Here is a 57,671-nt window from a genome sequence, read left to right on the forward strand (position 1 = left end):
ATGAAATCGCTGTTGTTGGAGATCAATTGTTAACCGATGTATTAGGTGGAAATCGTTCTGGGCTTAATACAATATTAGTTGTTCCAGTTGTTCAAACAGATGGTTTTTTCACTCGTTTCAACAGGATGGTAGAAAGAAGAATATTTAACTACTTTAGAAAAAAAGGTATGCTTCATTGGGAGGATTAAGATGGAACAAATATATTGCCACGGATGTGGTGTTCAAATTCAAACACATAGTGAGAAAGAACTCGGGTATGCCCCACTTTCAGCATTAGAGCGTGAAGATGTCATTTGTAAACGTTGCTTTCGTTTAAAAAACTATAATGAAGTACAAGACGTAGACTTGACCGATGATGACTTTTTATCCATGTTACATGAAATTGGAGATCGAAATGGATTAGTCGTTAATATTGTTGATTTATTCGATGTTCATGGAAGCTTTGTACGAGGGTTAAATAGATTAGTTGGCGATAATGAAGTTGTACTAGTCGGCAATAAGGTAGACTTATTACCTAAGTCTATAAACCATAATAAAGTGAAAAATTGGATGAAGCGTGTTGCTAAAGAATTCGGGTTGAAAGTTAAAGAAGTGTACTTAGTGAGTTCTGTAAAAGGAATTAACATGGAAGAGACAGCCTTTGAGTTAGAGAAAATTAGGAAAGGGAAAGATATATTTGTTGTAGGGTGTACGAATGTAGGAAAATCCACATTTATTAATTACCTAATTAATCGTTCTATTGAACAAGAACAAGTTATTACAACATCATATTTTCCTGGAACAACTTTAGGGTTTATTGATATACCGCTAGATGATCAAGCTTCAATGATTGACACGCCAGGTATTATAAACGATCATCAAATGGCACATTATTTATCAAAGAAAGATTTAAAAACCGTAACACCTAAAAAAGAAGTGAAACCAAAAGTATTCCAACTTGAGGCAGAGCAAACGCTCTTTATCGGAGGGCTGGCTCGGTTAGACATTGATAAAGTTGATGAGCAAAAAGGTTTTATTTGTTATTTCTCAAATGATATTAATATTCATAGAACTAAGATCGATAAAGCTGATTTACTTTATGACCAACACCTTGGTGAATTATTATCACCACCAACTGAAGAAACAATTGAAACGTGGCCTGAGTTAGAAGCAAAAACGTTTCAAATCAATAGCGAGAAAAAGCAAGATATAGTGTTTTCGGGATTAGGTTGGATTACAGTACCTAATGGTCAAACAACAGTTAAAGCTTATGTTCCTAAAGGCGTTCGAGTGTTAGTGCGAGATGCCATTATTTAGAAGGAGAATGTGAATGTTTCGCTTAGGCTTAATCGGCAATCCAGTTAGTCAATCTAAATCACCACATATTCACCATAAGCTGTTACAAGAAAATAATTTAAAAGGTCATTATCAATTAATTCATACTGAAGCTGACAATTTAGGGGAAAATATAGAGTGGTTGAAGGGTCAAGGTTTTACTGGATTTAACGTCACAGTGCCATATAAAGAGAAAGTGATTGAATACCTCGATTTCCTAGAAGATTCTGCGAGAGTTATGGGTTCAGTTAATACGGTCAAAATCGACCAAGGAAAACTAATTGGTTACAATACAGACGGAAAAGGTTATATAAGATCATTAATAACTTTGTCACCTAATTTTCTTAAAGATGCTGAAACTAAAAGTGTTCTAATACTAGGCGCTGGGGGTGCTGCTAAGGGCATTGCTCATCAGTTATTGCAGTCACCATTCAAACAGGTTAATATTGCTAACCGTAGCTTAAAACGTGCGCAATCTTTAGTTAACCAACTAGGGGCTTCACATTTTTTAACACTGACCGAGGCAACAGAAGAGCTTGCACAGTATGATTTAATTATTAACACAACAAGTGTAGGCATGAGCCCTCATGAAAGTGAGCAAGTGATTCCATTAAATGGCGTAAAACCAGGTACAATAATAAGTGATATTGTTTATAAACCTAAGTGGACGTCGTTTTTAATTGAAGCCAAACAGAGGAACTGTCAATTACTTTTTGGTGAATCTATGTTATATTATCAAGCGGTAAAGGCGTTTGAAATATGGACAAACCCTAAATACAACCTTAATCAATTACGAGGCTAGGAGGAACCCTTTTGTTAACAGGTAAACAGAAACGTTATTTAAGAAAAGAAGCACACCATTTGAGCCCAGTTTTCCAAGTTGGAAAAAGCGGCATCAATAAAAATATGTTGGATCAAATAGATGAAACGTTAGAAAAGAGAGAACTAATTAAAGTTAGTGTCTTACAAAATAACTTTGAAGATAAACATGATTTAGCTGATCAAATTGCTAAAGGTACTGACGCTCTTGTTGTACAAATTATCGGTAACATTATTGTGTTATACCGTGAATCGGTGGAAAAAAATCAAATCGAGTTACCTTAAAGGAAGGTATTTACAATGAAGCGAATAGGTTTATTCGGCGGAACATTCGACCCACCTCATGTTGGTCATTTAACAATATGTAAAACGGTCTTAAGTAGCTTGAGTTTAGATGAAGTTTGGTTAATCCCAACTTATCAACCACCACATAAACAACAACCTGAAGCTTCATTTGAACACCGTAACAACATGTTGCAATACTTAATTAGTCACGAACCCCAATTGAAAATTTCCACAGTTGAGAGTGAACGTAGAGGTCGGTCGTACACTATTGATACAGTCAAAATATTGAAAGAACGAGAAGTAAATAGTCAGTTCTTTTTTATAATTGGTGGTGACATGGTAGAGTATTTACCAAAGTGGTATGCCATTGATGAACTGAAAACGATGATTCAATTTGTTGGAGTTACCCGACCTGGTTCGGATTTTGTTGACCAATCAGTATTAAAAGTTAACATGGAGGAAATAGATGTTTCATCCACAGTCATTCGTGAGCAAATCGAACGACATGAGCACCCTGAAGGTTTGCCGATTAAGGTGTACGATTATATAAAGGAGCATGGCTTATATGGAAGTTGATTATGCATTACAAAAATCGAAAGCGGTACTACCGACTAAGAGATATGAGCATGTTGAAAGAGTCACTGAAACGGCATTAAATCTTGCCGATCAATATCAAGCAGATCGTTATACGGTTGGTATTGCAGCAGCTTTACATGATTATGCTAAGCACATGGACAAGTCATTACTAGAACATTGGATTAAAACATCTGTTGACATCCCTAAAGATTTAATTCATTATCACCATGAACTATGGCATGGCCCAGTTGGTGCAAAAATGATTCAACATTGGTTTATGATTGAAAACAAAGATATTTTAAATGCAGTCAGGTCACATACTACAGGTAGAGCTGGAATGGGGTTAGTTGAAAAGATTGTCTTTTTAGCTGATTATATTGAACCTGGGCGACAATTTGATGCTGTATTTGAAGCACGAAACCTAGCCGAACAAGATTTAGATCGTGCTTGTCAATATGCATTGAAACAATCAATTTTATTTTTAATTGATAAAAAACAACCTATCTACCCTGATACGTTTCAAGCATATAATGAATTAACGCAATTAATAAAAAAAGATGGAGGTAACTAATACATGAATAGTCATGAGTTATTACAATTAGCAGCTAAAGCGTGTGATGACAAACGTGCAGAAGAGTTAGTTGCTTTAGATATGCGAGAGTTATCCTTAATAGCTGATTACTTTCTAATTTGTCATGGTACAAACGAGCGACAAGTAGATGCTATTAGTAAAGGAATTAAAGATGCGGTTGAAGAACAAGGTATAGAAGTTAAGAAGATTGAAGGGAAAGACGAGGCACGTTGGGTTTTAGTTGATTTAGACGATGTCGTTGTCCACATTTTCCATAAAGAAGAACGTAGCTATTATAACTTAGAAAAACTATGGGGCGATGCTGATCAAGTTGCTCTAACAGTCTAGAGGTCCTTTATGTATAAAGAAATGGCGCAAGTATATGATGAGTTAATGAATGATGCACCTTATGGTCAGTGGATTGATTTCACTAAACAGGCAGTTAAACATTATTCAAAACAAACTCCAAGCGGTTTGTTAGATGTCGGTTGTGGTACGGGAGAATTGTCACTTCAACTTGCACAACAAGGCTATGAAGTGACAGCTTTTGATCAATCGCAACAAATGATTGATCATGCAATGGCTAAAATGGAAAGTGAGCATGAAATACATTTCCTAAAAGCCGATGCAACTGAATTTCAACTAAATAAAGCTTTTGATCTTATTGTTAGTTATTGTGATGTCATCAATTATTTAACAGATGAAAATAGCTTAACAAAGGCCTTTAATCAGATATACGAACATTTAACAGATAGTGGTCTGTTCATTTTTGACATTCATGGTCAAGGTTACATCGATTTCTTGTTAAATTCAGAAATGTTCTCTGAAGTAAGGGAAGACATTAGTTACGTTTGGTTTTGTGAGGAAACGGAACGCTCACATGAAGTTGTTCACGACTTAACATTTTTTGTACAAACTGAACACGAATTGTACAAACGTTTTGATGAAACGCATAAACAGCGAACATTTCCAGTTGATCAATACAAACAGCTTCTTAGCTCGATCGGTTTTCAAGAAGTTACCGTTTGTTCAGATTTTAGCCTAGAATATAGAGAAGATGCAGATAGAATATTTTTTATTTGCCAAAAATAAAAAAGCAGCCAAAACTTGAAAGTCAGCCTTTCACATTTTGGTTGCTTTTTTTAAGTTTTTAATTAAAATAAATAGTATACTAATTTTTAGTCGTTAATTGATTGACCAATTCATTAGCATGGTCTTGCTCATTGTAGAACTTTTCATGGGTAGCTTTAAATACTTCGTTTAAACCATTTGGAACACAAAGTTCTAAAGCTTTCATTCCTTCTCCAGTAATACCACCTTTTACCATAACTTTCTCTTTTAAAGAATTTAAGTCATAGATTTTTTCATCTAACAGTTTGCCATAACCAATCATCATTGTCTCGACGAGTTGAGTTGCTGTTTCCTCATCTACACCAGTTTCTTCTTGTGCTGCTTTAATCATCGATTGTAATAAGTAACTTATAAAAGCAGGGCCACACGAAACTAAATCAGAGGCCACTCTAACGTGTTGGTCATCAATTTCAAGAGGAGAAGAGAACAGTTTACAAGTTTGTGTTAGCATTTGTTTCATTTCTTCTGTAATTGTTGAACCAAAGGTAAGAAGAGTTGTGCCTTGCAAGACACGATTTGTAATACTCGGGATCATTCTTGCGGTTTGACATCCTAATAGTTGCTCTAAATGATTAACAGATACTGAACTCGTAATCGATACCACTAGTTGTTCTTCATTCAACTGTCCGTTAAGACGATGAGCAATTGAGACGATTTCTTTCGGTTTTGTACATAAGAAAATAACATCACACGTATCGGCAATCGCATCTACTGTCTGTAGAACATGAATACCTGGATAATCTTCTTTAAGTTGATAAGCTTTCAAAAACGTGCGGTTATTGACATAAATATTCCGTTCATCTACTGCATTACTTTGTATTAATGCATTCATAATAACTGTTCCCATGTTTCCTGTTCCGATAATTCCCCAATTCATAAGGATCCTCCCTTAAAAACGAACTTACCCTCATTTATATGAAAGAAGGTTAAAAACATGTTAATTCCTAAAAAGTGGTTAGTAGTAGTTATTATTATTTTTATGATTGTGTTTTACTTTATATTACACAGTGATGAAGAACTTGCTATTGAGCATGGAGATCAAATTAACTCTGATCCACTGCTCGAAGATAAAAATGAACTTGAGGAAAGTGAAGGAGTAGAAGTAGAGGAGGAGAAATGGGCTGTTGATGTAAAGGGTGAAATCGAAAGGCCAGGTGTTTATAATGTTGAACGAGGCAAAAGAGTAGTTGATGTAGTTGAGCTCGCTGGTGGTTTTACAAAAGAGGCTGATTCCAAGTTTGTCAACTTAGCGGAGTTGGTCTATGATGAAATGGTAATCTATGTTCCTAATAGAGAGGAAGAAGCTTTAAACAGTGCTGTTTCTCAGGTGAATAATGATTCAAGAGTTCGAGTGAATACTGCCACTGTAGAAGAGCTGATGACTTTGCCAGGTATAGGAGAACAAAGAGCGCAAACGATTATAGATTACCGAGAAGAACATGGCTCATTTACATCTGTTGAAGACTTACTCAATATAAGTGGGATTGGTGAAAAGACGTTAGAGAACTTTAAAGAAGACATTATAGTTCCTTAATTGAGCTATATATTTACTATGTTGTAACAACCAATTAAAATGACTACAAGGAGGTTTGACATATGGAGAGAATTTCTTGGGACCAGTATTTCATGTCGCAAAGTACCTTATTAGCATTAAGGAGCACATGCGAAAGACTAGCTGTTGGTGCGACCATTGTTAGAGACAAACGAGTAATTGCAGGTGGGTACAACGGTAGTCCATCTGGTAGTGTTCACTGTATTGATGAAGGGTGTAAAGTAGTTGATGGACACTGTGTTAGAACAATACACGCGGAAGTGAATGCTATTTTGCAATGTGCTAAGTTTGGTGTAGAAACGGAAGGAGCAGAAATGTATGTTACTCATTTTCCGTGTTTAAATTGTTGTAAAACCATTATCCAAAGTGGAATTCAGAAAATCTTTTATGCACATGATTACAAAAATAATCCTTATGCGATTGAACTGTTGAATGAAGCTGGTGTACAGTTTGAAAAAGTCGAACTAGATTATTTACATATCGACACAAATACGAAAGACAAGCTTTATTTTATAGCATCTCTAATTGAGAAGTTAGAAACAAACGGGGTAGATGAGGAAGAAATTAAAGAACTAAAGTTGAAAGCGAATCAATTATTTACATTTGCTGATTAAGCTATGCGCGGAAAGCTGTATATACTTGTATTCTTCTACTTAATTGGATATTTGCCAACAATGATTGGTTTGGTCATGTTTGTTTTATGTATATATTTGTTTTTTTCATATTTAAAACATCAACAATTGTTGTTGGCTTTATCAATCTTCCTCTATATCATTTCCACGTTACATTCCCCGAAAATTGACGATTTATTTATGACCCAATCAGAACAACATTATGAAGGTGAAGTTCGTGTGGTTTCCGACATTAATGTTACGGATTATTATACTCAATATACATTAGAACTTGAAAATGAATATAGGGTTCAAGTTCGTTTAAATGATTCATCTCATCTTTTGAAATACGGATCAATTTGTAATTTCCAAGGGCAAATTACACCACCGCAGCCAGCTACAAACCCAGGACAATTTGATTATAGTGAATTTTTAAAGAAGCAAGGTGTAATCGGTCTTTCTTACGACCCCAAAATATCTGATTGTCATTCAGCCTCAATATGGTCACACCTTTTCTCTGTAAGACATTTTTTAGTTGAGCAATTAGAAAGTCAATATACAGATCAGACAAATGCTTGGTTAAAAGCACTAATATTTGGGGATCGTTCTTATATTTCAAGTGAAGTTTTAGATGCATTTCAATTTTGGAATATATCCCATTTACTAGCAATATCAGGTTTACATGTTGGTTTCTTCATTGCGTTTTTATATGTGATATTGCACTATGTATTTAAACTGCCAAATGAGTATATAAAGTGGCTTATAATAGCAATACTCCCGTTTTATATTGTCATAGCAGGTGCTAATCCTCCTGTTTTAAGAGCTGGGTTCATGGCTCTAATAATATTATTGGCTTCAATGTTCCATAAAAAGTTGGATACTACAGATGTTATTTCCATAGTCCTAATATTGATTTTATGGTTTGACCCATACTTGGTGTACCAGCTTGCCTTCCAGTTTTCATTCATCGTTACATTATCCTTAGTTTTGTCTAAGAACTTCTTAAAACAAGACCATTGGTTGTTAATCTCATTGAAAGTTAGCTTAATTAGTCAGTTGGCTATTTTACCGATTCAATTTAATCATTTCTACTTCACAAATGTATTATCTTTTCTAGCCAATTTAATATTTGTACCTTACTACACCTTTTTTGCTATTCCAGTAAGTTTACTGTTAGTCGTAGCGGTTGTGCTTCCTCGTAATGTGGCAAATTTAATTGAAACGCTATACTTGAATGTGCAAGAAGCTGTCCATGCAATGGTTGTGCGGTTTGGTGAACCTCAATTGGCGATATGGGTAGTTGGAGAAGTGAGCTTAATAACAGTTATTGCGTTTTATTTGTTATTACTCTTAATGATGCGGGCTTGGAGCTTAAACCAATTAAAAAAAGCCGCCTTATTCGGCAGTTTGGCCATAAGTGTATTCTTTATAGAGCAATACGCGCCCTTTTTTGACTCAACTTACAAAATAACCATGCTTGATGTCGGCCAAGCAGAAGCAATTGTAGTTGAACTTCCAAACAGGCGTGGAGTATTCATAGTAGACGTTGGTGAAGAAGTGATTTATCCGTTTGATGGCGATCATGATCGTAACTATACAAGTATAATAAAACCTTACTTATGGTCTAATGGAATTCGTCAAATTGATGCGTTATTTATTAGCCATTTTGACTTTGACCACGTAGCGTCTGCTCAATTACTAATCGATGAGTTTAGCCCGACCTATATATTCTCTCACCCGTTTATAGAGGAACAAGATTATTTAGATGATGAAAGTATGGAGCAATTAATACCAATTTATGAAGGAGTCAATCTTGAGTTAGCAGGTGCAAAACTGTTCGTACTGGCACCCGAAAAGTCCAACGAATTTCTTTCAAAAAGTGAAAATGAACGTTCTAATGTGCTTATTTTACAATATGACGGTCATCAAACGTTATTTACTGGTGATACTTATGAATCAGTAGAGCTCGATGTTGCTCGTAAATATAACTTAAGTGAAGTGGACTTACTAAAAGTGGCCCATCATGGAAGTGATACTTCGTCAAATGAGAAGTTTTTAAATGCTGTAGGTGCAGAAGTTGCGATCATTTCAGCTGGACGAAATAATCGGTACAACCATCCAACACCTTTAGTTTATGAGCGGTTGTTATCAGAAGGTTATGAAGTTTATAGAACTGATAAGCACGGAGCTATTACGATTGAAATTGATGGTGGACAAGGTACGATAAAGCCGTTTATGCCATAGTATAAAATAGAAAAAGGGACTAAAAATTAGCCCCTTTCTAGATGACACGATCATTCAATTAGTTAGCAAACAGTGTGAAAATCGTACCAATTGCAAAGATTGTAAAGAAGAAAATGAACGAGAAGCCAAAACCTTTAATGGAATCAACTACATCATTGTTTTTGGACTGTACATCCTGTTCGAATTCGTTCACAACCATCCCTCCTAAATCACTATCAGTATAAGCGATTCAATCAAAAAAATCTATATTTTTTGATGAATGTCAAAAAGTTGTGGAAAACCACGATTACGTTAATTGTAAAGACTTAACAGCCATAAACAACTCGTTTATACACACAATAAGTATAACACCAAACGTCGCTAAAGACAAAACTTCCCGGGGATTTGTTTTTAGCGTTTATATAGATACTGGGAGGAGCCAAAAGCGGTTCCTCTCTTTAAATTTTTGTGTAAGCAAATGGAATTGTTTACGTCATCTTGTGATTTTCTTAAAATCAGTATACGATAAAACAAGAAGGAGGACAATTCATGCATGCACAACAATTAATTAAGCAAAACATTAAAAATGTTTCACCTATATATTTATTGTTTGGTGAGGAACCATATTTTATACAAAAAGTAAAAGAACGGATTATTGAATCCGTCAAAAACAACAAAGATCCAGAACCTGACACTCAAACTTATGATATGGAAACTATAGCAGTTCAAGAAGCAATTCATGATGTAGAGACCTTCCCATTCTTCAGTGAACATAAGATTGTTATTATTAATCGGGCGAGCTTTTTAACTGGCCAAACGAAGAGCGATATAGAGCATGATATAAAAGCCTTAGAAGAATATATAGCTCAACCAACTGATTTTTCAACATTAATTATTGTGGCTCCTTATGAAAAGTTAGACCAGCGAAAAAAAATCGTTAAAACGATTAAAGAGCATAGCGAATTAGTGGATTGTTCGCCACCTCATGTTAACGATATGCAAGATATGATTAAATCAATGGCAAAACAACACAACTTAAGTCTTCCAAATGAAGTGACCGAACTCATGACAGAACGAATTGGCGATCATTTAGATGCTTTGCAAAAGGAATTAACTAAACTGTCTCTTTACTTTGGAGAACAAGAGGTTACAGTTAATGAGGCTGAACAATTAATTAGTACATATGCTGAAACAAGTTCCTTTTCACTTATTGATGCGTTAGTACAAAATCAACTTGGACAAGCCTTAAATATTTTAAAAGAATTAAAAAAGCAGAACGAAGAACCAATCGCTTTGTTAGCATTAGTCACTTCACAAGTAAGGTTAATCTTGCAATGTAAACTGTTGAAGAAAAAAGGTTACCAACAACAACAAATGGCAAAACAAATTAAAGCTCATCCTTATGCTGTGAAAATGGCCTCTAAACGAGAAAGATTCTTCTCAGAAGCAGCACTAAAACAAATCATCATAGAAGGTTCTAACACTGATGAGAAGTTAAAAACAGGCCAAATGGATAAGTGGTTAGCATTAGAGATGTATTTAAAAGTGATTTCAACTCAATTAAACGCAGCTGCAACAAGGTAACCTTATAAAAAAAGGCTGTTCCCATAAGTCAATTAAATGACTTTGTGGGGACAGCCTTTTTCTTTAAAAATAATTAGTTAGCAATTTTGTTAACTTTAGCTGCTAAGCTACTCTTCTTACGGTCACCGTTATTTTTATGAAGAATGCCACGTTGAACAGCTTTGTCGATTTTGCTTTCTGCTGTTTTTAGAAGATCTTGAGCAGAAGAAACATCGTTTTGCTTAACTGCTGTTTCAACACTCTTAACAGCACTACGCATATCTGAACGTACGATTTGGTTACGCTCACGCTTATCTTGGTTTACACGAATACGTTTTACCGCTTGTGGGTTATTTGCCATTTCCTTTCACCTCCTGATGAATCTGTCCTTTTCAATAGTTCGTTTCTATCTTGGACAAAAGTCATTTTATCAAAGCACTGACTAGTTTTCAATAGTTTGGTGTCAAGAAGCCTCACTTGTCGTTTAATTTGTTGCAAATTGGAAACGCTATTTTTAGATAGGAGGTATGAAAATGACAGAAAAATTTGTTGGACCACGTACTGACTTAGCAGTAGAAGCAAGGGAAATGTTTATTGAGCGAAACCCTGATAAAAAAGAAGAACTAGACGGCATTATAATAAAAGAATATCAAGAAGATGATGTTAAGTTGACAAGGGTGAAAATCGATGAAGAAGGTAGTGAACGTGTCGGCAAAAGTGCTGGACACTACATTACTATTGAGTCACAAAAGTTAAGAGACCTTGATTATAAGTTCGAGAAGAAGATCGCAACGATATTAGGTGCGGAAATTGATAGGTTAATTAAGATGCATGATATTCACCCAGATGCGAGCTGTTTAGTTGTCGGATTAGGTAATGATTATGTAACACCTGATGCGTTAGGTCCGCAAGCTTTGAAAAAAGCGTATATTACTCAACATTTATTCAAGTTACAACCAGAGACGGTAGAAAAAGGGTTTAGACCTGTTTCAGCTTTCACGCCAGGTGTTATGGGACTTACAGGAATTGAAACGAGTGACTTAATATTTGGTGCAGTTAAAGAAACAAACCCTGATTTCATTATCGTCATTGATGCTTTGGCGGCTAGGTCTGTTGATCGCGTTAATACGACTGTTCAATTATCAGATACAGGGATCCATCCAGGTTCAGGTGTAGGTAATGACCGTAAAGAAGTGAGTGAAAAAACGTTAGAAGTACCTGTTTTCTCTATTGGTATCCCAACAGTAGTCGATGCCGTAACAATCACAGCTGATACAATTGATTATATTTTGAAACACTTTGGTAGAGAAATGCGAGATGGTGATCAAGCGAGTAAAGCGTTAACACCTGCTGGAATGACATTTGGTGAACGAGTAGAACTGACAGATGCAGACTTACCAGATGACGAATCTAAAGAAAAATACTTAGGTGTAGTCGGGTCACTTTCTGAAGATGAAAAAAGACAACTAATCCGTGAAGTGTTAAGCCCAATTGGTCACAATTTAATGGTAACGCCTAAAGAAGTTGATGATGTTATTGATCATATGAGTAAACTTGTTGCATCTGGCATAAACCAAGGGCTCCACTCACATATTAAACAAGAAAACGTTCGAGATTTTCTTAATTAATTAGTTCTACCTTTTCAACTACTTGAATAAAGTTTTAATAGAACTTTAATAGAAGGGTTGAAAAGGTCATGAATAAATTTAATTTTAATCATAATAAAGTAAAACAACTAAAACGAAACCCGTTTCTCATGTTTATCATTTTATTTTTATGTGTCTGGATGTTAATTCCTTTATTCTCCAAAAACTTCTCAGAAGCATCAACGAACATTCTACAAGATTGGATGAATGAGATCGATGGTGCTTCTTTTTCGTATTTAATGACAGTCGACCAACCAATCATGTCGGGTGTATTGGACCAACAAGAAGAACCGTTAACCTTCTCAAGTGTAATTATACCTGCAATTACAGATTTACCTTATCAAGATTTAAGGATGTTGTTTGGTCATGAATTGCCGAACTTCCCTGGTCAAGATAGCACAATTGTGATTGCTGGAAGTGGGACAAACTATTTTACAACTTCAATTGAATCAGCACCACCAGAGTACATTTTTGAAGCGGAAGACGAAGTGGAAGTCAATGAGGAACGCCAGGTAGAAGATTACGAAAACCAATCTGTATTTATTTATAACGCACATAACAGAGAAGCCTTTCTACCTTACATGGATGAGGGAACGAGTGCTCATGAAGCCTTTAGTCATACAGAGAACGTTGTCGATTTAAGTCTTAACCTTCAACGCATGTTAGGTGAGTATGGCATAGAATCACATGTTGACCAAACCGATCATTACCAAGTATTACAACAAGAAGATTTAGCCTATGCAGAATCTTATGATGTAGCAAGAAGAGTACTAGAACAATCAATTGAAGAGAATGAAGAGATAGAATACTTCGTCGACATACACCGTGATGCTCAACCTCATCACATTACAACGACAGAGATTGATGGACAATCAGTTGCTAAGCTAATGTTCATCGTTGGAGGTAACCATGAAAATTATGATGGGAACTTACAATTCGCAGCCGAATTACACCAAATGTTAGAAGAGAGGTATCCAACAATCAGTCGAGGTGTTGAAGTTAAGCAAGGGCCTAGAACAAATGGTGTGTTTAACCAAGATATAGATGATCAGAAAATTTTACTTGAAGTCGGTGGAGTCGATAACAATTTTGAGGAGTTAAACCGTAGTCTTGAAAAATTCGCAGAAGTCTTTGCTGAATATTATCAAAATCAAAATGAATAAAGGAAGGGGTTGGATTTCTTGAGATTAATCGGATGGGCAGTTGTTATTTTTATCATTTTTCAGTTGGGTGTAGAATTTGGACAAACAGAGGATCAAGTTGCAGTTATTCAACAAGAAGAACAATTGGCAGAGCAAGAAACAGACTCCTTCTCAGAAAGGCATGAACGGATCATTCAAGACCAAGAAATAAAAGAGAGTCAAACGGGTCTATACTCGGTTGCTTCTCTTATTGAAACTTATGTTAAAAACATCTTTACCTTTTTATTTCATATCTTTCATAGGTTAGCAGCGACCTTTGGTTTATGATAGATATTTAATAAATCGGTGTAACTATAATTGAATAAAATGCTCGGTATTGCTATAATCGACCTAGCGAATGGACGTGACAGGAGTGGTGAATTTTGACTAATCAAAGACAAAAAAACATTCGAAATTTCTCGATTATAGCTCATATCGACCATGGAAAGTCGACTTTAGCGGATCGAATACTCGAAAAAACGAAAGCATTAACAGACCGAGAAATGAAAGATCAGTACTTAGATGCGATGGATTTAGAGCGTGAACGTGGAATTACGATCAAACTAAATTCTGTGCAGCTTGAGTACGAAGCAAGTGACGGGGAAGACTATATCTTTCATTTAATTGATACCCCAGGCCACGTCGACTTTACATATGAAGTATCACGTAGCTTAGCAGCTTGTGAAGGGGCGATTTTAGTCGTAGACGCTGCTCAAGGAATTGAAGCCCAAACGTTAGCGAACGTCTATTTAGCGCTTGATAATGACTTAGAAATTATCCCAGTAATTAATAAAATCGATCTACCAAGTGCTGATGTGGACCGAGTAAAACAAGAAATCGAAGACGTCATTGGCATCGATGGTGATGAAGCTATTTTAGCTTCAGCAAAAGATGGTAAAGGGATCGATGAAATTATGGAACGCATCGTCACAGACATCCCAGCGCCTGATGGTAACCTTGAAGACCCAACAAAAGCGTTGATCTTTGATTCATTGTATGACTCTTACCGTGGTGTCATAGCGTATACATGTATTAAAGAAGGTTCTTTAAAAATTGGCGATAAGATTAAGATGATGCAAACTGATAAAGAATTTGAAATTAATGAGTTAGGCGTTTTTACACCTAATCCAGTGAAAAAGAAAGAGTTATCGGTAGGTGACGTTGGCTTTTTAACAGCCTCTATTAAAAATGTTAAACATACTCGTGTTGGTGATACTATTACATTAGCTAAGAATCCAGCTGATGAGCCATTGCCAGGTTATCGTCGTCTAAACCCTATGGTATATTGCGGGTTGTTCCCTGTAAGTGCTGATGACTATAACGACTTACGTGATGCTTTGGAACGCCTAGAATTAAATGACTCATCATTGCAGTATGAAGCAGAAACGTCTCAAGCATTAGGATTTGGCTTCCGTTGTGGATTTCTAGGACTATTACACATGGAGATTATTCAAGAGCGTATCGAACGTGAATATAATATTCAACTCATTACGACAGCACCTAGTGTAATTTATGAAGTTGAGATGAGTGATGATGAAGTAATTGAAATTGAAAACCCATCACTTATGCCTGAGACTCAGCAAATTAAAGAAGTCCGCGAACCATTTGTAACAGCATCTGTTATGGTGCCAAACGAATATGTCGGCCCGGTTATGGAAATCTGTCAGAAGAAGCGTGGCGAGTATTCTGATATGCAGTATATGGATGAAAATCGTGTGAACATTGTATATGATATTCCGCTATCAGAGATTGTATATGACTTCTTTGATCGTTTGAAATCACAAACTAAAGGTTATGCATCATTTGACTATGAATTGAGTGGATATAAACCTTCTGACTTAGTGAAAATGGATATTTTATTAAATGGTGAAACGATTGATGCATTATCATTTATTGTGCACCGAGACTTTGCTTACCATAGAGGAAAGCAAATAGCAGAAAAACTAAAGAAATTAATTCCAAGACAGCAGTTTGAAGTACCTGTTCAAGCAGCGATTGGAAATAAAATTATCGCTCGTACGACAATTAAGGCTATGCGTAAAAACGTTCTGTCGAAATGTTACGGTGGTGACATTACTCGTAAACGTAAGTTGTTAGAGAAACAAAAAGAAGGTAAACAACGTATGAAGATGGTAGGAAAAGTTGAAGTGCCGCAAGAAGCCTTTATGTCAGTATTAGAGATGGATGATGACCAAAATTAATTTAAAAAGGGCCGGCCGATTAAGGTCTGCCCTTTTATCTGTTTAGAAGAATGATTTTAGTGAGAGAAGGGATTATATGAGTGTACAAGCTGTTTATATACACATCCCATTTTGTCATGAGATATGTCACTACTGTGATTTTGCAAAGATGTATTATCATGAAGGGATTGCTGATTCGTACTTAGACTCTTTAAATAAAGAAATAAGTATGTATATAAAAGAAGAACCTGTTTCGGTAAGAACGATCTATATCGGCGGAGGAACGCCAACTAGCTTGAACGAAAACCAATTAGAGAAACTATTTCAAACCATTTCGAACTATTTTAACGTTGAAGAAGTTGAAGAATTTACTATTGAAGCAAACCCAGGTGAGTTTCATGAAGGTCATGTGAAGTTGATGGCTCAATATGGAATTAATCGTGTTTCATTAGGAGTGCAAGTTTTAGACAATGATTACTTAAAAGAAATGAATCGAATTCATACCGTTGATGATGTCGAGCGTTCGGTAAAACTGTTACAACAATACGGGTTAACTAACATTAGTATGGACTTTATTTATGCTTTACCGAGTCAAACGTTGGAACATTTTGAAACAACGCTGAAGAAAGCTTTATCTTTTGATTTACCACACTATTCTTCATATGCATTACAAATTGAGCCTAAAACGGTATTTTATATGCGTTATCAGAAAGGTAAACTTTCTAAACCTAAAGAAGAAGTAGAAGCCCAAATGTTTCATTCTTTAGTTGATCTTATGGAAGAACAAGGGTTGCAACATTATGAAGTAAGTAATTTTTCAAAGCCTGGTTATGAAAGTAAGCATAATTTAACATATTGGGATAACGTGCCATATTATGCTTTTGGTGCAGGAGCACACGGTTACTTAAAAGGTGAACGTTATGTTAATTTAAGGCCAGTTAATCATTATGAAGATCAAATTAAACAAGGTTCAAAACCTGTTTTACATTCAGAGGAAGTCACGTTAAAAGAACAAGTAGAAGAAGAGATGTTTTTAGGGTTACGTAGGAAGTCTGGTGTGTCGGATGATCAATTCCAAAAACGATATGGATTTTCTTTCTTTAATCTCTATGGAAATGAGATTAATTATTTAGTTAATAAAGGGTGGATCATACAGCAAGGCGATACGATTTCAATGACTCGTGACGGTATGTTGTTTGGTAATGATGTTTTTGCCTCATTTCTTATAAGTGATGATGTTTGGGTTCAGAAGTTTCCAATTGACAGTCATTCATGATTTTGATAATTTATAAATAGAATTAGCACTCGTTGAAGGTGAGTGCTAACAGGGGTGATGCATATGCTTACAGAACGTCAAGCATTGATTTTAAAAGTCATTATTGATGAATTTATTGAGACAGCACAGCCAATTGGTTCCAGAAACATTGCGAAAAGAGAAGATGTAGCATACAGCCCAGCTACCATTCGCAATGACATGGCCGATTTGGAGGATGATGGATTTCTATCGAAGACGCATAGTTCATCAGGTCGTATTCCTTCAGAAAAGGGATATCGCTTTTATGTTGATCATATGATGTCGCCACTACAATTATCGAATGATGAAGTGCGTCTAGTTCAATCTCAATTTGATGATCGAATGATTGAGATGGAAAAAGTCATGCAAAACTCTGCTCATATCTTATCAGAACTAACACAGTATACTACGTTAGTACTTGGGCCAGAGGTGTATGAAACAAAGCTTAAACAATTGCAAATTGTTCCCATTAATAAACAATCAGCAATTGCAATCTTAGTAACAGATACTGGTCATGTGGAACACCGTTCTTTTGCTGTTCCATCAGAGATCGACCACTCTGATTTAGAAAAGGTTGTCAATATATTAAATGAGAAGTTAGTTGGTGTACCAATCATTTATTTAGATCGAATGATTGAAAGTGAAGTAATTGATTTAATTAACCGTTATACTTCTAACTTCCAAAAGTCTTATGACTTAATACAGAAAGCTTTGTTTAATCATCAAACGACTAGTTTATATGTCAGTGGTAAATCGAACATTTTAATGCAACCAGAATTCAATGATATTGAAAAGGCACGCTCTTTATTTAATGTGATGGAGAGCGAAGACCAAATCGCCCCGATCTTAAAAACTAACCAAGAAGGATTGAAAATTTCAATCGGTCATGAAAATGAAATGGAAGTGATGAACAATTGTACACTCATCACAGCGACCTATACTTTAGGTGAAAACCAAATAGGTACCATTGCATTACTTGGGCCAACACGAATGGAATATGCTAAAGCTGTGTCATTGTTAGATTTATGGTCTAATCATATGAGCCAATCACTTTATAGATGGTTTAATGATTAAAAATGAGGGAACAATGTTTCTAGGTTTGTGAACCTTTGCTAATGACTTGGCGGATTTCTACAAATTTGCCAAGTTTATTTAGCGTCAGGGTTTTGTTTTAACAATTAAAATGATATATTTAACAATTGGTGAAAGAAACGTATTAGTAGGGGGTGACAGTAATGAATGAACAAAACAAAGGTCATGAAGATTTAACAGAAGAAGTAGTAAATGATGAAAATATCGAAAATCAAGAGTCAGACTCTGTTAGTGATGAGACGGTCGAGCAACAAGCAGATGAAGTTGAAGGCAATGAAGCTGAACAACTTTCTGAAATTGAAGAGGTTAAGCAAGAGAAAGAAGCTTTGCAAGATAAGTTAGCAAGACTTCAAGCAGATTTTGATAACTTCCGCCGTCGTACAAAGAAAGAGAAAGAGGCTGACTTAAAGTATAAATCTCAAGACATTGCAAACGACTTAATTCCTGTTCTTGATAACTTTGAGCGTGCTTTACAAGTAGAAGTTAATGATGAAAGCACGAATTCATTTGCTGAAGGGTTAGAAATGGTATATAACCAGTTCAGGCAAGCTTTAGAGCAACATGGAATTGAGGAAGTTGAAGCAGAAGGTGTTCAGTTTGATCCACAAAAACACCAAGCTGTCATGCAAGTTAGTGAAGAAGGATATGAATCTAACCAAGTTATTGAAGTACTTCAAAAAGGCTATCAATTAAAAGATCGCGTTATTAGACCAGCTATGGTTAAAGTAAACGAATAAAAAGGATATATAAAGGAGGAGCTTACTTATGAGTAAAATCATTGGTATTGACTTAGGTACAACAAACTCATGTGTAGCAGTAATGGAGGGTGGCGAATCAAAAGTTATTCCTAACCCTGAAGGTAACCGTACAACACCATCAGTTGTAGCATTTAAAAATGGCGAACGTCAGGTTGGTGAAGTGGCTAAACGCCAAGCAATCACAAACCCTAATACAATTCAATCAGTTAAACGTCATATGGGTACAGACTATAAGGTTGAAATTGAAGGTAAAGAGTATACACCACAAGAAGTTTCAGCTATTATTTTACAACATATTAAATCATATGCAGAAGATTACCTAGGCGAAGAAGTAACAAAGGCTGTTATTACAGTTCCAGCTTACTTCAACGACTCAGAGCGCCAAGCAACTAAAGATGCTGGTAAGATCGCAGGTTTAGAAGTTGAGCGTATTATTAACGAACCAACTGCAGCTGCTTTAGCATATGGTATTGATCAAGACCAAGATCAAACAGTACTAGTATATGACCTTGGTGGCGGTACATTTGACGTATCTATTTTAGACATTGGTGAAGGAACATTTGAAGTAGTTGCGACTGCAGGTGACAATAAACTTGGTGGTGATGACTTTGACCAAGTGATTATTGATCATATGGTTGCAGAATTCAAAAAAGAAAATGGAATTGACCTATCACAAGATAAAATGGCTTTACAGCGCTTAAAAGAAGCAGCTGAGAAAGCTAAGAAAGATTTATCAGGTGTAGCTCAGACACAAATCTCACTACCATTCATTACAGCTGGAGATGCTGGTCCACTTCACTTAGAAATGAACTTAACTCGTGCTAAGTTTGAAGAAGTAGCTTCTGAACTAGTAGAGCGTACAATGGGTCCTACTCGTCGCGCTCTTAAAGATGCTGACATGTCACCATCTGAAATTGATCAAGCAATTCTAGTAGGTGGATCAACACGTATTCCAGCAGTACAAGAAGCAATCCAAAAAGAAATCGGAAAAGACCCTTCAAAAGGTGTTAACCCTGATGAAGTAGTAGCTCTAGGTGCTGCAATTCAAGGTGGAGTACTACAAGGTGATGTTAAAGACGTTGTACTTCTAGACGTAACACCACTATCATTAGGTATTGAAACTATGGGTGGCGTATCTACGAAATTAATCGAACGTAATACAACGATCCCAACGAGTCAATCACAAGTATTCTCTACAGCGGCGGATAACCAGCCATCTGTTGATATTCACGTATTACAAGGTGAGCGTGAAATGGCAGCGGACAACAAAACGCTAGGCCGTTTCCAGCTAACAGACATTCCACCAGCACCACGTGGAGTACCACAAATCGAAGTTAAGTTCGACATTGACGCAAACGGTATCGTAAACGTTAGTGCAAAAGACTTAGGTACTAATAAAGAGCAATCAATTACAATTAAGTCTTCTTCAGGTCTATCAGAAGAAGAAGTAGAAGAAATGGTTAAGCAAGCTGAAGAAAATGCTGAAGAGGACAAGAAGCGTCGTGAAGAAGTAGAACTTCGTAACGAAGCTGACCAATTAATCTTCACAACAGATAAAACTATGGGTGACCTTGGTGAAGCTGTCACTGAAGAAGAAAAGCAAAAAGCAGAAACTGCTAAAGAAGAACTTCAAACTGCATTAGAAGGTGAAGACCTAGATGCAATTAAAGAAAAGAAAGAAGCTTTAGAGCAAGAAGTTCAAAACTTATCAGTTAAAATGTATGAGCAAGCTCAACAACAAGCTCAGCAAGAACAAGAAGGCGGCGAAGGCCAGTCAGAAGATGACAATGTTGTCGATGCTGAGTATGAAGAAGTTAACGAAGATGAGCAGAAGAAGTAAGCGTGATTAAACTGTTTTAAAGTTCAAAGTCAAAGTCAAGAATATCTCACCCTTGACTTTGGCTTTCTTTATGAGTTCTGTAACGGCTTTTACTATTTGTAGACAATTGCAGTTAATATGATAAAAATGTTATGATAAATTTTATGCGAGAAGATACGGGAGTGTGGTCTTCAATTGAGTAAACAAGATTATTATGAGGTATTAGGTGTATCAAAAGATGCCTCAAAAGACGAAATTAAAAAAGCTTATAGAAAATTAGCAAGACAATATCACCCAGACGTTAGTGAAGAAGAAAACGCGGCTGATAAATTTAAAGAGGTTAAAGAAGCTTACGAAACGCTAAGCAGTGATCAAAAGCGTCAACAGTATGATCGATTTGGTCACGCAGGGGCACAGCAAGGCCAAGGATTTGGCGGTGGAGCTGAAGGCTTCGGCGACTTTGGTGATATTTTTGATATGTTCTTCGGTGGTGGAGGGCGCAGAGACCCTAACGCACCAAGACAAGGTCAAGATCTTCAATATACTATGGAAATTGATTTTGAAGAAGCAATATTTGGTAAGGAAACGACTATTCAGATCCCTAAAGAAGAATCATGTGAAACGTGTGATGGGTCTGGAGCAAAACCTGGGTCTAACGTAACGACATGCTCACATTGTAACGGTGCAGGTCAAATGAATGTTGAACAAAATACACCGTTTGGACGTGTGGTTAATAGAAGAGTTTGTAACCATTGTTCAGGAACAGGACAATTTGTAGAAGATAAATGTTCTACATGTGGTGGAGCAGGAAATGTGAAACGACGCAAGCAGATTGATATTCGAATTCCTGGTGGTATAGAAGATGGCCAGCAAATTAGAGTTTCTGGTCAAGGTGGTCCAGGTGAGAATGGAGGTCCTCCAGGGGATCTATTTGTCGTTGTACGTGTTAAGCGACATGAGTTCTTTGAACGTGATGGAGACGACATTTTGTGTGAAATTCCAATTACCTTTACACAAGCTGCTCTAGGTGATGAACTTGAAGTTCCAACTGTACACGGACGTGTTAAATTAAAAATACCAGCTGGAACACAAACAGGTACACACTTTAGGTTAAAAGGTAAAGGTGCGCCAAATGTTCATGGTTACGGTCAAGGTGACCAACATATTTTAGTTAAAGTAATGGTGCCTAAAAACTTAAGTGATAAACAAAAAGAATTACTGAGAGAATTCCATGAACAAAGTGGTGAAGACTCTTTAGATGAACAACAAGATAATTTATTTAAACGATTTAAACGTGCATTTAAAGGTGAATAATTTATTGAAGTGAGTGATGGTACGTGAAATGGTCTGAAATAAAAATTCATACGGCTACTGAAGCAGTAGAACCGGTGTCGAATATTTTACATGAATCAGGTGCTAGTGGTGTCGTTATAGAAGATCGCCAAGATTTATTTCAAGAGCGTTCAACATTGTACGGAACGATATATGACTTAGACCCAAGCAGTTACCCAGAAGAAGGGGTTTATATTAAAGCATATTTACCAGTTAATAGTTTTTTAGGTGAAACAGTTGAAGAAATAAAAGAAGCTATTAATAATTTAGTGACTTTCGATATTGATATCGGGAAAAATAATGTTACTATTTCAGAAGTTAATGAAGAAGAGTGGGCGACAGCTTGGAAAAAGTACTATAAACCTGTGAAGATATCTGAAAAGATTACGATAATACCAACATGGGAAGAGTATGAGCCGGTTAATAGTGATGAGATTATTATTGAATTGGACCCAGGTATGGCTTTTGGTACAGGTACACATCCTACAACTGTACTTAGCCTGCAGGCATTAGAGCGATATGTAACAACTGGTGATCAAGTGGTCGATGTTGGCTCAGGCTCAGGTGTTCTATCTATTGCATCTGCGTTACTTGGCGCTAGCGGTGTTCGAGCATATGACTTAGATGAAGTTGCAGTTAAAAGTACTACAATTAATGTAAAGTTAAACAAAGTACAAGAACTTGTAACTTCAGAACAAAACGATTTGTTAGTTGGGATTACAGAACAAGCTGATGTAATTGTTTCAAATATATTAGCTGAGATAATCGTACAAACTACTGGTGAAGCTTATAACTTAGTGAAGCCAGGTGGTTATTTTATTACTTCGGGAATCATTAAAGGCAAAAAAGAATTAGTTAGAAATGATTTAGAAGACAAAGGTTTTAACATACTAGAAGTAAACCAAATGGAAGATTGGATTTCGATCATCGCACAGAAGCCTGAGTAATGAGGGATTAACATGCAAAGGTACTTTATATCGGAAGACTTATGGAATCTAGAAGACAAAGAAGTTTTAATTTTAGATGAAGATTTTCATCACGTTGTTAATGTTATGAGAAAAAAATCAGGCAGTCACTTTATTTGTTGTCACCCTTCTGAGCAAAGTTATCTCGTTGAAGTTGCAGAGATTAATACTGATGAACAGACCGTTAAATGTCGTATAATTGAACAACTTGATGAAAATAAAGAACTACCTGTTCATGTAACGTTAGCTCAAGGTTTGCCTAAAGGTGATAAGTTAGATCTCATTGTTCAAAAGGCAACTGAACTCGGCATAAGAGAGTTTGTTCCGTTAAAGATGGATCGTTCTATTGTAAAATGGGATGATAAAAAATCAAAAAAGAAACTGCAACGACTTAAAAAAATTGCAAAAGAAGCAAGTGAACAATCTCATAGACAATCTGTACCAACTATTACTAATTTAGAAACGGTCCAATCACTTCTCAATCGAGAAACTTTTGATAAAATATTAATTGCTAGTGAATATGAAGCAAAAGGAGAAAATCACGCTACTGAGTCTTTCTCTGAACTGCTAGCAGGAATTGAAGCTAATGACCGTATACTTGTTATGATCGGTCCAGAAGGTGGTATTTCCGAAGCAGAATTACAAGACTCTATATTAAAACAAGCTGTCCCAATTCGTTTAGGTCCGAGAATTTTACGAACTGAAACAGCTCCTATGTACGTTTTATCGATTTTATCCTTTTATCTAGAAGAATGGAGGTGAGAGTGTGACGACAGTTGCATTTCATACTTTAGGCTGTAAAGTAAACCATTATGAAACAGAAGCGATTTGGCATTTCTTTAAAGAACATGATTATGAACGTGTTGATTTTAATCAAAGCTCAGACGTTTATGTTATTAATACGTGTACAGTAACGAATACTGGTGATAAGAAAAGTCGCCAAGTCATCCGTCGTGCTATTAGAAAGAACCCTGACGCTGTCATTTGTGTAACAGGTTGTTATGCCCAAACTTCTCCTGATGAGATTATGGAGATCCCAGGTGTGGATATTGTTGTAGGTACACAAGACCGCCGCAAAATGCTTGAGTACATAGAGCGATATAAAAAGGAAAGAGAACCTATTAATGGGGTTAGTAACATTATGAAGACACGTTCATTTGAAGAAATGGACGTTCCATCATTTACTGACCGTACGAGAGCATCACTTAAAATACAAGAAGGGTGCAATAACTTCTGTACGTTTTGTATAATTCCGTGGGCAAGAGGGCTAATGCGCTCTAGACCGCCTGAAGATGTCGTTAATCAAGCACAACAACTTGTTGATGCCGGTTACAAGGAAATCGTCTTAACAGGAATTCATACAGGTGGTTATGGTGAAGATTTAAAAGACTATAACTTAGCAGCATTACTTCGTGATTTAGACGAAAAGGTAGTAGGTTTAAAACGTATTAGAATCTCATCTATCGAAGCTAGTCAGATCACTGATGAAGTAATAGAAGTATTAGATCAATCTGATAAAATTGTTAGACACTTGCACATTCCTATGCAGGCAGGATCAGATACTGTATTAAAGAGAATGCGTCGTAAATATACGATGGAGTTTTACCACAGTCGTATTGAAAAGGTAAAACAAGCGTTACCAGGCTTAGCAATTACATCTGATGTCATTGTTGGTTTCCCAGGAGAAACTGAAGAAGAGTTTATGGAAACGTACCGTTCTGTGCAAGAGATTGGTTTCTCAGAACTTCACGTATTTCCTTACTCAATGAGAACAGGGACGCCTGCAGCACGTATGAAAGACCAAATTGATGATGAAACGAAAAGTAATCGTGTCCATCGATTAATCGAACTTTCAGACCAACAAGCGAAAGAATATGCATCACTTTATGAAGGTGAAGTATTAGAAGTCATTCCTGAAGAACCGTATAAAAAAGATCCTAATAGTGGGCTTTATGAAGGTTACTCAGACAACTATTTAAAAGTTGTGTTCGAATGTCCACCAGAATTAGTAGGTCAAATTGTAAGAGTTAAGATTACTAAACCGGGCTATCCTTATAATGAAGGGCAGTTTGTTCGTGCCATGACAGATGAATCAAGCCATCAAGCGGTTTAGTATATTTTAATAACTGGCTTAAACATAAGGAGAGATAACAATGGGACAAAATTTAGCTAGCATGATTGATCACACACAACTAAAACCAGAAACTCAAACTGAAAAAATTAATAAAATTTGTCAGGAAGCAAAAGATAATAGTTTTGCTTCAGTATGTGTTAATCCAACATGGGTTGCTCACTGCTATGAATTATTAAAAGAATCTGATGTTAAAGTATGTACAGTGATCGGTTTTCCATTAGGAGCTACAACACCAGAAACGAAAGCTTTTGAAACGAAGCAAGCAATCGAAAATGGTGCAACAGAAATCGATATGGTAATTAACATCGGTTCATTAAAAGATGGTCAATATGAAGAAGTTGAAAGAGACATTAAAGTCGTTGTAACGGAAGCTGAAAACAAAGCACTCGTTAAAGTGATTATTGAAACATCATTATTAACTCAAGATGAGAAAGTTAAAGCATGTGAAATTGCCAAAAAAGCTGGTGCTGACTTTGTTAAAACTTCAACAGGCTTCTCAGGCGGCGGTGCAACAGTAGAAGATATTCGTTTAATGCGTTTAACTGTTGGCCCTGAGATGGGTGTAAAAGCTTCAGGTGGAGTGAAGGACCTAGATGATGCAAATGCTATGATTGACGCAGGTGCAACACGAATTGGTGCTTCTTCTGGAGTGCAAATTGTAAATGGTGAAACTTCAACATCTGATTACTAAAATATATTAATTAAAGCTGTTCCAAAAAGTCAATTCGACTATTTGGAACAGCTTTTTTTAGGTCCTTAAATCACTCTTATCCTTATGAATAAACGTAATAAACCTACAAAATGGTGATAAAAGAAGTAAGAAAATAACGCCTGTTACAACGTTATATAAAATCGAAATAAAGACAATTTGCTGTTCAGGGTTTGACGTTAACCACGTCGTAATTTGTATTAATGGGTCTCTAAAGATAGCAGGTAATGCGATTATTGCACCTAGTACATTAATCCATATGTGTGCATAGGCTGTAATTTTTGCGTAGAAAGGTTGGCTGATCGACACGATTAGAATGGTAATACATGTCCCTATATTGATACCTAAAAGTAAGTAGTAAATATGAGAAAGTGGAATTAACCCATCAGTTGAAAAACTCATTAAAATTCCAGTAACAGTGGTCGAAGATTGTATGACCGTTGTTAACATAAATCCTAACAGCATAAGGTGAAACGTTGATTGTTGCTCAACACCGATTAATTGTTCGATATGTTGCGTAGGAATAACGCTAGCTAAATTTTCTAACCCATATAATGCAGTGAAAATTATACCTAAACCGAAAGATATAACACCAGCTGAAAACCACAAGTAGTGTTGTAAAGGGATTAAAATTAAAAGTACACCAACGATCAAGCAGAACCACATAAGATCCAAATTGTTCCATACAAATAGTTGCACGGTAAAGGTTGTCCCTATGTTAGCACCAATTAAATAACATATTGCAAATTTTAAAGACCTTCTCATTGATGCCATAAACGTAATTAAAAGTGCAATTGAAGCAGAGCTACTTTGAAGTAAGGCTGTAATCAATAAACCTGCTAACAAGCCATTTAATGGAGAAAGTTTAGGTGTGAATTGTTTTAGATGCGTATATGTTAAAGTTTGAAATCCAATTCGCATTAAAACGATTCCAAAAATAAATATTGCAATGAAGACAAAAATTAATAAAGTAAGTGAATACATAATGAACACCTCAATTCATCATATGTTATTACGGACAAGTCATGCGTAAAACATTGACCAATTGCCAAATGTTTAATATAATAAGCAAAGATGTGTTATAGCACATTTGATTTATGCGTTTTATTTGGAGGGAGGGTAGAGCATGTCAAATTCAACTCGCGTTAGAAAGAATGAGTCTATTGAGGATGCTCTTCGACGCTTTAGACGTTCGGTTTCAAAGAGCGGCACGCTATCAGAGTATCGTAAGCGTGAATTTTATGAAAAGCCGAGCGAACGTCGTAAGAAGAAGTCAGAAGCTGCAAGAAAGCGTAAAAAGTAAAAAGAGGTGTAGTTTTTAATGTCTTTGCTTGATCGTTTGAACGAAGATATGAAACAAGCTATGAGAAACAAGGAAAAACAAAAGCTTACAGTCATTCGTGCGATTAAATCTTCATTGCAAAATGAAGCTATTAGTAAGAACGAAGAGCTCTCTGAAGAGGATGAGCTACAAGTTCTAACTCGTGAAGTTAAGCAAAGGAAAGACTCCCTCCAAGAGTTCAAGGATGCTAGTCGTGAAGATTTAGTTAAGAAAACGGAGCAGGAATTAGCTCTTATTGAAACATATTTACCTAAGCAGTTATCAGACGAAGAGTTGCATCAAATTATTGAAGAAACAATTCAAGAAGTTGGTGCTACGTCAAAACAACAAATGGGGCAAGTGATGAGTGCTGTTATGCCAAAGGTTAAAGGTAAAGCAGACGGCTCAAAAGTAAACCAATTTGTATTGAGGCAATTGCAATAAGGTAGAGGAAGATAGGTGCTTTGCATTTCAATGTTCACATCGTATATACGTATTCATATACAGATGTCATTGGTTTGCTTAGCACTTATTTTTTGATTATATTTAATGTAAGAATAGTATAACTATTCAAGGTGAAGGGAGGTTACAAAAGTTGAAAAGAATTGTCTATCTTGTTGTGATCTTTGCTTTGTCATTTATATGGTTAAATCAACAACCAATTGATGCAGAAAATGATCCGTCAGCTCCACTTGTCTATATCGTTCCTGTAGAAGAAGAGGTTGAACGAGGGTTAGCAGCATTTATGGATCGAAGTATTCAAGAAGCGGAAGAAAACTTTGCTGATCACATTATATTTGAAGTCGATACTCCAGGTGGTCGAGTTGATTCAGCTAACGAAATAGCAGGGCTATTATCAGCAGTCAATGTTCCAACAACTGCCTATGTGAAAAGCCAAGCTTTATCAGCGGGTTCATACATATCACTGATGGCTGATGACATTTATATGAATACGAACGGAACGATGGGGGCATCAGGTGTTGTAACTGGAGATGGGTCTGCAGCTGATTCAAAAGCACAATCTGCTTGGGTATCTGCAATGGTAGCTGCTGCTGAAAGAAATGACCGAGACCCGATATACGCTCGAGCAATGGCAGATGACAGTATTGACCTTAGTGAGTACAATGCTGGTCCAGGCGAGTTTTTAACTTTGTCGCCGAACCAAGCTTATGAGGTTGGTTATGCTGAAGGTGTCGTTAATACTAGAGATGAAGTGTTGGAGCACCTTGGATATGAGAATGCACATGTAGTCGAGACACAACCTACACTATCTGAAAATATTGCAAGGTTTGTCACAAGTCCAATTGTAATACCGATCTTATTATCCATTGCAAGTATAGGACTAATTGTTGAATTATACTCGCCAGGTTTTGGAATTCCTGGTATTATGGGAGTATCGTCATTAATTCTTTTCTTTTATGGACATTTAATTGCAGGTTTTGCTGGGCATGAAGCAATGATCTTATTGCTTACAGGCTTAGTGCTCATTATACTCGAAATATTCTTCCCAAGTGGTGTTTTTGGTATAATTGGTGGTGGAGCCATATTAGGAGCTATGCTTGTGTCTGGTGCAGACATGGGACATATGGCATTAAGTATTGGCATTTCACTACTGCTAGCTTTTGTATTGGCGTTTTTCCTATTTAAGAAATTAGATACAAACCGTGGTTTATTTAAATATTTAGTACTAAAAGACCAAACGAGTAATGAGTTAGGTTATGTATCGAATGAAAACCGCCGTGAGCTAGTAGGGATGGAAGGTCAAGCGCTAACTTTCTTAAGACCATCGGGAACTGCACTATTTGGTGATGAGAGATTAGATGTTGTGTCAGAAGGCGGTTTTATAGACCGGAATCACCCAGTTAAGGTTGTGAAGGTAGAAGGTTCTCGGATTGTCGTTCGAGAATTGATTAATAAAGAAGAAGAAAATTAGGAGGAATAAATATGGAATTAACAGATCTGTTTCCACTTATAATTGTTGCTGTATTAGTAATTGGTATAGCAATCCTATTCACATTCGTGCCAGTTATGCTATGGATTAGTGCCTTGGCTGCTGGTGTACGTATTAGTATCTTTACATTAGTAGGTATGCGTTTACGTCGAGTTGTACCGAAAATGGTTATTAACCCGTTAATTAAAGCACATAAAGCAGGGTTAGCCGTTAATACAAACCAATTAGAAAGCCACTACTTAGCAGGTGGTAATGTTGACCGCGTTGTAAATGCTTTAATTGCTGCTCAGCGTGCAAACATTGAATTAAGTTTCGAGCGTTGTGCTGCGATTGACTTAGCAGGTCGTGACGTATTAGAAGCTGTTCAAATGAGTGTTAACCCGAAAGTAATTGAAACACCATTTATTGCTGGTGTAGCGATGGATGGTATTGAAGTTAAAGCAAAAGCACGTATTACAGTTCGCGCTAATATCGACCGACTAGTTGGTGGTGCAGGTGAAGATACTGTAATCGCACGTGTTGGTGAAGGTATTGTAAGTACAATCGGTTCATCAGAAAGTCATAACAAAGTGTTAGAAAATCCAGATACTATTTCTCAAAACGTATTATCAAAAGGTTTAGATGCGGGAACTGCATTCGAAATCTTATCAATTGATATTGCGGATATCGATATCGGTAAGAACATCGGTGCAATCCTACAGACAGATCAAGCTGAAGCGGATAAGAACATTGCGCAAGCGAAAGCCGAAGAGCGCCGTGCGATGGCGGTTGCACGCGAACAAGAGAATATTGCAAAAGTACAAGAAATGCAGGCTAAAGTAGTTGAAGCAGAAGCTCAAGTACCGCAGGCATTAGCTGAAGCACTACGCAATGGTAACATGGGTGTTATGGACTACGTTAATTATAAAAACGTATTAGCAGACACTGATATGCGTGAAATGATTGGTAAACTAAGTAAGCATGAGAATGATGAACATGAGGATAGGAAATAATCTACCTACTAAGGAGAGCTGATTATTATGATTGATGTAATAGTAGGTAACATATTTATAATCATTGCTTTACTTGTCGGTTTACTTAGTATTTTCCAAAGAGAACAAAAACAAGAAAACCGACGTGAACGACCAGTTTTTGGTGATCAAAGACCACAGGTTCCTAATCGTGAGCAACGTGAACAAGCTAAAGAAACCGTTCAAGAGAAGTCTCAAGAAAAGATGGATGAAATTTCAGAGAAAGCTTCTAGCTGGTATGAAGCAATGCAAGATTCAAAAGATCGTCTTGAAGAAGTTGCAAATGAAAACCAAGATTCTATCCAAAGCGAAGCCATAGGCGGCATGGATATGATCAAGAGTGGATCTATAGCAGAAGATGATCGATCGTCAATTTCTAGAGTTTCTGTTCACCAAAATATTACGCGTAAAAGGATTGTCGAAAGCGTAATTATGGCAGAGGTACTTGGTAAACCAAAATCGAAAAAACAACGAACAATATAATTTCTTTTTTAAACACAGGATGTAGTATACATCCTGTGTTTTTTTCATACATTGTTCTTGATAGGGGGTAAATAAATGAAGTACATCCCAAGTAAATTTAGTCGTTGGTTAACTAACTATGGAATGTTACCGAAAGACGTTATATATGATTACCCACGAGTGACAATGATTGGCAACATACATTTATATATTGAAAACCATAAAGGGTTATTAAGTTTTAATGAAACAACAATTACAGTGAAGCAAGATCAAGGGAAAATAATCATTCAAGGCAAACAACTCGTCATTAAAAATCTACTTGCAGAAGAGATCGTAATTGAAGGTGTAATTGATCATGTTAGTTGGGAGAGTAGTACATAAGAGAGGGGGAGCTTTCGATTAAAAGATTGTCTTATCGGGGAATTGTTGAAGTTGTTGTAAAAGGTGGACAAGTTGAATCATATCTTAATAATTTGATTGAAGATGGAGTTAAGATCGAACAGATTAAGAGGATAGATGAACAAACAGTCAAGATGAATGTTGATTATTTAGCAATACCTTACTTGAAAGCGAAGAGAAAACATTACGGGTGTAAAATAAAATTTAATAACCGTTTAGGTATACCAACAATGTATAGTAAACGTAAGAAATGGTTGCCACCTCTAATTGGTGTTGTTTTGTCGTTTTTATTTATTTTATTGTTATCAAATGTTGTTTGGAACATTACAGTGGAAGGTGGAAGTCCAGAGACTCGTTATGAAGTTAACCAGTTGTTAGATACATTAGGATTAAAAGAAGGCAATTGGGTTCAAAATATGGAGGACATTAGTACAATCGAAAGAGAAATCATGAATAGTATAGATGAGGTTTCGTATGTTGGAATTAGCAAAAGTGGCAGTTCTTATAATATCTTAATTGAAGAATCAGAAACGATGGAGCAAAATGTTAATCGTGATCCAACTAATTTAGTGGCGAGTAAAGCTGGTACAGTTGAATCGATGTTTATTGTTAATGGACGACCAGTCGTTCAAATTAATGATTTTGTCGAAAAAGGTGATCTATTAGTTACAGGAGAATTAGATGAGGATGGCGAAGTACTAACATATGCTGAAGGTGAAGTTATCGCTGAAGTATGGTATGAAGTAAATGTGGAAGTAGATTTCTCCCAATACTTACTCGCTTTAACTCCTGATGCAACAAAACGTTATTCTGTATCACTATTTAATTCATTTGAATGGATGCCAAGAGGGGCTGGAGACCGTCGATTACTATTGTCACAAGACCGTCCAATTTATTTTCTGAATTGGGAGTTACCTATTAGCTTCCATGAACATTATTTTTATACTGAAGAAGAAGCGGTTAGCGAAGTAGACCTAGATAATCATATTAACCAAGCTGTAGAAGAGCAGCTAAAAAGGCAACTCGGTCAATCTGTTGACGTCACATATCAAAAAGTTTTGCACGAGGATAGGTACAGTGATAAAGTTAAATTAGAAATGTTTGTTAAAGTTTTAGAAGATATTACTGAAGAACAAATAATCGACCAAGGAGATTGATTTATGCAAGCAGGAAAGCAAACAATTAATTTACATCTTGAAGATCATAATGATACGTTAAACTTGTTTGGAACAAATGATCGTCACATTAGACAAATTGAAGAATTTTTGCCCGTTAAAATTATTACACGTGGTGGACAAATTAAAATAGAAGGTAAACAAGAAGATATTGAGCTAGTCCATGAACTACTACAAAAAGTATTGAAAGTAATCAAAAAAGGTATTACGGTTACTGAACGCGATATTGTATATGGTATTGAGTTAGCTAGAACAGATAAATTAGAACAGTTTGAGACTTTGTTTGAAGATGAGATTACGAAAAACCAAAATGGTAAGCCGATAAGAGTCAAAACTTTAGGACAACGAGATTATGTTGCTGCAATTAAAGCAAATGACTTAGTGTTCGGAGTCGGACCTGCTGGAACTGGTAAAACATATTTGGCTGTAGTAATGGCAGCGAAAGCTTTAAGAAATGGTGAAGTAAAACGGTTAATTTTAACTCGCCCTGCAGTTGAAGCTGGTGAAAGTTTAGGGTTTTTACCTGGAGACCTTAAGGAAAAGGTAGATCCGTATTTACGTCCACTTTATGACGCCTTACATGATGTGATTGGTACTGAACATACTGCAAGATTAATGGAGCGAGGTACAATAGAGATTGCACCATTAGCGTATATGCGTGGTCGAACATTAGATGATGCTTTTGTGATCTTAGATGAAGCGCAAAATACTACACCAGAACAAATTAAGATGTTCTTAACAAGATTAGGTTTTGGGTCAAAAATGGTTGTTACAGGTGATATAACACAAATAGATTTACCTAAAGGTGTAAAATCAGGCCTTAAAGTGACTGAAGAGAAGTTAGGCGGAGTAAGAGGTATATCATTTAATTACCTTAAGGGATCTGATGTTGTAAGACACCCATTAGTACAACGTATTATTGATGCTTACGAAGAGTAAATTATTTAGTACTGGGGAATAAAGGTATGGGGAATCGCAAACGGACACAACACTCGTCCTCTAAAAGTTCTAATTTTAATGTAATAGTAACAGCATTAGTTGCTCCTCTATTTCTAATGGCAATTGTATTCATCTATTACTTACAAGGACATGCAACTGAACATGAATTGATGGTCACTTGTTTAATAGCTGTTCTTTTGATTGTTATAGTGTCGTTAGAGATAAGTCACTACAAAGAATGGACAAGGAATATGTCTTTAGCCAATACTTTGTTAAGTGGTGGAATGGTACTGTTAATGGGAGCAATTTATGCTTTTGGACCAAATATAGAAACGCTTTATTATCTAATACCTATAGCAGCACATGCGGTTTTAATTACTTATTTAGTTCATGAGCGTTTTGCACTAGTCTCTTCGGTGTTGATGGCTATTATTGGTGCAAACTTACTTACGTTATCAAGTGATTTTAATCAATTTGTCTTTGTGTTTATTTACTTTTTATTTTCCCAATGGTTTGCGATCTTTTTGTACGACTTCATAACAGATCGTATTTCATTGTTTAAGACGTCTCTTCCATTAATAGTTTTACATATTGCGATTGTGATCACTTTTGAAGTGAGAAGCTTTGATGATCTTATTTCGATTGATACAGTGATTGCGATTGCGTTTGCCGTCTTATCAATATTTGTTTCAGCCGTTTTAATATTAGGTCTCTTTCCTTTATTTGAAGCCGGATTAAACTTGTTAACTGAATCGAAGTTGTTAAGTTTAGCAAATCCTAATCATCCATTATTAAAGCAAATATTAGTCGAATCACCTGGCACTTACCATCACAGCGTTATGGTAGCGAATTTAAGTGAATCGGCTTGTGAAGCGATTGGTGCAAATGGATTATTAGCTCGAGTTGCTGCTTATTATCATGACATAGGAAAGTCTTTTCAACCGCATTATTTTATTGAAAATCAACAAAATATAAGTAATCCGCATGATGAACTAGATCCTAAAGTAAGTGCTGAAATAATATTAAAGCATCCATACGAAGGAGCGGCTATTTTACGTGAGTATGGATTACCAGATGAGATAATTGATATGACTGAGCAACATCATGGGACAACGTTATTAAAGTATTTTTATTATCAAGAAAAAGAGAAAGACCCAGATGTTAGAGAAGGACAATTTAGATACAAGGGGCCAATTCCACAGTCTAAAGAGTCAGCTGTAATTAACATTTGTGATTCTGTTGAAGCCGCTGTAAGATCAAAGTCCAACCCAACTCTAGAAGAAATTAGACAAGTCGTAAGAGCAATTATCCATGATCGTTTAACAGATGGTCAGTTAGATGACAGTCAACTAACTTTAAAAGATTTACGAGTCATAGAGGAATCAATCTGTGATATGCTAAATGGTATATTTCATTCACGTATAGAGTATCCAGATTTAAAAGAAAGTCAACCTGCCAGGGAGGATTCATCATGAATATCGATTTAGTGGACGAAACGAACCATCTATCAACTGAACAATTGAGCATCGTCAATGATGTTTTACATTTTGCTGCAGAACAACAATCAGTTGAGAGTGAAGCGGAAATGTCTGTAACGTTTGTATCAGATGAAGATATTAAAAGTATTAATCGTGATTATCGTGGAAAAGACGCCCCAACTGATGTCATTTCTTTTGCATTAGAGGAGCAAGGTGAAGATGAATTAGAAGTAATTGGTGAAGGGTTGCCTCTTCACTTAGGTGATATAGTTATATCTGTAGACCGTGCATTCGAACAGGCTGATGAGTATGGTCATTCTAATAATCGGGAGTTAGCTTTTTTAGCAGTTCATGGTTTGCTCCACTTATTAGGTTATGATCATGAATCTGAAGATGACGAAAAAGTTATGTTTGAGAAACAAGAAAAGATTTTACAAAAGTTTGGACTAACCCGCAATGAAAAATGATCGGGTAGGGTTTAAGTATGCTATTGCGGGAGTTTATGCCGCACTAAAAACTGAGCATAATATAAAAATACACTTTATTATTATGTTCATGACATTGTTTGCAGGTCTACTGTTAGGTTTAACAAGAATTGAATGGTTATTTGTATTATTGGCTATAGGGCTTGTATTAGCTTTAGAACTAATTAATACAGTCGTGGAGTTAATAACAGATGTTTTATTTGAAGGAAAACATGAAACGGCAAAATTAATTAAAGACATTAGTGCTGCTGCTGTATTAGTAGCAGCTACATTTGCTGCTTTAGTTGGTATGATTATTTTCTTACCCAAGCTTTTAGAAATTTTGATCTAAACTCGCAAGGCATTGTGCGAGTTTATTTATATTTTTAGGCTGTACATGCTTTTTTAAATTAAGATCTAAAACATTTGTCGATTATGTGAATTTTTATTATTTTTATAGTACACTAAACTTACTAGCAACGAATAGGAGAGCAAAATAAATGACAGAACAGTTTCATTCAGGTTTTATTGCAATAGTTGGACGACCAAATGTAGGAAAGTCAACGTTTATGAATCGAGTAATTGGAGAAAAAATCGCGATTATGAGTGATAAACCACAAACAACTCGTAACAAAATTCAAGGTGTACTCACAACTGATGATGCACAATTCATATTTATAGATACACCAGGTATTCATAAACCTAAGCATCGACTAGGAGACTTTATGAATAGATCAGCAATTAACACATTAAATGAAGTCGATGTTATTATGTTCATGGTTAACGCTGATGAGGGGTATGGAAAAGGCGAAGAATTTATCATTGAAAAATTAAAAGACGTAAAAAATCCAGTTGTATTAGTCATTAATAAGATTGATCAAGTTCATCCTGATGAACTATTACCAATCATTGATACTTATCGTGAAAAGATGGACTTCAATGACATTGTTCCAATCTCTGCACTTGAAGGTAACAATACAGACAGCCTTTTAAGTGTACTATCTGAGAAACTACCTGAAGGGCCGCAATACTATCCAGAAGATCAAATTACCGATCACCCAGAGCGCTTTATAATTAGTGAATTAGTTAGAGAGAAAGTGCTACACCATACACATGAAGAAATTCCACATTCGATCGCTGTTGTCATCGATTCAATTCGATCTCGAGATGATAAAGATATAATAGATGTTCAAGCGACAATAATTGTGGAACGTAATTCTCAAAAAGGGATTATTATAGGCAAACAAGGAAAAATGTTAAAGCAAGTCGGTTCCGAAGCCAGAGAGGATATAGAAGCTTTATTAGGATCAGGGGTCTTTTTAGAGTTATGGGTAAAAGTACAAAAGGATTGGCGTAATCGGGCCTTTCACCTGCGCGATTATGGTTACAAAGAGGATGACTACTAGAAATGCAAGTATTTTAAAATGGTAATTATTTAAACTTATGAACTGTTTCATTTAGGTGAAAATAAGATTAAGGTTTTTCAGTTAAAATAAAGCTGAAAGGTGGAGAATATGATGTTTAACATTCCATGGAAAGTATTTGAGAAGACAGGTAATGTTGAAGCATATTTATTAATGAAACAGGTAGAGGATCTAAAGGAAAATCATAAGGAAGAGCGATTCACGACCTTAAACCCCAAAACATAAGTAAACGAAAGTGGTGAGGGGCAATGGACCAAATAAATGGAATTATATTAAGAACCCAAGATTATGGTGAAACAAATAAAATTGTAACGCTCTTAACTGAAGAATATGGCATGCTTAGTGCTGTTGCAAAAGGTGCCAAAAAGTCTAAAAGTCGAATGGCTGCGGTTACGCAGCCATTTATATATGGTCAATATGTTGTTTATACCGGTAGAGGGTTAGGGACAATACATCAAGGTGAGACAATTCAAAGTATGAGACATATTAGAGAGGATATATTTAAAACGGCTTATGCTACATATATGGGGGAACTTACGACAAAAATACTAACAGAACGTGAACGAAACCGTCCGTTGTTTAGAGAGCTTCTAGAGAGCTTTGAAAGAATGGAAGAAGACGTCCCAGAGTTAGCCATTTCTTTAATGTATGAACTTAAATTATATCATGTTGGTGGTTTTGCACCAGTCGTGAACCAATGTGTTAATGGTCATGTCAATGATCCGATTGCTGGATTTTCAGTCTCAGAAGGTGGCGTAGTTTGTGAACAATGTCGCCACCGAGCATCAGATGTATTCGTCCTTTCACCAAATGTTTACCATGTGTTAAGATTGATGAGCAATAAAAGCCTAACTAAAATTAAAGACGTCTCGATTAAAGATGATACGTTAAATACTATAAAGCAAATATTAGAGCTTTACTATGATTATTACGGTGGCATGATGATTAAATCTAAACGTTTTTTAGACCAACTCCACCTATTTTAGTGGGAATTGCTATTAGATAGTGTGACTAATTAATGAAAAAAGACATTCTATATTTTCAAAAATCACCTAAATAGTATATAATAAATGCGATAAGTATGACGTTATTAAAGGTGGTGAAAGGCAATGGACTTGACTCACCGTCAAGAGCAAATTTTAGAAATTGTCAAAGAACATGGACCGATCACGGGAGAAAAAATAGCAGATGAATTAAATTTAACTAGAGCGACATTAAGGCCAGACTTAGCGATTTTAACTATGGCTGGATTTTTAGATGCAAGGCCAAGGGTTGGTTATTTTTATACAGGTAAAACAGGTAGTGAACTGCTGACTGATAAAATTAAAAAGTTATCAGTTAGGGATTATCATTCGGTACCCGTTGTTGTAAATGATCAAGCAAATGCATATGACGCAATTACTACGATGTTTTTAGAAGATGTAGGTACTCTGTTCGTCGTGGACCAACATGGTATTTTAGTTGGAGTGCTGTCACGTAAAGACTTATTAAGAACAAGTATGGGGCAACAAGACTTAACGGAAGTACCGGTACATATTATAATGACTCGATTACCAAAAATTAAAATATGTCAAAAAGATGACTTGCTAATTGATGCAAGTATTAAGTTGATTGAAAACCAAATTGATGCACTCCCTGTTGTTCAAGAGAGTGATAAAGGGTTAGAAGTCATTGGACGATTAACGAAAACGAATATAACGAAAGCCTTCGTAGAACTAGTCAAAAATGAAGACGTTTAAAAGGGGGATTTATTATGCACCCACAAACTTTTTACATCATTTCAGATTCTGTTGGTGAAACAGCTGAGTTAATGGTAAAAGCAGCATTAAGCCAATTCGTTGACTCTAATGTACAAATACAAAGAGTTCCGTATGTAGACGATTTCGAAACATTAGAGGAAGCAGTTTATACGGCTAAAGAAAATAACAGTTTATTAGCGTATACGTTAGTTAAACCAGAGTATCGGCAAAGGATAGAAACGTTATCTGCTGAATTAGGGATAGTGGCATTAGATTTATTAGGACCGTTAATCGAAAATATAACAAACTATCTTGGTCAAGATCCTGTTTTAAAACCTGGTTTAGTTCACAAATTGGATGAAGATTATTATAAAAGAATTGAAGCAATTGAATTTGCTGTTAAATACGACGATGGTCGAGATGCAAAAGGAATCTTAAAAGCTGATTTAGTATTAATTGGTGTATCACGTACATCTAAAACGCCACTTTCACAATTCCTTGCTCATAAGAAGTTGAAGGTCGCAAATGTACCTATAGTTCCAGAAGTAGAACCACCGGAAGAGTTATTCCAAGTACACCCGAATAAGTGTATCGGTTTAAATATCAGTTCAGAAAAGCTGAATCATATACGAACTGAACGTTTAAAATCATTAGGGCTAGATGGATCAGCAAATTATGCACAAACTGAACGAATTAAAGAGGAAATCGATTATTTCAACAAAGTAGTAGACAAAATTGGTTGTAAAACAATCGATGTTTCTACAAAGGCTGTTGAAGAAACTGCGAACGCTATTTTAAATACAGTGAAGAAGTGACTCGAAAAAAAAGGTTGGGACAGAAATAATTGTTAATACAAAAAACCCGAACGAAATCACTTTTGACTTCGTTCGGGTTTATCTTTTTAGCTCCGCTCCATCAAAATGCTTCGCTTTTACCCACAGGGCACAAGTGCAACATCTGCTCAAGCTTCCTACGGTCGCTTGTCGCAGTGTTTTCTTTGCAGGGGCGGCTGTGAGCCAAGCTACAACTTCGAGTAACTTCCTTGTGCTTTGCACCGAGGAAGCCTGCTTCAAAGCTTAGCTAGAAGACGCAGGTGCATCCCAGGGTCTCACCCTGGCCTTTGCTCCCACAGGAGTCTACGCATTTTGATTCCGCTAAGTGACTGCTAAACTAGGCTGATTGGCCAATTTGTTCGTGTTTCATTACACTCCAAAACCCTTAGTCTCAACCTCTTTTACATGACCCACAAATAAAAGCTAGTTGTATCGAAAATATTGTAGTTGAAAACATCTAACTAACATAATAAACTGTAATATTGTCGAAAACTGTTTTAATTCACGACAAATTCAAACAAACTATTAGCATAAAAGCTAATTTTAGGTTATAATTCATATTTGTGATGAAATTTCAGTAATTGTCTAAACTAATGTTTAATTAGTTTCTCTTACATGAAAAAAACAACTTATGTAATAACTTATATAAAAATGTCGATTATTGAAGGGATTTATATTCTTTTATCGAATATCAAATAATATGGTGATGTATATGCAACAAAAGATCCCTGAAGAAATTATTGATCAAATTGTTACTAAAAACGACATAGTTGATGTGATTGGTGAGCATATACAACTAACGAAAAAAGGCCGGAACTATTTCGGACTTTGCCCATTCCATGGTGAAAACACTCCTTCATTCTCTGTGTCGCCCGATAAGCAAATCTTCCATTGCTTCGGTTGTGGCAAAGGTGGGAATGTCGTTAAATTTATTATGGAATTGGAATCTATTACGTTTAGAGAAGCTGTCCAATCTTTAGCAGACAAAAGTGGCGAATCACTGCCAGAACAATATACTCAAGGATCAAACCAACCAGCTCTATCTGAACAAGAAAAATCAGCTTTAGATGCTTATGAGTGGTCCTCAAAATTGTTTCACCATGTGTTACGTTTCACTGCTGAAGGAAAAAATGGGCTTAATTATCTAGAAAATAGAGGATTTAAGCAAGGTGATATCGAACAATTCCAATTAGGGTACTCGCCAAACAAAGATCAGTTTCTTTCGACATTCTTACATAAAAAAGGTTTCCAGCTTACAAATTTATTGGATGTAGGTTTATTAAGTAGTCGAGATGGGAATACCTTTTTTGACCGTTTCAAAGGGCGAGTCATATTTCCAATCCAAAACCATCAAGGAAAAGTCGTCGGCTTTGGTGGCCGAGCTATAGAGGATGGAGTTGAACCTAAATATTTAAACAGCCCTGATTCTAAGCTTTTCCAAAAAGGAAAACTTTTATACAACTTTTATGAAGCTAGAAAGCATTTTCAAAAAGAGAAGGAAGTTGTCCTATTTGAAGGGTATGCTGATGTCATTAAGGCGTCCCAAGCAGGTGTTTACAATTCTGTTGCAACATTAGGGACAAGCTTGACTAAATACCAAGCATCACTATTAAAACGGTATGTTAATCGAGTAGTAATATGTTTTGATGGCGATAAAGCTGGTAAAGATGCAAGTCATCGAGCTGCTCAAATGTTAAAAGACGTTGAGTTGGATGTTTTAGTTGCGAATGTACCGTATCAATTAGACCCTGATGACTTCATTGATACTTATGGACCAGAAAAGTTTCAAAATCAAGTGTTGAGAAACGCAGAATCTTATATAGCTTTTGCGCTAAATTATTTAAAGAAGGATTACAACCTTCAATCTAAGCATGATCAATTAGATTATATAGAGAAAGCATTAGATTTAATTGCAACAGTAGATCATGCAGTTGAACGAGATGTTTACATTAAAGAGTTAGAAGAGACTTTTGACTTATACAGAGAAACTCTCGAAAATGAAATTGCTGACCGCAGAAGAATAAATCAGCAGCATATTGAACAAGATAATCGTGTTAAGTTTGAGGAAACTAAAGAAAAACGAACAAAAAGAACTGAAAAAATATACCCAGCTTATCAAAATGCTGAACGATATTTAATTGCTCATATGCTACAAAATAACTATGTTGCCAATCAAGTGCAAGATCAGTTAGGCTCTAAATTTAATATGCAAGAACATCAAGTATTAGTGACATATTTATACGCATATTATGAGGAAGGGAATGAGCCTAATGTTGGTCGCTTTCTAGAGCGATTACCAGACGAATCGATAAAACAGTTAGTTTCCGAATTGGCTGTTTTACCTATAAATGATTCATTAGAGAGAGAAGAGTTAGATGATTATTTGTTTGCAATCTTAAAAGAGGCTGATGTTGATCAAGAAATTAGGTCTTTAGAGAAGATGTTAAAAAACGCAGAGAAGGAAAATGACCCTAAATCTGCAGCACGAATAGGTATGAAGATCCTTGAGTTGAGTAAGAAAAGTAATAAATCCAAGCTATAGCATTTGGTTTGGAAGGAGGGGTATCATGGCTGAAAAGCCAATTGAATCAAAAGAGGTTGCACAAGACCAAACACAAGAACAAACACAAGATCAAGACTTAACTGTAGAACAGGCTAAAGAACAATTACTGGAAATGGGTAAAAAACGAGGTGTACTCGTTTATGAAGAAATTGCTGATAAACTAGGACATTATGACCTTGATTCAGAACAGATGGATGAGTTTTACGAACAGATGGCAGATCAAGGTATTGATATTATCGGTGAGAATGATGATCCTAACATTCGAAAAATCGCAAAAGATGAAGAGTTTGACTTAACCGATCTTAGTGTACCACCAGGGGTTAAAATTAACGACCCAGTGCGTATGTATTTGAAAGAAATCGGGCGTGTAGACCTTTTATCTGCTGATGAAGAAATCGAACTAGCAAACAAAATCGAACAAGGTGACGAAGAAGCAAAAAGGCGTTTATCTGAAGCTAACTTAAGGTTGGTGGTTAGTATCGCTAAACGTTACGTAGGTCGTGGTATGCTATTCCTTGATTTAATCCAAGAAGGTAATATGGGTCTAATCAAGGCAGTAGAAAAGTTTGACTATCGAAAAGGGTTTAAGTTTAGTACGTATGCAACATGGTGGATTAGGCAAGCTATAACAAGAGCGATTGCTGACCAAGCTCGTACGATTCGTATCCCAGTACACATGGTTGAAACGATTAACAAACTTATTCGAGTGCAGCGCCAACTATTACAAGATTTAGGTCGCGAACCAACGCCAGAAGAGATCGCACAAGAAATGGACTTAACACCTGAAAAAGTTCGTGAAATTTTAAAAATAGCACAAGAGCCAGTGTCGTTAGAGACACCAATAGGTGAAGAAGATGACTCTCATTTAGGTGATTTCATCGAAGACCAAGAAGCGACCTCACCTTCAGATCATGCAGCTTATGAGTTGTTAAAAGAGCAACTTGAAGATGTTCTAGACACTTTAACGGACAGAGAAGAAAATGTTCTAAGGTTACGTTTCGGTTTAGATGATGGAAGAACTCGTACACTTGAAGAAGTTGGTAAAGTATTTGGAGTAACGAGAGAGAGAATTCGTCAAATTGAAGCAAAAGCGTTAAGAAAGTTAAGACACCCAAGCCGTAGCAAACGACTAAAAGACTTTTTAGAGTAACCTCTCTACTCTGCGGAGGTGTACGATGGGGAATGACAATCGAAATCAAGTGATTATCGATGAAATCAAGCATTGGAAACAGAACAAATTGTTACCTGCAGAATATTGTGACTTTTTATTGGCACTCTATACGTATGGTGAAGGGGTAGAAGAAAATACATCATCAAAAGGAAAAAAACATCAGAAATCGTTATTCCTTTATGCTGATGTTTTCCTTCTCATACTCCTTCTACCTATTTCTTTGTATTTGTTGACGATGTTTGATTATAATTTATGGATAGAGATGGTCTTATTTTTAGGAATCATAGTAATAATTTTAGGACATTTACTTTGGTACAAAGAGAAGCACAAACCGTTAGTTCATGTACCCATTATACTTCTGTTTTTAGTTTTTTTGATTGGTACCATTTCATTAATTCATACTACATTGGGACAAGGCCTAGTATTAAACACAACTATTCTCATTCACTGTATTGTATGGATAATAGTAGGCGTTGTTTTTAAATACCATTATTTGCTAGCTTCTGGTATTATAGGCATGATTTTATTGCTTTCGATTATTTTTTTATAATAATTTCACATTTTAGCCCTTTCCGACAAACGTTTTTTAAAGTAAAATATATATAGTTTTGTGTATACATAATAGCTAACGTAAGGAGGAAAAAACAGATGAGCAGAAATCCAATTATTCCATATGTAACAATTGCTACTCTAGGCATCGTAGCAATGATCGTTATGGCCGGAGTTGGTTTAGATCAAATGCGCCATGCTGAAGAAGCAACTGAAGAGACAGAAGAAGCTGCTGATAGCCCAGAAGCTATTTATGAAAGTAACTGTCTATCATGTCACGGTGGAGATTTAGAAGGTGGCAGTGGCCCACCATTAGAAGATGCTGGAGATCGTTTTTCACTTGAAGAATTAGAAGACATTATTGCTAATGGTGTTGAAGGAAGTTCTATTATGACGGGAGATTATGCAACGAACGAAGAAGCAGAAATCCTTGCTGAATGGCTTATGGAGCAATAGACCATAGATTAAAGTCCAGGAGCATGTTTGTAAGTCAACCTTGCAGACTAATGTTTCTGGACTTTTGTTTTACAAAAATAGAAATAGGTGACAACAATGAAAGAAATAGAGTTATCCAAGAGACTAGAACGAGTAAAACAAATGATTCCTGATGATATAAGCTGTGTTGCGGACATCGGCTCTGACCACGCTTATTTACCTTGTAAAGTATGTCTAGACCACCCCGATGTAAAGGCAATCGCTGGAGAAGTCAATGAAGGGCCATACTTTGCAGCAGTTAAACAGGTCGAGGCAATGGAATTGTCTAATCGAATAGACGTTAGGTTAGGTGATGGATTGAATGTCCTATTACCTGGAGAGGTTGACTGTGTGACGATTGCAGGTATGGGTGGGACGTTAATTACAAACATTTTAAAAAACGGCATTAACAAGTTAACTGAAGTTAAGGCTTTAGTGTTGCAACCAAATATTGATGCGAGTTCCATTCGAGAGTTTGCGGTTGAGCAACAATATGAAATTGCAAGTGAAGATGTAATAGAAGAAGACGGTTATATTTATGAAATCGTCGTATTAGAGCCTACTGATGTTGTCATATCATACTCATCTAAAGAAATTTATTTAGGTCCTATTATGTTACAATCAAAAAATGAAGCCTTCTATAAAAAATGGAGACATGTTTTTGACAAAAAACAGTCAATCATTACTCAAATGAAACAAGCTTCAGAACCAAATTATGAGAAGATAAACCAGTTTGAACAACAATTAATGTGGATTAAAGAGGAGGTATTCGAATGAATCAGGTTACTGTAAAAGATGTGATTTCTTTAGTAGAGAAGAAAGCACCTAAACATTTAGCTTTTGAAGGAGATCCAATTGGTTTACAAGTTGGTGATTTTAACCAAAAGGTAAGCAAGATTATGGTTGCGTTAGATGTACTAGAAAATGTCGTTGATGAAGCAATTGAAAAAGGCATTAATTTAATCGTAGCCCACCACCCGTTAATATTCAAACCTCTAAAATCTATCGACTTAAATAGTGAAAAGGGTAAAATCGTAAGTAAGTTAATTAAACATAACATTACAGTTTATGCAGCACATACGAACTTAGATATTGCTAATGGCGGCGTTAATGATATGTTAATGAACCAATTAGGATTACAAAGTGATGGCGTTGTCGTATCAACTGAGAAAGAGCAATTATATAAACTAGTCATTTTTACACCAACTACACATGAAAATGACATTAGAGATGCTTTAGCTGAGGCTGGTGCTGGTCATATTGGCAACTATAGCCATTGTACATTTAATAGTGATGGCTTTGGTACTTTTAAACCTCAAGAAGGAACTAATCCGTATATTGGTTCAACTAATGAACTCGAAAAAGTAAATGAATTACGAATGGAAACGATTGTTCCTGAATCCCTACTCGATCAAAGTATTAAACTTGCTAATGAAGCTCATCCATATGAAGAAATGGCTTATGATGTATTCCCGTTACACATAGATGGAGAAGAGAAAGGTTTAGGTAGAATCGGTAAATTAGAGGAGCCAATAACCCTAGAACAGTTTGCAAATGAAGTGAAACAAACGTTTAACGTCCCGCAATTACGGTTTGTCGGTGACCCTAATAAAAAGGTGAAAAAAGTCGCTGTAATTGGTGGTGACGGCAATAAATTTATAAATCAAGCTAAAAGAAAAGGAGCTGATGTGTTAATTACCGGTGATGTTTATTATCATACAGCTCACGATGCATTAGGTATTGGTTTAGGGATGATTGATCCAGGACACCATATTGAGCAAATTATGAAGCAAGGGTTAAAAGACCTTTTACAACAAGAAGCGAATAGAACCAACTTAAGTGTGCAATTTATTTCTTCTGAACAAATGACTGAACCGTTTCAGTTTCTATAATTATTTTAAATGAATATTTGAAATCTTTTTACTTCTTGGAGTTTTGTTGACACTACGGCTTCTGCTTGGTAACCTACTAATAATATTTAGGAAGAAAGGGGAATGGTTAATCGTGTGGGAAGAGAAGTTTGCAAAAGAAGGTCTAACATTTGATGATGTACTTTTATTACCAGCTGAATCAAATGTCGTACCACGAAGTGTAAACGTTAATACGAGCTTAACGAGCACTTTAAACCTCAAAATGCCGATGATTAGTGCTGGTATGGATACAGTTACTGAAGCTGAGATGGCGATCGCAATGGCTCGTAATGGTGGCTTAGGTGTTATTCATAAAAACATGTCAATTGAAGAACAAGCTGACCAAGTTGATAAAGTAAAGCGTTCTGAAAGAGGCGTTATTACAAATCCATTCTATTTAACGCCAGACCATCAAGTATTTGATGCTGAACATTTAATGGGTAAATATCGTATTTCGGGTGTACCGATCGTTAACGATGAAGAAAGCAGGAAGCTAGTAGGAATTATTACAAATCGTGATTTGCGCTTTATTCAAGATTATTCAATTGCGATCTCTGAAGTTATGACGAAAAACAACCTTGTTACAGCACCAGTCAATACTTCTTTAGATGAAGCTGAAGGCGTACTACAAAAACATCGAATCGAAAAGCTTCCTTTAGTTGATGACGAGGGGACTTTAAAAGGTTTAATTACCATTAAAGATATCGAAAAAGATGTAGAATTTCCTGAATCAGCTGTAGATACTCACGGTCGATTACTTGTTGCTGCAGCTGTAGGTGTTTCTGGAGATACGTTAGTAAGAGTGGAGAAGTTAGTTAATGCTGGTGTTGATGCATTAGTAATTGACACTGCCCATGGACATTCAAAAGGTGTTTTAGATACGATTAGTCATATTCGCGAAAAGTATCCTACAGTAAACTTAATCGCTGGTAATGTAGCGACTGCGGAAGGAACTAAGGCACTGATAGAAGCGGGTGCTGATGTCGTTAAAGTAGGGATCGGCCCTGGGTCAATTTGTACGACACGAGTTGTAGCAGGAGTGGGTGTGCCACAAATTACCGCTGTTTATGATTGTGCAACAGAAGCTAGAAAGCACAATGTACCTGTTATTGCTGACGGAGGTATTAAGTACTCTGGTGATATGGTAAAAGCATTAGCAGCGGGAGGTCATGCTGTTATGCTCGGCAGTATGTTAGCAGGAACAACGGAGAGTCCTGGTGACATTGAGATTTATCAAGGTCGTCGTTTTAAAGTTTACCGCGGAATGGGATCAGTCGCTTCTATGGAGAAAGGAAGTAAAGATCGTTACTTCCAAGAAGAGTCAAATAAATTTGTCCCAGAAGGTATTGAAGGACGTGTTGACTATAAAGGACCGGTTGCAGAAACTCTATTCCAGATGGTCGGCGGTATACGTTCAGGAATGGGCTATTGCGGAGCAGGTTCATTACATGACTTGAGAGAAAAGTCACAGTTTGTAAAGATTACTGGAGCTGGCTTGAGAGAAAGCCACCCACATGATGTTCAAATAACGAAAGAAGCACCAAACTATTCAGTATAGATTTAAAACCGATTAACCATAAAACCTTTTACGATAATATGGCTTCATATATACTCGCCAATACGGGGTGAGAGTCTCTACCGGGTTGCCTTAAACAACCTGACTATGAAGGCAGATCACGATACAATTCTGCCTTTCTCCCCCTTTGATTGGCAGAGTTGTATTTTTTTATGGTTAATGTGTAATGATGTAATCAAAAGGTGGTACGAGATTATGAATACAATTGATGAAAAAATTATCGTCTTAGACTACGGTAGTCAGTATAATCAGTTAATTACGAGAAGAATTAGAGAACTAGGTGTTTATAGTGAATTATACTCTAATAAAATATCTGCAGAAGAAATTAGAGAATTAAACCCTAAGGGAATTGTGTTATCAGGCGGCCCTGGTAGTGTTTACGATGACCATTCACCACAAATAGATGAAGAGATTTTCAACCTAGATATCCCTGTTCTAGGCATTTGTTATGGTATGCAGCTAATGGCAAAACAACTAGGAGGTGGCGTTGAACAAGCGAACCACCGAGAATATGGCAAGGCAACGATTGACGTAAAAGAAACATCTAGTCTTTTTCAAGCTTTACCTGATGAACAGATCGTTTGGATGAGCCATGGTGACCTTGTAACCGAAGCACCTAATGGATTTGTTGTTAACGCAACTAACCCTTCTTGTCCAATTGCTTCATTTAGTCATGAAACTAAACACTTGTATGGTGTACAATTTCACCCTGAAGTTAAACACTCTGAACATGGTAATGACCTTTTGAAAAACTTTGTATTCAATGCGTGTGAATGTGACGGTGAATGGACAATGGAAAACTTCATTGACATGCAGCTTGAAAAAATTCGTGAAGAAGTAAAGGATCGAAAAGTGTTATGCGCTCTCAGTGGGGGTGTTGACTCTTCAGTTGTTGCCGTTCTTCTCCATGAAGCTATTGGTGATCAACTAACGTGTATATTCGTTGACCATGGCTTATTAAGAAAGAATGAAGCAGATGACGTTATGAAGATGTTTGAAGAAGGTTTTAATATAAACGTTATTAAAGTTGATGCTAAAGATCGGTTCCTATCTAAATTGAGTGGGGTAAGTGACCCGGAAGAAAAACGCAAAATCATTGGAAATGAGTTTATTTACGTATTTGATGATGAAGCAGATAAGTTAAAGGATATGGATTATTTAGCGCAAGGTACACTATACACGGATATTATTGAAAGTGGTACTGATACAGCACAAACAATTAAATCACACCATAATGTTGGCGGATTACCAGAACATATGCAATTTGACTTAATTGAACCACTTAAAACATTGTTTAAAGATGAAGTCCGTAAATTAGGCGAAGAACTAGGTATTCCTGAGCATATTGTATGGCGACAACCGTTCCCAGGACCAGGACTTGCGATTCGTACGTTAGGAGAAGTGACAGAGGAGAAGTTAGAGATCGTGCGTGAATCAGATGCCATTTTACGTGAAGAGATTAAACTAAATGATTTAGAGAAAGATGTATGGCAGTATTTCACGGTTTTACCAGGAATTCAAAGTGTAGGAGTACAAGGTGATGAGCGTACGTACAATCATACAGTTGGCCTTCGTGCTGTTACGTCAGTTGATGGCATGACTTCCGATTGGGCACGACTTCCTTGGGATGTACTAGAAAAGATCTCAAACCGTATTACAAATGAAGTAAACGGTGTTAATCGAGTCGTATATGATATTACGAGTAAGCCACCTGCAACAATTGAGTGGGAATAAACTATAGTATAGACAGACCTCAGCCGTTTCTTGATTAAAATGGTTGGGGTTTTAATTTTGCCCATAAAAAAGACCCAGCTAAGGGACTAATTTAAGCCTCTAGCTGGGTAGCACTCTAGTTTAAACTTTTTTCTTCGGTTTAACTTTAGGTAAAATTTTATTGTTCGTAATTTTACTATTCAGGTCCCAAGTCGTTTCATCATTAGGATCATATTGTTCAATAAATTTAACAACTTCTTTTGTAATAGGAGTAGGAGTAGAAGCACCTGCTGTAATTGCAATCTTCTCACACTGTTCAAGCCACTCTAACTTGATTTCTGAAACATCGGCGATACGGTAAGCTTCTGTACCAGCTTTCTCTTTTGAAACTTGTGCTAAACGGTTAGAGTTGTTACTTTTCGGGTCACCTACAACTAATGTTAAGTCAGCGTCTCCTGCCTGTTCAGCTACTGCTTCTTGGCGGACTTGTGTCGCCATGCAGATTTCTTGAATCATTTCAGTTTGTGGATATTGATCTTGAACTTCTAACATAATATCGTAAACATCCCATTGGCTCATTGTCGTTTGGTTTGTAACAACTACTTTAGAACCTTCAGGAAGGTTTAAGTTTTCTACTTCATCTTCTGTTTGAATTAGATGAACGTGGTCAGGTGCGACTCCGACAGCACCCTCTGGTTCTGGGTGTCCTTTTTTACCGATATAGACTACTTCATAGCCTTCTGATACTTTCTCACGAATTAGATCATGTGTACGTGTAACATCTGGACAAGTCGCATCAAGAACTGTTAAACCTTTATCTTCAGCTACCTTCTTAACCTCTGGTGACACACCGTGAGCAGTAAATATGACTGTTCCTTCATTGATATCATGTAATAGTTGATCACGTGTACGGTCTTTACCATCTAAAGTAATAACACCTTCATCTTCAAAAGCTTGTGTCACGTGACTGTTGTGTACAATCATCCCTAATATATAAATTGGTCGTGGTAAGTTCGGGTCTTTAGCAGCGTTACTTGCAATAACCATAGCATCTACCACACCGTAACAATATCCCCTTGGAGCAATTTTAATGACTTCCATGAAAACATGGCCTCCTCATATAATCATCTCTATTCGTTATTATAATGGTTATAGACGAGTTTGACAAAATCTTTCTATCAGTAGCATTTATAATTTGTGTCATTTATAATTAAACTTGATAGTAAAGGAGTTCGAGAATAATGAAGAGATATTTCCAATCGTATGACTTACAAAACAATACGTTAAATGTAGTTGAACAGTTAAAGTTCAAACAACCTACAGAGATTCAGCATCGTGTCATTCCACATGCCTTAAAAATGAAAAGCATAATCGGCCAATCACAAACAGGTACAGGAAAGACACATGCGTATTTAATTCCTATGTTTGACAGAATTAAAAGTGAACAAAGTGACGTGCAAAAAATTATTATTGCACCAACAAGAGAGCTAGCGATGCAAATCTTTGAAGAAGTAAAAACATTAATAAGTTTTTCAAATGAGAAATGGACAGCAAAGCTAGTGATTGGTGGTACAGACAAGCAACGTTTACAACAAAAGCTACAAAACCCACCACAAATTATTGTTGGTACACCAGGTAGGATTTTAGACTTTATTGAAGAAGGTACAGTTAATGCATCAACAGTCAACAGTGTTGTGATTGATGAAGCTGACTTATTAATTGACCTTGGTCTTATTCAAGAAGTGGATCAAATTTTATCTCGAATGTATGAAGATGTTCAAGTTATGGTATTTTCAGCTACAATTCCAAAAGGGTTACAACCTTTCCTTAAAAAATACTTAACAGCACCTGAGCATATTCAAATTGAAGAGAATGTGTTGAGTCCTGAACAGTTAGAACATCGTTTAATTCCATTACGACATAGGCACCAAGCGGATTTGATTTTAGAAGCTTCAAAGCTTATCAATCCGTATATTGCATTAGTATTCGTTAATAAAAAAGAAAATGCTGATGCATTAGCTGAACAATTGCTTGAGAAAGGCTTAGAAGTTGGTGTCGTTCATGGTGGACTAAAGCCACGTGAGCGTAAAAGAGTGTTGAAAGAATTAAGATCTTTGAGATATGAGTATATCGTAGCGACTGATCTTGCTGCTAGAGGGATTGATATTCCCGGAGTAAGCCACGTATTTAATGCTGAGATGCCATATGACGTTGATTCTTATATACACCGTGTTGGTAGAACGGCACGTGCTGGTTTAGAAGGTACTGCTGTTAGTTTTTATGAAGAAAAGGACATAGAGCTAATTGAATCACTTGAATCAAGAGGTATCGAATTTTTAAACTATGATATTAAAAAAGGCGAATGGGTCCAGGTTAAGAAATGGAATGAACGTAAACAGAGACAAAAAGCAGAAAATGAATTAGAATCAGAAGCGTGGAAAAAAGTTAAAAAACCGAAGAAAGTTAAACCAGGCTATAAAAAGAAAATGAAAAATGAAAAAGAACAAATAAAAAAACAAATGAACCAGAAACAATTTAAGAAAGGGAAACGTAAATAAAGGGAGGAGACTAAGCAATGAGGTTGGGATCACACGTATCAATGAGCGGGAAGAAGATGCTACTTGGGTCAAGTGAAGCGGCTGTATCTTATGGTGCAAACACTTTTATGATCTACACTGGAGCGCCCCAAAACACTCGTCGTAAAGCGATTGAAGAATTAAATATAGAAGCTGGTACACAACATATGGCAGAAAACGGTATTGATGACATCGTTATTCACGCTCCATATATTATTAATATTGGAAACACTAATAAACCTGAAACTTTTGAATTAGGCGTGAACTTCTTACGTTCAGAAATTGAAAGAACAGAAGCAATCGGGTCTAAACAAATTGTTCTTCACCCAGGCTCTCATGTTGGAGAAGGTGCAGACAAAGGGATCAATAAAATCATTGAAGGTTTAAATGAAGTCTTTGATGAAAAGCGTGATGTTCAAATTGCTTTAGAAACAATGGCAGGTAAAGGTTCAGAAATTGGTCGCTCTTTTGAAGAACTAGCACAAATAATTGATGGTGTAACACACAATGAACGACTGTCTATTTGTTTAGACACTTGTCACGTTCACGACGCAGGGTATGATATTGTAAATGATTTTGACGGAGTACTAAAAGAATTTGATGATGTAATTGGTCTTGATCGATTAAAAGTTTTACACATTAATGATAGTAAAAATGAACGCGGTGCCCAAAAAGACCGACATGAAAACATCGGGTTTGGTCATATCGGCTTTGAGGCACTTCATAATATTATTCATCATGATGATTTAATGCATTTACCTAAAATACTCGAGACACCTTTTGTCGGCACAGACAAAAAGAATAAAAAGCCACCTTATAAGTTTGAAATTGACATGCTTAAAGGTGAAACGTTTGATGAAGACTTAAAGTCAAAAATTATGGAACAATAACTATAACAAATCATCAAGCTGGTATTGTTTTGCTAGCTGGTATAGCAACTGATACGCTTGTTTTGCTTCGGCAGTACCAATGTTTTGTTGAATAAATTTAAAAGTTCTTAATCGGTCCTTTTCTGAAAAAGGATCGATTTTTTCTTTTTTTATAAAGCTCAAGATCATAGCTGCTTGTTCATGGGTAACAGGAATTCCGTACTCTTGACTATACTTAACCACTTCTTCTGGAGTAGAGTGATACAGCCTCGTTGTAATTAATTGCTTTAACATCAAATCAACACCCTTTTTAGTACTTGGATGTTTATGTATATGCAAATAAGGGAAATCTGTGTTTTGGACCGTTTTGTTTGATTAGGAGCTGCTAATAAGTTAGTATGACAACTTGGGCCCAAAAGTTACCAATTCTTTGAGGGTAGGAAAGGATGTTTACATGAATATTAAGCATTATGCTATTTTATTTATTACAATTATGGTTATGACAACGGCATTCATCGTGAATAATATAAATTATGAACAAACTATAGAAGAATTAGAGCAGCAGCAAAAAGAATTAAAAATTCAAAATGAATCAATACAAAACCAAAATGAGTATTTCCAATCAATTAATTTAAAATGGGAATCAGATTTTTCATACCATAATTGGAATGAGATTGAAATGCAAGCTAATAAAATGGTCGAGGACAGTGGAGGTTCTTTTGAGAAGTCGTGGGCACTTTTCTTAATTCAAAAATCAGAAGCTTATGACATAGACCCGTTCATTGTATATGAGCTAATTAAAGTCGAAACAGGCGATACGTTTGACCCTGAACTAGTTGGGCCACCAACTCAATATGGCCATGCTTACGGTTTATCACAATTTATGGAAAATACAGCACCGTGGATTGCTGATATGGCAGAACTTCCTTATGAGAAAGATTTGCTATTTGAACCAACTTATAGCATTCAATTAGCAGTAGTTTATTTAGACTTCTTGTATGATGAGTATAATAATTGGGATGAAGCGTTAACCGCTTACCATAGAGGCATCGGTGGCCTAGAACAATATCAAGAAGAGAATGGACATGCAGCTAGTTGGTATGCTGTAGAGATTCAAGAAAAAGCAGAAGAGAACCGTAGCTTAGCCTTTGCGAACTAAGTTAGTGGCAACAAGTATAATTTATGCTCTCCCTCACACACTATAAATACTCCTAAGGAAAGTGAGGGAAGATGAATGAGCAACGATGATCGACACCCGAGAAGTTATAGTGAAGATGATAATTATTTCGAGCAAAACAATAATTTTAATCCAACTAATGATCCCATCACTGGAATCAGAAATGCTGAAGATGGCATAAGTAACCGAAGTGACGATGTAGAATTCTCAAGTGATGCAGCGACATTTAATCCTGATGAATTAGACGAAGATAAAATGAGAAAAGAAGAAAAAGAGTCAAGGTATGAAGAACATGTTGATGCAGGTTGGGGCTGGATCGCTTTAGCAGTATCGTTACTGTCATTCTTTGTATGGACATTACTGTTTGCCGTTATCGGTGTAGTGATGGGTATATATGCTAAGCGTCGTGGTGCCAATACGTTAGGTAACATAGCGATTGGTATAGCGATTGCAGCAGTAGCGATTAGATTGTTCTTATTTCCGATAATATAGATGTACGGTCTGCCTATATGGCAGGCCTTTTTTATGTAAAAACCTCCAAATGGATTAACCATTTGGAGGTTTGCATTTATGCTTCTTGTTCTTCTTTTTGTTTTTGGTAATGCTCTTCAGCTAATTTATCGACTTCTTTCTTAAGTTCATCGACCATTATTTCTTCAGGTACTTTTCGAATAATTTCACCGTGTCTGAAAAGTAAGCCTTCGCCACGGGCACCAGCAATACCAATGTCAGCTTCACGAGCTTCACCAGGACCGTTTACTGCACAACCTAAAACAGCCACTTTAATTGGTGCTTTAATGTTTTGAATATACTCTTCGACTTCGTTTGCAATCGAAATTAAATCAATTTCAATTCGGCCACATGTTGGGCAAGAAATTAAAGTAGCTGCATTGGCAGCAAGCCCAAATGATTTTAATAACTCTTTAGCAACTTTAACTTCTTCAACAGGGTCTGCACTTAATGAAATGCGGACAGTGCTTCCAATTCCTTTACTTAAGATCGCTCCTAAGCCTGCAGCACTTTTAACTGTTCCAGCAAATAAAGTACCAGATTCAGTAATACCTAAGTGAATTGGATAAGTTATTTGTTCAGCTGCCTTTTCATAGGCTTCACCTGCTAAATGGACATCCGAAGCTTTTAAAGATACGACTATATTGTGAAAGTCTAAGTCCTCTAAAATTTTAATATGGTGTAAAGCACTTTCTACCATAGCATCAGCTGTTGGGTAACCGTATTTTTCTAATAAATGGCGTTCAAGTGAACCAGCATTAACACCAATACGAATTGGTATACCTTTTTCTTTTGCTGCATTAACGACTGCTTCAATACGTTCACGCTTACCAATATTACCAGGGTTGATACGAATTTTATCTGCTCCACCTTCAATCGCTTTTAAAGCTAAACGATAGTCAAAGTGAATATCTACAACAAGTGGAATGTTGATTTGTTTTTTAATTTCTGGGATGGCATTCGCAGCACGGTCATCTGGACATGCTACACGAACAACTTGACATCCAGCTTCTTCTAAACGGTGTATTTCATTAACTGTTGCTTCTACATCATGTGTTTTTGTAGTAGTCATTGATTGAATAATTACTTCATCTTTTCCGCCAATCATGACATTTCCAACACGGACAGGTCTTGTATCTTTACGATGTGTGATCGTAGACATCTTTCAACTCTCCTTTTATATATACAATGGAAAATTTTAAGCTCTCCATAAAGAATCATAACATAAGTTTAGTTTAACATGCTAACTTAGATAACTGCTATAATAAATATATAGTATTTAATATGTCAGAAAAATGCATTAGAATATAAAAAAGGGAGGGAATATAATGATTGAAAGTGTATTAGGAGTATTTGTCATTACTGGGGTTGCGATGTTCTTTTTCTTTGCTGAAATCTTAATCCGTTTAAGAGGGTTAGGTGCCTTAATTGGTGTGATTACAATAGGGTTGTACTTTTCATCATTTTTATCCACGGCGGATTTAATATTAGTCGGATTGGGCTTTGCTTTAGGCCTCGCATTAATTATTGCTGATGGCAAATTTGTGAATGATGGTATTTTAGGAGTTATCGGTTTTTTTGTAGTATTATTTTCAGTAGCTTTCGCTGCTCCTGACGGTATATATGCTACGTATAGTATTGCTGGTGTAATATTAGGTTCTTTAAGTAGTTTAATCTTAATTAGAATTGATGCATTACCGAAGCGTGCTATGTGGGGAAAATTAGCTTTAAAAGATCAGTTGACAAGTGAAAAAGGTTATAATTCTTTAAATGAATCCTACAAAGAGTTAGTTGGAAAAGCAGGGGTGACTGAATCAATTTTAAGGCCTACAGGTACAGTGAAGATTGAAGATGAAAGATACAGTGCTGTATCTAATGGACAGTATATAGAACCTGGCCAAAATGTAAAAGTTGTAGCAGTCGATGGAACGAAAATATTAGTTGAAAAAGAAGAGAGCAGTGAGGACTAATCCTCACTGCTCTGTTTGTTTAGGAATATGCTTTAAGACTAAGTACATAATGATGAAACTACCTAACCAAAATATTATTCCGGATAAATTTTGTTGAATACCTGTCCATTGAATAATGCTTACCATGATTGTTGGTAAAGTGGCCACATAAACAGCTAATTTCCAAATGCCACTAAACTGCGCTTCTCGATTTAACGATTTATTTCCGATGAAACCAGCAAAACCTAATAGTGTAACCTCTGCTAGCTTAATGACAAAGGAAATGAAGAAATAAATAATAGTTGATACCAAAATTAAAGTTAAAATAAATTGATCTAATCCATCAACAATTTGTTGTAACGTAAAATCCCCACTTGAAATAACATCATCATATAAGAAAGAGTAATGATTTCGGTCAGTGACGAGAGTTGCTTGTTCTGATTGGAAATATAAGACGACATTACCTTCAGCTTGTTCAAAACCTTCTTCTGTAAAGGCAATAGAAGTATTACCTTCTTCAACTAGAGATCGGTCTTCATCAAGGTTGACAGTCTCCCCGTCAAAATGTCCAGTTAACTCATCAGATATTGCCGAATCACTTATTTGGTTCACTGCTTGTTGTGAATCGAATGCCATAATAGCGGCATATGGTATTGCCAATAAAAACATAAGAGTTATTAAATAAACTATTGGTTTGCTTATTTTTTCTGATCTTAACTTGGCAACATTTTTAAAGTTAGACAAGCTCCAAATGAATCTTTTTAATATATTAACCTTCATGCAATTCCTCCCATATAGCTCTTTACTATAATAACTAACAACGCCCTTGCGAACAATAAATTTATAACATTTTTTATATTTAAATAGCTATTGTTAAGTTTTTGTAAAGAATGTCGAGAATAGGTTTACTTTGTTGAATGTATCGGAGCATAATGGACTTGTTGAAATCAACATAGATAAACATATTTTGATCTGAGGTGAGGAATGTGGAAGAAGTTTCAGTTCAACAAATGATATTCCTGTTTGTTGGTGGACTAGGTCTTTTCTTATTTGGAATTAAGTACATGGGGGATGGTTTACAACGATCAGCTGGTGATAAGTTAAGGGACATTTTAGATCGTTTTACAACAAACCCTTTTATGGGTGTACTTGCTGGTATTGTCGTAACTGTTCTTTTACAAACAAGTACAGGTACAACGGTATTAACTATTGGTTTAGTTAATGCGGGATTCATGACATTAAGACAAGCTATTGGTGTTATTATGGGTGCCAACGTAGGTACTACAGTAACTGCATTTATTATTGGTATCGACATCTCTGCGTATGCACTGCCAATACTAGCGGTTGGTACATTTTTACTGTTTTTCTTCAAAAATAAAAAAGTTGTTTATTTTGGACAAACGGTATTCGGTTTTGGAGCCATTTTCTATGGACTGGAGCTAATGAGTGACGGGCTAAGACCTCTGAGAGGAATGCAAGCATTCCAAGATCTGACTGTTACCATGAGTGATATACCTTTATTAGGTGTTGCAATTGGTACCATTTTTACAGTTAGTGTTCAAAGCTCTACAGCAGCAATTGGTGTATTACAGTCGTTACATGCTGAAGGAGCAATAGAGCTTCAAGCTGCTTTACCTGTGTTATTTGGTGATAATATTGGTACGACAATTACTGCTGTATTAGC

General features: G+C 36.2%; 63 protein-coding genes and 1 riboswitch (2 of these 64 cut by a window edge). Of the genes, 55 read left to right on the top strand and 8 right to left on the bottom strand.

The window, feature by feature from the left end; all coding sequences use genetic code 11:
• The 8 genes in view from AHA02nite_RS11135 to AHA02nite_RS11170 are tightly spaced (at most 15 nt apart) and all read left to right on the top strand, a layout consistent with a single transcriptional unit that may run on beyond the window.
• Positions 1-188, top strand: partial view of a YqeG family HAD IIIA-type phosphatase gene (locus tag AHA02nite_RS11135; RefSeq protein ID WP_146817315.1) — the final stretch only. Its footprint begins 328 nt before the window's first position; only the last 188 of its 516 coding nucleotides appear in the window; its start codon lies off the left edge, out of view; it ends in the stop codon at positions 186-188.
• A gap of 1 nt (position 189) precedes the next feature.
• The gene (yqeH, locus tag AHA02nite_RS11140) at positions 190-1,296 is read left to right on the top strand and encodes a ribosome biogenesis GTPase YqeH (RefSeq protein WP_174758193.1); all 1,107 of its coding nucleotides are present in this window, start codon (positions 190-192) and stop codon (positions 1,294-1,296) included.
• 13 nt (positions 1,297-1,309) lie between these two features.
• Entirely contained in the window at positions 1,310-2,116 is an 807-nt protein-coding gene (gene aroE, locus AHA02nite_RS11145) for a shikimate dehydrogenase (RefSeq protein ID WP_146817319.1), read from the top strand.
• 11 nt (positions 2,117-2,127) lie between these two features.
• Positions 2,128-2,418 (top strand): ribosome assembly RNA-binding protein YhbY, encoded by a 291-nt coding sequence (gene yhbY, locus AHA02nite_RS11150; RefSeq protein ID WP_146817321.1) that lies wholly within the window; start codon positions 2,128-2,130, stop codon positions 2,416-2,418.
• Positions 2,419-2,433: 15 nt separating this feature from the next.
• Positions 2,434-2,994 (top strand): nicotinate-nucleotide adenylyltransferase, encoded by a 561-nt coding sequence (locus AHA02nite_RS11155; RefSeq protein WP_146817323.1) that lies wholly within the window; start codon positions 2,434-2,436, stop codon positions 2,992-2,994.
• On the top strand, positions 2,984-3,565 hold the full coding sequence (gene yqeK / locus AHA02nite_RS11160; protein WP_146817325.1) for a bis(5'-nucleosyl)-tetraphosphatase (symmetrical) YqeK: 582 nt from the start codon (positions 2,984-2,986) through the stop codon (positions 3,563-3,565). Before AHA02nite_RS11155 ends, yqeK begins: the two co-directional genes overlap by 11 nt.
• Positions 3,566-3,568: 3 nt before the next feature.
• Positions 3,569-3,913, top strand: coding sequence for a ribosome silencing factor (rsfS, locus tag AHA02nite_RS11165; protein WP_146817327.1), 345 nt, complete (start codon positions 3,569-3,571; stop codon positions 3,911-3,913).
• Positions 3,914-3,922: 9 nt separating this feature from the next.
• Complete coding sequence (locus tag AHA02nite_RS11170) at positions 3,923-4,657, top strand: class I SAM-dependent DNA methyltransferase (RefSeq protein WP_146817329.1); 735 nt, start codon at positions 3,923-3,925, stop codon at positions 4,655-4,657.
• A gap of 79 nt (positions 4,658-4,736) precedes the next feature.
• Here the strand turns inward: AHA02nite_RS11170 and comER are convergent, their stop codons facing one another.
• Positions 4,737-5,573 (bottom strand): late competence protein ComER, encoded by an 837-nt coding sequence (gene comER, locus AHA02nite_RS11175; protein WP_146817331.1) that lies wholly within the window; start codon positions 5,571-5,573, stop codon positions 4,737-4,739.
• A 57-nt stretch (positions 5,574-5,630) separates the two neighbouring features.
• On the opposite strand from comER, the gene AHA02nite_RS11180 reads away from it, so the two are divergent.
• The 3 genes from AHA02nite_RS11180 (at position 5,631) to AHA02nite_RS11190 (ending at position 9,103) form a co-directional block, all read left to right on the top strand.
• Positions 5,631-6,230, top strand: a complete 600-nt coding sequence (locus AHA02nite_RS11180) for a helix-hairpin-helix domain-containing protein (RefSeq protein ID WP_146817333.1) — start codon at positions 5,631-5,633, stop codon at positions 6,228-6,230.
• 62 nt (positions 6,231-6,292) lie between these two features.
• A complete protein-coding gene (locus AHA02nite_RS11185; protein ID WP_146817335.1) occupies positions 6,293-6,862 on the top strand; it encodes a ComE operon protein 2 in 570 nt (189 codons plus the stop codon).
• 3 nt (positions 6,863-6,865) lie between these two features.
• The gene (locus AHA02nite_RS11190; RefSeq protein WP_146817337.1) at positions 6,866-9,103 is read left to right on the top strand and encodes a DNA internalization-related competence protein ComEC/Rec2; all 2,238 of its coding nucleotides are present in this window, start codon (positions 6,866-6,868) and stop codon (positions 9,101-9,103) included.
• A 58-nt stretch (positions 9,104-9,161) separates the two neighbouring features.
• On the opposite strand, the gene AHA02nite_RS11195 is transcribed toward AHA02nite_RS11190, so the two are convergent.
• Entirely contained in the window at positions 9,162-9,296 is a 135-nt protein-coding gene (locus AHA02nite_RS11195; protein ID WP_029425287.1) for a YqzM family protein, read from the bottom strand.
• 335 nt (positions 9,297-9,631) lie between these two features.
• On the opposite strand from AHA02nite_RS11195, the gene holA reads away from it, so the two are divergent.
• Complete coding sequence (gene holA, locus AHA02nite_RS11200; protein ID WP_146817339.1) at positions 9,632-10,666, top strand: DNA polymerase III subunit delta; 1,035 nt, start codon at positions 9,632-9,634, stop codon at positions 10,664-10,666.
• A 73-nt stretch (positions 10,667-10,739) separates the two neighbouring features.
• Here the strand turns inward: holA and rpsT are convergent, their stop codons facing one another.
• A complete protein-coding gene (gene rpsT, locus AHA02nite_RS11205) occupies positions 10,740-11,006 on the bottom strand; it encodes a 30S ribosomal protein S20 (RefSeq protein WP_017186133.1) in 267 nt (88 codons plus the stop codon).
• Between the two features lie 172 nt (positions 11,007-11,178).
• On the opposite strand from rpsT, the gene gpr reads away from it, so the two are divergent.
• From gpr to deoC, 13 genes are all read left to right on the top strand, one after another.
• Entirely contained in the window at positions 11,179-12,273 is a 1,095-nt protein-coding gene (gene gpr / locus AHA02nite_RS11210; RefSeq protein ID WP_146817341.1) for a GPR endopeptidase, read from the top strand.
• Positions 12,274-12,341: 68 nt separating this feature from the next.
• Entirely contained in the window at positions 12,342-13,454 is a 1,113-nt protein-coding gene (spoIIP, locus tag AHA02nite_RS11215; RefSeq protein ID WP_146817343.1) for a stage II sporulation protein P, read from the top strand.
• An 18-nt stretch (positions 13,455-13,472) separates the two neighbouring features.
• Positions 13,473-13,760: a hypothetical protein gene (locus AHA02nite_RS11220; RefSeq protein ID WP_146817345.1), complete on the top strand. Its 288-nt coding sequence runs from the start codon at positions 13,473-13,475 to the stop codon at positions 13,758-13,760.
• Positions 13,761-13,855: 95 nt separating this feature from the next.
• Positions 13,856-15,673, top strand: a complete 1,818-nt coding sequence (gene lepA / locus AHA02nite_RS11225; RefSeq protein WP_146817347.1) for a translation elongation factor 4 — start codon at positions 13,856-13,858, stop codon at positions 15,671-15,673.
• Positions 15,674-15,749: 76 nt separating this feature from the next.
• Entirely contained in the window at positions 15,750-16,928 is a 1,179-nt protein-coding gene (hemW, locus tag AHA02nite_RS11230; protein WP_146817349.1) for a radical SAM family heme chaperone HemW, read from the top strand.
• Positions 16,929-16,991: 63 nt separating this feature from the next.
• Positions 16,992-18,020 carry a heat-inducible transcriptional repressor HrcA gene (hrcA, locus tag AHA02nite_RS11235; protein WP_146817351.1) on the top strand — a complete coding sequence of 343 codons (1,029 nt, stop codon included), beginning with the start codon at positions 16,992-16,994 and terminating at the stop codon, positions 18,018-18,020.
• 161 nt (positions 18,021-18,181) lie between these two features.
• The gene (gene grpE / locus AHA02nite_RS11240; protein WP_146817353.1) at positions 18,182-18,775 is read left to right on the top strand and encodes a nucleotide exchange factor GrpE; all 594 of its coding nucleotides are present in this window, start codon (positions 18,182-18,184) and stop codon (positions 18,773-18,775) included.
• A 28-nt stretch (positions 18,776-18,803) separates the two neighbouring features.
• Positions 18,804-20,636, top strand: coding sequence for a molecular chaperone DnaK (gene dnaK, locus AHA02nite_RS11245; protein ID WP_146817355.1), 1,833 nt, complete (start codon positions 18,804-18,806; stop codon positions 20,634-20,636).
• Positions 20,637-20,810: 174 nt separating this feature from the next.
• The gene (dnaJ, locus tag AHA02nite_RS11250) at positions 20,811-21,929 is read left to right on the top strand and encodes a molecular chaperone DnaJ (protein WP_146817357.1); all 1,119 of its coding nucleotides are present in this window, start codon (positions 20,811-20,813) and stop codon (positions 21,927-21,929) included.
• Between the two features lie 23 nt (positions 21,930-21,952).
• On the top strand, positions 21,953-22,894 hold the full coding sequence (prmA, locus tag AHA02nite_RS11255; RefSeq protein WP_146817359.1) for a 50S ribosomal protein L11 methyltransferase: 942 nt from the start codon (positions 21,953-21,955) through the stop codon (positions 22,892-22,894).
• Positions 22,895-22,906: 12 nt separating this feature from the next.
• Entirely contained in the window at positions 22,907-23,674 is a 768-nt protein-coding gene (locus AHA02nite_RS11260; RefSeq protein ID WP_146817361.1) for a 16S rRNA (uracil(1498)-N(3))-methyltransferase, read from the top strand.
• Between the two features lie 4 nt (positions 23,675-23,678).
• The gene (mtaB, locus tag AHA02nite_RS11265) at positions 23,679-25,025 is read left to right on the top strand and encodes a tRNA (N(6)-L-threonylcarbamoyladenosine(37)-C(2))-methylthiotransferase MtaB (protein WP_146817363.1); all 1,347 of its coding nucleotides are present in this window, start codon (positions 23,679-23,681) and stop codon (positions 25,023-25,025) included.
• Between the two features lie 40 nt (positions 25,026-25,065).
• Positions 25,066-25,737, top strand: a complete 672-nt coding sequence (gene deoC / locus AHA02nite_RS11270) for a deoxyribose-phosphate aldolase (RefSeq protein ID WP_146817365.1) — start codon at positions 25,066-25,068, stop codon at positions 25,735-25,737.
• A 57-nt stretch (positions 25,738-25,794) separates the two neighbouring features.
• Here deoC and AHA02nite_RS11275 read toward each other — a convergent pair whose 3' ends face one another.
• Entirely contained in the window at positions 25,795-26,739 is a 945-nt protein-coding gene (locus tag AHA02nite_RS11275) for a Na/Pi symporter (RefSeq protein WP_146817367.1), read from the bottom strand.
• Between the two features lie 142 nt (positions 26,740-26,881).
• Between AHA02nite_RS11275 and rpsU the strand changes: the two genes are divergently transcribed.
• The 24 genes from rpsU to guaA all read left to right on the top strand — a co-directional run bounded on the left by rpsU (position 26,882) and on the right by guaA (position 48,927).
• The gene (gene rpsU, locus AHA02nite_RS11280) at positions 26,882-27,058 is read left to right on the top strand and encodes a 30S ribosomal protein S21 (protein ID WP_017186148.1); all 177 of its coding nucleotides are present in this window, start codon (positions 26,882-26,884) and stop codon (positions 27,056-27,058) included.
• Positions 27,059-27,076: 18 nt separating this feature from the next.
• The gene (locus AHA02nite_RS11285) at positions 27,077-27,520 is read left to right on the top strand and encodes a GatB/YqeY domain-containing protein (RefSeq protein WP_146817369.1); all 444 of its coding nucleotides are present in this window, start codon (positions 27,077-27,079) and stop codon (positions 27,518-27,520) included.
• 151 nt (positions 27,521-27,671) lie between these two features.
• Complete coding sequence (locus AHA02nite_RS11290; RefSeq protein ID WP_246118850.1) at positions 27,672-29,009, top strand: NfeD family protein; 1,338 nt, start codon at positions 27,672-27,674, stop codon at positions 29,007-29,009.
• 11 nt (positions 29,010-29,020) lie between these two features.
• Complete coding sequence (gene floA / locus AHA02nite_RS11295) at positions 29,021-30,019, top strand: flotillin-like protein FloA (protein ID WP_146817371.1); 999 nt, start codon at positions 29,021-29,023, stop codon at positions 30,017-30,019.
• A 27-nt stretch (positions 30,020-30,046) separates the two neighbouring features.
• A complete protein-coding gene (locus tag AHA02nite_RS11300) occupies positions 30,047-30,520 on the top strand; it encodes a hypothetical protein (RefSeq protein WP_146817373.1) in 474 nt (157 codons plus the stop codon).
• 75 nt (positions 30,521-30,595) lie between these two features.
• Complete coding sequence (gene yqfC, locus AHA02nite_RS11305; protein WP_146817375.1) at positions 30,596-30,880, top strand: sporulation protein YqfC; 285 nt, start codon at positions 30,596-30,598, stop codon at positions 30,878-30,880.
• Positions 30,881-30,906: 26 nt separating this feature from the next.
• Entirely contained in the window at positions 30,907-32,055 is a 1,149-nt protein-coding gene (locus AHA02nite_RS11310) for a sporulation protein YqfD (RefSeq protein ID WP_170236083.1), read from the top strand.
• 3 nt (positions 32,056-32,058) lie between these two features.
• Positions 32,059-33,012, top strand: coding sequence for a PhoH family protein (locus AHA02nite_RS11315; RefSeq protein ID WP_146817379.1), 954 nt, complete (start codon positions 32,059-32,061; stop codon positions 33,010-33,012).
• A gap of 26 nt (positions 33,013-33,038) precedes the next feature.
• A complete protein-coding gene (locus tag AHA02nite_RS11320) occupies positions 33,039-34,487 on the top strand; it encodes an HD family phosphohydrolase (protein WP_146817381.1) in 1,449 nt (482 codons plus the stop codon).
• The gene (ybeY, locus tag AHA02nite_RS11325) at positions 34,484-34,957 is read left to right on the top strand and encodes an rRNA maturation RNase YbeY (protein ID WP_146817383.1); all 474 of its coding nucleotides are present in this window, start codon (positions 34,484-34,486) and stop codon (positions 34,955-34,957) included. The genes AHA02nite_RS11320 and ybeY overlap by 4 nt, the downstream gene beginning before the upstream one ends.
• Positions 34,947-35,306 (top strand): diacylglycerol kinase family protein, encoded by a 360-nt coding sequence (locus AHA02nite_RS11330; protein ID WP_146817385.1) that lies wholly within the window; start codon positions 34,947-34,949, stop codon positions 35,304-35,306. The genes ybeY and AHA02nite_RS11330 overlap by 11 nt, the downstream gene beginning before the upstream one ends.
• Before the next feature lie 148 nt (positions 35,307-35,454).
• Positions 35,455-36,360 carry a GTPase Era gene (gene era / locus AHA02nite_RS11335; protein ID WP_146817387.1) on the top strand — a complete coding sequence of 302 codons (906 nt, stop codon included), beginning with the start codon at positions 35,455-35,457 and terminating at the stop codon, positions 36,358-36,360.
• 108 nt (positions 36,361-36,468) lie between these two features.
• A complete protein-coding gene (locus AHA02nite_RS11340; protein ID WP_246118851.1) occupies positions 36,469-36,603 on the top strand; it encodes a YqzL family protein in 135 nt (44 codons plus the stop codon).
• Positions 36,604-36,626: 23 nt separating this feature from the next.
• Positions 36,627-37,364 (top strand): DNA repair protein RecO, encoded by a 738-nt coding sequence (gene recO, locus AHA02nite_RS11345; protein WP_146817389.1) that lies wholly within the window; start codon positions 36,627-36,629, stop codon positions 37,362-37,364.
• A 123-nt stretch (positions 37,365-37,487) separates the two neighbouring features.
• A complete protein-coding gene (locus tag AHA02nite_RS11350) occupies positions 37,488-38,117 on the top strand; it encodes a helix-turn-helix transcriptional regulator (RefSeq protein WP_146817391.1) in 630 nt (209 codons plus the stop codon).
• A gap of 14 nt (positions 38,118-38,131) precedes the next feature.
• A complete protein-coding gene (locus tag AHA02nite_RS11355) occupies positions 38,132-38,932 on the top strand; it encodes a pyruvate, water dikinase regulatory protein (RefSeq protein WP_146817393.1) in 801 nt (266 codons plus the stop codon).
• A gap of 730 nt (positions 38,933-39,662) precedes the next feature.
• The gene (gene dnaG / locus AHA02nite_RS11360; RefSeq protein ID WP_146817395.1) at positions 39,663-41,492 is read left to right on the top strand and encodes a DNA primase; all 1,830 of its coding nucleotides are present in this window, start codon (positions 39,663-39,665) and stop codon (positions 41,490-41,492) included.
• Between the two features lie 25 nt (positions 41,493-41,517).
• A complete protein-coding gene (rpoD, locus tag AHA02nite_RS11365) occupies positions 41,518-42,663 on the top strand; it encodes an RNA polymerase sigma factor RpoD (RefSeq protein ID WP_146817397.1) in 1,146 nt (381 codons plus the stop codon).
• A 25-nt stretch (positions 42,664-42,688) separates the two neighbouring features.
• Entirely contained in the window at positions 42,689-43,234 is a 546-nt protein-coding gene (locus tag AHA02nite_RS11370) for a hypothetical protein (protein ID WP_146817399.1), read from the top strand.
• Positions 43,235-43,332: 98 nt separating this feature from the next.
• Positions 43,333-43,689 (top strand): c-type cytochrome, encoded by a 357-nt coding sequence (locus AHA02nite_RS11375; protein WP_146817401.1) that lies wholly within the window; start codon positions 43,333-43,335, stop codon positions 43,687-43,689.
• A gap of 96 nt (positions 43,690-43,785) precedes the next feature.
• Positions 43,786-44,484: a tRNA (adenine(22)-N(1))-methyltransferase gene (locus AHA02nite_RS11380; protein WP_146817403.1), complete on the top strand. Its 699-nt coding sequence runs from the start codon at positions 43,786-43,788 to the stop codon at positions 44,482-44,484.
• Complete coding sequence (locus AHA02nite_RS11385) at positions 44,481-45,599, top strand: Nif3-like dinuclear metal center hexameric protein (RefSeq protein ID WP_146817405.1); 1,119 nt, start codon at positions 44,481-44,483, stop codon at positions 45,597-45,599. Before AHA02nite_RS11380 ends, AHA02nite_RS11385 begins: the two co-directional genes overlap by 4 nt.
• Positions 45,600-45,711: 112 nt before the next feature.
• Complete coding sequence (gene guaB, locus AHA02nite_RS11390) at positions 45,712-47,175, top strand: IMP dehydrogenase (protein WP_146817407.1); 1,464 nt, start codon at positions 45,712-45,714, stop codon at positions 47,173-47,175.
• Between the two features lie 24 nt (positions 47,176-47,199).
• Positions 47,200-47,301, top strand: a riboswitch (purine riboswitch).
• 87 nt (positions 47,302-47,388) lie between these two features.
• The gene (gene guaA / locus AHA02nite_RS11395) at positions 47,389-48,927 is read left to right on the top strand and encodes a glutamine-hydrolyzing GMP synthase (protein WP_407642742.1); all 1,539 of its coding nucleotides are present in this window, start codon (positions 47,389-47,391) and stop codon (positions 48,925-48,927) included.
• A gap of 120 nt (positions 48,928-49,047) precedes the next feature.
• Here the strand turns inward: guaA and AHA02nite_RS11400 are convergent, their stop codons facing one another.
• Positions 49,048-50,007 (bottom strand): 4-hydroxy-3-methylbut-2-enyl diphosphate reductase, encoded by a 960-nt coding sequence (locus AHA02nite_RS11400; protein ID WP_146817408.1) that lies wholly within the window; start codon positions 50,005-50,007, stop codon positions 49,048-49,050.
• 140 nt (positions 50,008-50,147) lie between these two features.
• Between AHA02nite_RS11400 and AHA02nite_RS11405 the strand changes: the two genes are divergently transcribed.
• On the top strand, positions 50,148-51,464 hold the full coding sequence (locus AHA02nite_RS11405) for a DEAD/DEAH box helicase (RefSeq protein WP_146817409.1): 1,317 nt from the start codon (positions 50,148-50,150) through the stop codon (positions 51,462-51,464).
• Between the two features lie 17 nt (positions 51,465-51,481).
• Positions 51,482-52,372 (top strand): deoxyribonuclease IV, encoded by an 891-nt coding sequence (locus AHA02nite_RS11410; RefSeq protein WP_146817410.1) that lies wholly within the window; start codon positions 51,482-51,484, stop codon positions 52,370-52,372.
• Here AHA02nite_RS11410 and AHA02nite_RS11415 read toward each other — a convergent pair whose 3' ends face one another.
• Positions 52,373-52,645 carry a DUF2624 family protein gene (locus AHA02nite_RS11415; protein ID WP_146817411.1) on the bottom strand — a complete coding sequence of 91 codons (273 nt, stop codon included), beginning with the start codon at positions 52,643-52,645 and terminating at the stop codon, positions 52,373-52,375.
• Positions 52,646-52,805: 160 nt separating this feature from the next.
• Between AHA02nite_RS11415 and AHA02nite_RS11420 the strand changes: the two genes are divergently transcribed.
• Together AHA02nite_RS11420 and AHA02nite_RS11425 are read left to right on the top strand one after the other, a co-directional pair.
• Positions 52,806-53,510, top strand: a complete 705-nt coding sequence (locus AHA02nite_RS11420) for a lytic transglycosylase domain-containing protein (RefSeq protein ID WP_146817412.1) — start codon at positions 52,806-52,808, stop codon at positions 53,508-53,510.
• Positions 53,511-53,585: 75 nt separating this feature from the next.
• Positions 53,586-54,020 carry a DUF2306 domain-containing protein gene (locus tag AHA02nite_RS11425; RefSeq protein WP_146817413.1) on the top strand — a complete coding sequence of 145 codons (435 nt, stop codon included), beginning with the start codon at positions 53,586-53,588 and terminating at the stop codon, positions 54,018-54,020.
• A 76-nt stretch (positions 54,021-54,096) separates the two neighbouring features.
• Here AHA02nite_RS11425 and ispG read toward each other — a convergent pair whose 3' ends face one another.
• Positions 54,097-55,200 (bottom strand): flavodoxin-dependent (E)-4-hydroxy-3-methylbut-2-enyl-diphosphate synthase, encoded by a 1,104-nt coding sequence (gene ispG, locus AHA02nite_RS11430; RefSeq protein WP_281284100.1) that lies wholly within the window; start codon positions 55,198-55,200, stop codon positions 54,097-54,099.
• A gap of 166 nt (positions 55,201-55,366) precedes the next feature.
• On the opposite strand from ispG, the gene AHA02nite_RS11435 reads away from it, so the two are divergent.
• The gene (locus tag AHA02nite_RS11435; RefSeq protein ID WP_146817414.1) at positions 55,367-56,008 is read left to right on the top strand and encodes an NfeD family protein; all 642 of its coding nucleotides are present in this window, start codon (positions 55,367-55,369) and stop codon (positions 56,006-56,008) included.
• Between the two features lie 3 nt (positions 56,009-56,011).
• On the opposite strand, the gene AHA02nite_RS11440 is transcribed toward AHA02nite_RS11435, so the two are convergent.
• Positions 56,012-56,767, bottom strand: coding sequence for a DUF1189 family protein (locus AHA02nite_RS11440; protein WP_146817415.1), 756 nt, complete (start codon positions 56,765-56,767; stop codon positions 56,012-56,014).
• 230 nt (positions 56,768-56,997) lie between these two features.
• Here AHA02nite_RS11440 and AHA02nite_RS11445 point away from each other — a divergent pair, with 230 nt between their 5' ends.
• Positions 56,998-57,671, top strand: the start of a protein-coding gene (locus tag AHA02nite_RS11445; RefSeq protein ID WP_170236087.1) for a Na/Pi cotransporter family protein. The gene runs 934 nt beyond the window's last position; 674 of the gene's 1,608 nt are visible here — the first part of the coding sequence; the start codon lies at positions 56,998-57,000; its stop codon lies off the right edge, out of view.

The sequence above is a fragment of the Alkalibacillus haloalkaliphilus genome, assembly GCF_007991275.1.
GTDB classification, from domain to species: Bacteria; Bacillota; Bacilli; order Bacillales; family Alkalibacillaceae; genus Alkalibacillus; species Alkalibacillus haloalkaliphilus.

What these genes read in the sequence shown, in the direction of transcription:
- yqeH (WP_174758193.1), top strand. Translation starts at nt 190, where the DNA reads ATGGAACAAATATATTGCCACGGATGTGGTGTTCAAATTCAAACACAT.
- aroE (WP_146817319.1), top strand. Translation starts at nt 1,310, where the DNA reads ATGTTTCGCTTAGGCTTAATCGGCAATCCAGTTAGTCAATCTAAATCA.
- AHA02nite_RS11155 (WP_146817323.1), top strand. Translation starts at nt 2,434, where the DNA reads ATGAAGCGAATAGGTTTATTCGGCGGAACATTCGACCCACCTCATGTT.
- yqeK (WP_146817325.1), top strand. Translation starts at nt 2,984, where the DNA reads ATGGAAGTTGATTATGCATTACAAAAATCGAAAGCGGTACTACCGACT.
- rsfS (WP_146817327.1), top strand. Translation starts at nt 3,569, where the DNA reads ATGAATAGTCATGAGTTATTACAATTAGCAGCTAAAGCGTGTGATGAC.
- AHA02nite_RS11170 (WP_146817329.1), top strand. Translation starts at nt 3,923, where the DNA reads ATGTATAAAGAAATGGCGCAAGTATATGATGAGTTAATGAATGATGCA.
- comER (WP_146817331.1), bottom strand. Translation starts at nt 5,573, where the DNA reads ATGAATTGGGGAATTATCGGAACAGGAAACATGGGAACAGTTATTATG.
- AHA02nite_RS11180 (WP_146817333.1), top strand. Translation starts at nt 5,631, where the DNA reads ATGTTAATTCCTAAAAAGTGGTTAGTAGTAGTTATTATTATTTTTATG.
- AHA02nite_RS11185 (WP_146817335.1), top strand. Translation starts at nt 6,293, where the DNA reads ATGGAGAGAATTTCTTGGGACCAGTATTTCATGTCGCAAAGTACCTTA.
- AHA02nite_RS11190 (WP_146817337.1), top strand. Translation starts at nt 6,866, where the DNA reads ATGCGCGGAAAGCTGTATATACTTGTATTCTTCTACTTAATTGGATAT.
- holA (WP_146817339.1), top strand. Translation starts at nt 9,632, where the DNA reads ATGCATGCACAACAATTAATTAAGCAAAACATTAAAAATGTTTCACCT.
- rpsT (WP_017186133.1), bottom strand. Translation starts at nt 11,006, where the DNA reads ATGGCAAATAACCCACAAGCGGTAAAACGTATTCGTGTAAACCAAGAT.
- gpr (WP_146817341.1), top strand. Translation starts at nt 11,179, where the DNA reads ATGACAGAAAAATTTGTTGGACCACGTACTGACTTAGCAGTAGAAGCA.
- spoIIP (WP_146817343.1), top strand. Translation starts at nt 12,342, where the DNA reads ATGAATAAATTTAATTTTAATCATAATAAAGTAAAACAACTAAAACGA.
- hemW (WP_146817349.1), top strand. Translation starts at nt 15,750, where the DNA reads ATGAGTGTACAAGCTGTTTATATACACATCCCATTTTGTCATGAGATA.
- hrcA (WP_146817351.1), top strand. Translation starts at nt 16,992, where the DNA reads ATGCTTACAGAACGTCAAGCATTGATTTTAAAAGTCATTATTGATGAA.
- grpE (WP_146817353.1), top strand. Translation starts at nt 18,182, where the DNA reads ATGAATGAACAAAACAAAGGTCATGAAGATTTAACAGAAGAAGTAGTA.
- dnaK (WP_146817355.1), top strand. Translation starts at nt 18,804, where the DNA reads ATGAGTAAAATCATTGGTATTGACTTAGGTACAACAAACTCATGTGTA.
- AHA02nite_RS11260 (WP_146817361.1), top strand. Translation starts at nt 22,907, where the DNA reads ATGCAAAGGTACTTTATATCGGAAGACTTATGGAATCTAGAAGACAAA.
- deoC (WP_146817365.1), top strand. Translation starts at nt 25,066, where the DNA reads ATGGGACAAAATTTAGCTAGCATGATTGATCACACACAACTAAAACCA.
- AHA02nite_RS11275 (WP_146817367.1), bottom strand. Translation starts at nt 26,739, where the DNA reads ATGTATTCACTTACTTTATTAATTTTTGTCTTCATTGCAATATTTATT.
- rpsU (WP_017186148.1), top strand. Translation starts at nt 26,882, where the DNA reads ATGTCAAATTCAACTCGCGTTAGAAAGAATGAGTCTATTGAGGATGCT.
- AHA02nite_RS11285 (WP_146817369.1), top strand. Translation starts at nt 27,077, where the DNA reads ATGTCTTTGCTTGATCGTTTGAACGAAGATATGAAACAAGCTATGAGA.
- floA (WP_146817371.1), top strand. Translation starts at nt 29,021, where the DNA reads ATGGAATTAACAGATCTGTTTCCACTTATAATTGTTGCTGTATTAGTA.
- AHA02nite_RS11300 (WP_146817373.1), top strand. Translation starts at nt 30,047, where the DNA reads ATGATTGATGTAATAGTAGGTAACATATTTATAATCATTGCTTTACTT.
- yqfC (WP_146817375.1), top strand. Translation starts at nt 30,596, where the DNA reads ATGAAGTACATCCCAAGTAAATTTAGTCGTTGGTTAACTAACTATGGA.
- AHA02nite_RS11315 (WP_146817379.1), top strand. Translation starts at nt 32,059, where the DNA reads ATGCAAGCAGGAAAGCAAACAATTAATTTACATCTTGAAGATCATAAT.
- AHA02nite_RS11320 (WP_146817381.1), top strand. Translation starts at nt 33,039, where the DNA reads ATGGGGAATCGCAAACGGACACAACACTCGTCCTCTAAAAGTTCTAAT.
- ybeY (WP_146817383.1), top strand. Translation starts at nt 34,484, where the DNA reads ATGAATATCGATTTAGTGGACGAAACGAACCATCTATCAACTGAACAA.
- AHA02nite_RS11330 (WP_146817385.1), top strand. Translation starts at nt 34,947, where the DNA reads ATGAAAAATGATCGGGTAGGGTTTAAGTATGCTATTGCGGGAGTTTAT.
- era (WP_146817387.1), top strand. Translation starts at nt 35,455, where the DNA reads ATGACAGAACAGTTTCATTCAGGTTTTATTGCAATAGTTGGACGACCA.
- AHA02nite_RS11340 (WP_246118851.1), top strand. Translation starts at nt 36,469, where the DNA reads ATGATGTTTAACATTCCATGGAAAGTATTTGAGAAGACAGGTAATGTT.
- recO (WP_146817389.1), top strand. Translation starts at nt 36,627, where the DNA reads ATGGACCAAATAAATGGAATTATATTAAGAACCCAAGATTATGGTGAA.
- AHA02nite_RS11350 (WP_146817391.1), top strand. Translation starts at nt 37,488, where the DNA reads ATGGACTTGACTCACCGTCAAGAGCAAATTTTAGAAATTGTCAAAGAA.
- AHA02nite_RS11355 (WP_146817393.1), top strand. Translation starts at nt 38,132, where the DNA reads ATGCACCCACAAACTTTTTACATCATTTCAGATTCTGTTGGTGAAACA.
- dnaG (WP_146817395.1), top strand. Translation starts at nt 39,663, where the DNA reads ATGCAACAAAAGATCCCTGAAGAAATTATTGATCAAATTGTTACTAAA.
- rpoD (WP_146817397.1), top strand. Translation starts at nt 41,518, where the DNA reads ATGGCTGAAAAGCCAATTGAATCAAAAGAGGTTGCACAAGACCAAACA.
- AHA02nite_RS11370 (WP_146817399.1), top strand. Translation starts at nt 42,689, where the DNA reads ATGGGGAATGACAATCGAAATCAAGTGATTATCGATGAAATCAAGCAT.
- AHA02nite_RS11375 (WP_146817401.1), top strand. Translation starts at nt 43,333, where the DNA reads ATGAGCAGAAATCCAATTATTCCATATGTAACAATTGCTACTCTAGGC.
- AHA02nite_RS11380 (WP_146817403.1), top strand. Translation starts at nt 43,786, where the DNA reads ATGAAAGAAATAGAGTTATCCAAGAGACTAGAACGAGTAAAACAAATG.
- AHA02nite_RS11385 (WP_146817405.1), top strand. Translation starts at nt 44,481, where the DNA reads ATGAATCAGGTTACTGTAAAAGATGTGATTTCTTTAGTAGAGAAGAAA.
- guaA (WP_407642742.1), top strand. Translation starts at nt 47,389, where the DNA reads ATGAATACAATTGATGAAAAAATTATCGTCTTAGACTACGGTAGTCAG.
- AHA02nite_RS11400 (WP_146817408.1), bottom strand. Translation starts at nt 50,007, where the DNA reads ATGGAAGTCATTAAAATTGCTCCAAGGGGATATTGTTACGGTGTGGTA.
- AHA02nite_RS11405 (WP_146817409.1), top strand. Translation starts at nt 50,148, where the DNA reads ATGAAGAGATATTTCCAATCGTATGACTTACAAAACAATACGTTAAAT.
- AHA02nite_RS11410 (WP_146817410.1), top strand. Translation starts at nt 51,482, where the DNA reads ATGAGGTTGGGATCACACGTATCAATGAGCGGGAAGAAGATGCTACTT.
- AHA02nite_RS11415 (WP_146817411.1), bottom strand. Translation starts at nt 52,645, where the DNA reads ATGTTAAAGCAATTAATTACAACGAGGCTGTATCACTCTACTCCAGAA.
- AHA02nite_RS11420 (WP_146817412.1), top strand. Translation starts at nt 52,806, where the DNA reads ATGAATATTAAGCATTATGCTATTTTATTTATTACAATTATGGTTATG.
- AHA02nite_RS11425 (WP_146817413.1), top strand. Translation starts at nt 53,586, where the DNA reads ATGAGCAACGATGATCGACACCCGAGAAGTTATAGTGAAGATGATAAT.
- ispG (WP_281284100.1), bottom strand. Translation starts at nt 55,200, where the DNA reads ATGTCTACGATCACACATCGTAAAGATACAAGACCTGTCCGTGTTGGA.
- AHA02nite_RS11435 (WP_146817414.1), top strand. Translation starts at nt 55,367, where the DNA reads ATGATTGAAAGTGTATTAGGAGTATTTGTCATTACTGGGGTTGCGATG.
- AHA02nite_RS11440 (WP_146817415.1), bottom strand. Translation starts at nt 56,767, where the DNA reads ATGAAGGTTAATATATTAAAAAGATTCATTTGGAGCTTGTCTAACTTT.